This is a genomic window from Thermoflavifilum thermophilum (genome assembly GCF_900116565.1).
Taxonomy (GTDB): domain Bacteria; phylum Bacteroidota; class Bacteroidia; order Chitinophagales; family Chitinophagaceae; genus Thermoflavifilum; species Thermoflavifilum thermophilum.
The window spans coordinates 461,371-519,041 of record NZ_FPCJ01000001.1 but is presented as its reverse complement, the minus strand read 5'-3'; the positions used below and the strand labels follow the sequence as shown (position 1 = coordinate 519,041).

The 57,671-nt window shown below is 49.7% G+C and carries 43 protein-coding genes, 1 tRNA gene and 1 other RNA gene (2 of these 45 only partly in view); 27 read left to right on the top strand and 18 right to left on the bottom strand.

Going from position 1 to position 57,671, the window contains the following annotated elements; translation table 11 throughout:
* The 6 genes from BM367_RS02170 to BM367_RS02155 form a co-directional block, all read left to right on the top strand.
* Positions 1 to 1,600: the 3' portion of an acetoacetate--CoA ligase gene (locus BM367_RS02170; protein WP_092457075.1), read on the top strand. 398 nt of this gene lie to the left of the window's left edge; 1,600 of the gene's 1,998 nt are visible here — the last part of the coding sequence; its start codon lies beyond the left edge, outside the window; it ends in the stop codon at positions 1,598 to 1,600.
* 61 nt (positions 1,601 to 1,661) lie between these two features.
* Entirely contained in the window at positions 1,662 to 4,214 is a 2,553-nt protein-coding gene (locus BM367_RS02165) for a PIG-L family deacetylase (protein WP_222842553.1), read from the top strand.
* Entirely contained in the window at positions 4,192 to 4,353 is a 162-nt protein-coding gene (locus tag BM367_RS12140) for a hypothetical protein (RefSeq protein ID WP_177224079.1), read from the top strand. The genes BM367_RS02165 and BM367_RS12140 overlap by 23 nt, the downstream gene beginning before the upstream one ends.
* Before the next feature lie 12 nt (positions 4,354 to 4,365).
* Positions 4,366 to 4,503, top strand: a complete 138-nt coding sequence (locus BM367_RS12135) for a hypothetical protein (protein WP_177224078.1) — start codon at positions 4,366 to 4,368, stop codon at positions 4,501 to 4,503.
* A 63-nt stretch (positions 4,504 to 4,566) separates the two neighbouring features.
* Positions 4,567 to 6,264 (top strand): sodium:solute symporter family protein, encoded by a 1,698-nt coding sequence (locus BM367_RS02160; RefSeq protein WP_092457069.1) that lies wholly within the window; start codon positions 4,567 to 4,569, stop codon positions 6,262 to 6,264.
* Between the two features lie 4 nt (positions 6,265 to 6,268).
* Positions 6,269 to 7,072 carry a patatin-like phospholipase family protein gene (locus BM367_RS02155; protein ID WP_177224077.1) on the top strand — a complete coding sequence of 268 codons (804 nt, stop codon included), beginning with the start codon at positions 6,269 to 6,271 and terminating at the stop codon, positions 7,070 to 7,072.
* Between the two features lie 58 nt (positions 7,073 to 7,130).
* Here BM367_RS02155 and BM367_RS02150 read toward each other — a convergent pair whose 3' ends face one another.
* Positions 7,131 to 8,462, bottom strand: a complete 1,332-nt coding sequence (locus BM367_RS02150; protein WP_143103929.1) for a DUF6600 domain-containing protein — start codon at positions 8,460 to 8,462, stop codon at positions 7,131 to 7,133.
* Positions 8,463 to 8,607: 145 nt separating this feature from the next.
* Here BM367_RS02150 and BM367_RS02145 point away from each other — a divergent pair, with 145 nt between their 5' ends.
* The 4 genes from BM367_RS02145 (at position 8,608) to BM367_RS02130 (ending at position 10,710) form a co-directional block, all read left to right on the top strand.
* A complete protein-coding gene (locus tag BM367_RS02145) occupies positions 8,608 to 9,594 on the top strand; it encodes a Smr/MutS family protein (RefSeq protein ID WP_092457061.1) in 987 nt (328 codons plus the stop codon).
* A 29-nt stretch (positions 9,595 to 9,623) separates the two neighbouring features.
* An RNA gene (rnpB, locus tag BM367_RS02140) (RNase P RNA component class A) lies at positions 9,624 to 10,066 on the top strand.
* Positions 10,067 to 10,162: 96 nt separating this feature from the next.
* Entirely contained in the window at positions 10,163 to 10,594 is a 432-nt protein-coding gene (locus BM367_RS02135) for a DUF4870 domain-containing protein (RefSeq protein WP_092460871.1), read from the top strand.
* Positions 10,595 to 10,639: 45 nt separating this feature from the next.
* A tRNA-Gln gene (locus BM367_RS02130) sits at positions 10,640 to 10,710 on the top strand.
* A 35-nt stretch (positions 10,711 to 10,745) separates the two neighbouring features.
* On the opposite strand, the gene BM367_RS02125 is transcribed toward BM367_RS02130, so the two are convergent.
* From BM367_RS02125 to BM367_RS02100, 6 genes are all read right to left on the bottom strand, one after another.
* The gene (locus BM367_RS02125; protein ID WP_092460870.1) at positions 10,746 to 11,756 is read right to left on the bottom strand and encodes a ligase-associated DNA damage response exonuclease; all 1,011 of its coding nucleotides are present in this window, start codon (positions 11,754 to 11,756) and stop codon (positions 10,746 to 10,748) included.
* A 4-nt stretch (positions 11,757 to 11,760) separates the two neighbouring features.
* Entirely contained in the window at positions 11,761 to 13,125 is a 1,365-nt protein-coding gene (locus BM367_RS02120) for a hypothetical protein (RefSeq protein WP_092457058.1), read from the bottom strand.
* Position 13,126: 1 nt separating this feature from the next.
* A complete protein-coding gene (gene guaA / locus BM367_RS02115; RefSeq protein ID WP_092457055.1) occupies positions 13,127 to 14,659 on the bottom strand; it encodes a glutamine-hydrolyzing GMP synthase in 1,533 nt (510 codons plus the stop codon).
* An 80-nt stretch (positions 14,660 to 14,739) separates the two neighbouring features.
* Positions 14,740 to 17,001 carry a TonB-dependent receptor gene (locus tag BM367_RS02110; RefSeq protein WP_177224076.1) on the bottom strand — a complete coding sequence of 754 codons (2,262 nt, stop codon included), beginning with the start codon at positions 16,999 to 17,001 and terminating at the stop codon, positions 14,740 to 14,742.
* Positions 16,944 to 17,912: an ATP-grasp domain-containing protein gene (locus tag BM367_RS02105; protein WP_092457050.1), complete on the bottom strand. Its 969-nt coding sequence runs from the start codon at positions 17,910 to 17,912 to the stop codon at positions 16,944 to 16,946. Before BM367_RS02105 ends, BM367_RS02110 begins: the two co-directional genes overlap by 58 nt.
* A 165-nt stretch (positions 17,913 to 18,077) precedes the next feature.
* Positions 18,078 to 18,701, bottom strand: a complete 624-nt coding sequence (locus BM367_RS02100; RefSeq protein WP_092457047.1) for an L-threonylcarbamoyladenylate synthase — start codon at positions 18,699 to 18,701, stop codon at positions 18,078 to 18,080.
* Between the two features lie 143 nt (positions 18,702 to 18,844).
* Here BM367_RS02100 and mtgA point away from each other — a divergent pair, with 143 nt between their 5' ends.
* A complete protein-coding gene (gene mtgA / locus BM367_RS02095) occupies positions 18,845 to 19,567 on the top strand; it encodes a monofunctional biosynthetic peptidoglycan transglycosylase (protein WP_092457045.1) in 723 nt (240 codons plus the stop codon).
* Here mtgA and BM367_RS02090 read toward each other — a convergent pair.
* The 7 genes from BM367_RS02090 to BM367_RS02055 form a co-directional block, all read right to left on the bottom strand.
* Positions 19,551 to 20,078 (bottom strand): AAA family ATPase, encoded by a 528-nt coding sequence (locus tag BM367_RS02090; RefSeq protein ID WP_092457042.1) that lies wholly within the window; start codon positions 20,076 to 20,078, stop codon positions 19,551 to 19,553. The two genes, mtgA and BM367_RS02090, sit on opposite strands and share 17 nt — an antisense overlap.
* Positions 20,075 to 23,098, bottom strand: a complete 3,024-nt coding sequence (locus BM367_RS02085) for an efflux RND transporter permease subunit (protein WP_092457039.1) — start codon at positions 23,096 to 23,098, stop codon at positions 20,075 to 20,077. Before BM367_RS02085 ends, BM367_RS02090 begins: the two co-directional genes overlap by 4 nt.
* Positions 23,095 to 23,832: a phosphatase PAP2 family protein gene (locus tag BM367_RS02080; RefSeq protein ID WP_092457036.1), complete on the bottom strand. Its 738-nt coding sequence runs from the start codon at positions 23,830 to 23,832 to the stop codon at positions 23,095 to 23,097. The genes BM367_RS02085 and BM367_RS02080 overlap by 4 nt, the downstream gene beginning before the upstream one ends.
* 12 nt (positions 23,833 to 23,844) lie before the next feature.
* Positions 23,845 to 24,753, bottom strand: a complete 909-nt coding sequence (locus BM367_RS02075; RefSeq protein ID WP_177224075.1) for an efflux RND transporter periplasmic adaptor subunit — start codon at positions 24,751 to 24,753, stop codon at positions 23,845 to 23,847.
* A 55-nt stretch (positions 24,754 to 24,808) separates the two neighbouring features.
* Positions 24,809 to 26,095 carry a TolC family protein gene (locus BM367_RS02070; RefSeq protein WP_092457030.1) on the bottom strand — a complete coding sequence of 429 codons (1,287 nt, stop codon included), beginning with the start codon at positions 26,093 to 26,095 and terminating at the stop codon, positions 24,809 to 24,811.
* Positions 26,096 to 26,126: 31 nt separating this feature from the next.
* A complete protein-coding gene (locus BM367_RS02065) occupies positions 26,127 to 26,558 on the bottom strand; it encodes a hypothetical protein (RefSeq protein WP_092457027.1) in 432 nt (143 codons plus the stop codon).
* 493 nt (positions 26,559 to 27,051) lie between these two features.
* Positions 27,052 to 27,891, bottom strand: a complete 840-nt coding sequence (locus tag BM367_RS02055; protein WP_092457020.1) for an SMP-30/gluconolactonase/LRE family protein — start codon at positions 27,889 to 27,891, stop codon at positions 27,052 to 27,054.
* A gap of 203 nt (positions 27,892 to 28,094) precedes the next feature.
* Here BM367_RS02055 and BM367_RS02050 point away from each other — a divergent pair, with 203 nt between their 5' ends.
* The 10 genes from BM367_RS02050 to BM367_RS02005 all read left to right on the top strand — a co-directional run bounded on the left by BM367_RS02050 (position 28,095) and on the right by BM367_RS02005 (position 41,376).
* Positions 28,095 to 29,753: a glycoside hydrolase family 28 protein gene (locus tag BM367_RS02050; protein WP_177224074.1), complete on the top strand. Its 1,659-nt coding sequence runs from the start codon at positions 28,095 to 28,097 to the stop codon at positions 29,751 to 29,753.
* Between the two features lie 8 nt (positions 29,754 to 29,761).
* On the top strand, positions 29,762 to 31,783 hold the full coding sequence (locus BM367_RS02045) for a glycoside hydrolase family 88 protein (protein ID WP_177224073.1): 2,022 nt from the start codon (positions 29,762 to 29,764) through the stop codon (positions 31,781 to 31,783).
* An 18-nt stretch (positions 31,784 to 31,801) separates the two neighbouring features.
* A complete protein-coding gene (locus tag BM367_RS02040) occupies positions 31,802 to 33,310 on the top strand; it encodes a tagaturonate reductase (protein WP_092457011.1) in 1,509 nt (502 codons plus the stop codon).
* A gap of 18 nt (positions 33,311 to 33,328) precedes the next feature.
* Entirely contained in the window at positions 33,329 to 34,996 is a 1,668-nt protein-coding gene (locus BM367_RS02035; protein ID WP_092460869.1) for a UxaA family hydrolase, read from the top strand.
* Positions 34,997 to 35,088: 92 nt separating this feature from the next.
* The gene (uxaC, locus tag BM367_RS02030) at positions 35,089 to 36,534 is read left to right on the top strand and encodes a glucuronate isomerase (RefSeq protein ID WP_092457008.1); all 1,446 of its coding nucleotides are present in this window, start codon (positions 35,089 to 35,091) and stop codon (positions 36,532 to 36,534) included.
* A 90-nt stretch (positions 36,535 to 36,624) separates the two neighbouring features.
* Positions 36,625 to 37,401 carry an SDR family NAD(P)-dependent oxidoreductase gene (locus tag BM367_RS02025; RefSeq protein WP_092457005.1) on the top strand — a complete coding sequence of 259 codons (777 nt, stop codon included), beginning with the start codon at positions 36,625 to 36,627 and terminating at the stop codon, positions 37,399 to 37,401.
* Between the two features lie 22 nt (positions 37,402 to 37,423).
* A complete protein-coding gene (gene kduI / locus BM367_RS02020; protein WP_092457002.1) occupies positions 37,424 to 38,254 on the top strand; it encodes a 5-dehydro-4-deoxy-D-glucuronate isomerase in 831 nt (276 codons plus the stop codon).
* 43 nt (positions 38,255 to 38,297) lie between these two features.
* Complete coding sequence (locus tag BM367_RS02015; protein ID WP_092456999.1) at positions 38,298 to 39,323, top strand: sugar kinase; 1,026 nt, start codon at positions 38,298 to 38,300, stop codon at positions 39,321 to 39,323.
* A gap of 32 nt (positions 39,324 to 39,355) precedes the next feature.
* Positions 39,356 to 40,027 carry a bifunctional 4-hydroxy-2-oxoglutarate aldolase/2-dehydro-3-deoxy-phosphogluconate aldolase gene (locus BM367_RS02010; protein ID WP_092456996.1) on the top strand — a complete coding sequence of 224 codons (672 nt, stop codon included), beginning with the start codon at positions 39,356 to 39,358 and terminating at the stop codon, positions 40,025 to 40,027.
* A complete protein-coding gene (locus tag BM367_RS02005) occupies positions 40,024 to 41,376 on the top strand; it encodes an MFS transporter (RefSeq protein WP_092456994.1) in 1,353 nt (450 codons plus the stop codon). Before BM367_RS02010 ends, BM367_RS02005 begins: the two co-directional genes overlap by 4 nt.
* 24 nt (positions 41,377 to 41,400) lie before the next feature.
* Here the strand turns inward: BM367_RS02005 and BM367_RS02000 are convergent, their stop codons facing one another.
* Positions 41,401 to 41,985 carry an acyltransferase gene (locus BM367_RS02000; protein WP_092456992.1) on the bottom strand — a complete coding sequence of 195 codons (585 nt, stop codon included), beginning with the start codon at positions 41,983 to 41,985 and terminating at the stop codon, positions 41,401 to 41,403.
* Positions 41,986 to 42,114: 129 nt separating this feature from the next.
* Between BM367_RS02000 and BM367_RS01995 the strand changes: the two genes are divergently transcribed.
* Positions 42,115 to 43,050 (top strand): aspartate carbamoyltransferase catalytic subunit, encoded by a 936-nt coding sequence (locus BM367_RS01995; protein ID WP_092456989.1) that lies wholly within the window; start codon positions 42,115 to 42,117, stop codon positions 43,048 to 43,050.
* Between the two features lies 1 nt (position 43,051).
* Here the strand turns inward: BM367_RS01995 and BM367_RS01990 are convergent, their stop codons facing one another.
* The gene (locus BM367_RS01990; RefSeq protein WP_092456986.1) at positions 43,052 to 43,945 is read right to left on the bottom strand and encodes a DUF6089 family protein; all 894 of its coding nucleotides are present in this window, start codon (positions 43,943 to 43,945) and stop codon (positions 43,052 to 43,054) included.
* A gap of 302 nt (positions 43,946 to 44,247) precedes the next feature.
* On the opposite strand from BM367_RS01990, the gene BM367_RS01980 reads away from it, so the two are divergent.
* From BM367_RS01980 to trhO, 4 genes are all read left to right on the top strand, one after another.
* Positions 44,248 to 45,624, top strand: a complete 1,377-nt coding sequence (locus BM367_RS01980; RefSeq protein WP_092460868.1) for a TolC family protein — start codon at positions 44,248 to 44,250, stop codon at positions 45,622 to 45,624.
* Between the two features lie 41 nt (positions 45,625 to 45,665).
* Complete coding sequence (locus BM367_RS01975; protein WP_092456980.1) at positions 45,666 to 46,814, top strand: efflux RND transporter periplasmic adaptor subunit; 1,149 nt, start codon at positions 45,666 to 45,668, stop codon at positions 46,812 to 46,814.
* A gap of 41 nt (positions 46,815 to 46,855) precedes the next feature.
* Positions 46,856 to 50,035, top strand: coding sequence for an efflux RND transporter permease subunit (locus BM367_RS01970; protein ID WP_092456977.1), 3,180 nt, complete (start codon positions 46,856 to 46,858; stop codon positions 50,033 to 50,035).
* 138 nt (positions 50,036 to 50,173) lie between these two features.
* The gene (trhO, locus tag BM367_RS01965) at positions 50,174 to 51,208 is read left to right on the top strand and encodes an oxygen-dependent tRNA uridine(34) hydroxylase TrhO (RefSeq protein WP_245759870.1); all 1,035 of its coding nucleotides are present in this window, start codon (positions 50,174 to 50,176) and stop codon (positions 51,206 to 51,208) included.
* Here trhO and BM367_RS01960 read toward each other — a convergent pair.
* Together BM367_RS01960 and BM367_RS01955 are read right to left on the bottom strand one after the other, a co-directional pair.
* The gene (locus BM367_RS01960) at positions 51,187 to 52,596 is read right to left on the bottom strand and encodes a SusD/RagB family nutrient-binding outer membrane lipoprotein (protein WP_092456971.1); all 1,410 of its coding nucleotides are present in this window, start codon (positions 52,594 to 52,596) and stop codon (positions 51,187 to 51,189) included. The two genes, trhO and BM367_RS01960, sit on opposite strands and share 22 nt — an antisense overlap.
* A gap of 20 nt (positions 52,597 to 52,616) precedes the next feature.
* Complete coding sequence (locus BM367_RS01955) at positions 52,617 to 55,718, bottom strand: SusC/RagA family TonB-linked outer membrane protein (RefSeq protein WP_092456968.1); 3,102 nt, start codon at positions 55,716 to 55,718, stop codon at positions 52,617 to 52,619.
* A gap of 253 nt (positions 55,719 to 55,971) precedes the next feature.
* Between BM367_RS01955 and BM367_RS01950 the strand changes: the two genes are divergently transcribed.
* Positions 55,972 to 57,671, top strand: the 5' portion of a protein-coding gene (locus BM367_RS01950; RefSeq protein ID WP_092456965.1) for a penicillin-binding protein 1A. The gene runs 679 nt beyond the window's last position; the window shows 1,700 of its 2,379 coding nt (coding positions 1-1,700); its start codon is at positions 55,972 to 55,974; its stop codon lies off the right edge, out of view.

Here is a 57,671-nt window from a genome sequence, read left to right as displayed (position 1 = left end):
TCAGCAGGTGGGTTTGCAAAAAGGTGATCGGGTAGCTGCTTATTTGCCTAACGCGCCGGAAGCAACCATAGGCTGGCTGGCAACAGTTGCTTTGGGAGCGGTGTGGAGCAGTTGTTCGCCGGATTTCGGTGTACAGGGCGTGTTGGATCGTTTCCGGCAGATTCAGCCTAAAATCTTGATTGCTGCCGATGGATATGTGTATCAGGGCAAGCGATATGACCGGCAGCAACAGCTGAAATCCATCTGCGAAGCCCTGCCCTCGCTGGCATGTGTGATACTGGTTCCCCGGATACACGACGAAGCTACTTGGCAGGATATTCACCCCAAGCAGGTCAGCTGGGAAGATGCGGTTGCCGGGGGAAGCCGTCGGGCGCCGATAAGCGCCGATGTACAGGTGGTGGAAGTGGATTTTTCCCATCCGCTGTGGATTTTATACTCTTCCGGTACAACGGGCATACCTAAAGCCATCACCCATTCGCATGGCGGAATGTTGCTGGAACATCTGAAATACCTGGCCTTTCACAATGATGTGCATGCAGGTGAGAATTTTTTCTGGTACACGACTACTGGATGGATGATGTGGAATTTTCTGCAGGCCTCTCTCCTGATGGGGGCAACAGCTGTATTATATGACGGGCATCCCGCTTATCCGGATATGGGTGTGCTGTGGCGACTGGCAGCCCAGTTGCCCATTCATCATTTTGGCACCAGTGCACCGTTTCTGATGAGTTGCAAAAAAAACGGATATCGGGCCGATGATTTGGATCTGGCAAGTCTTCGCAGCATTGGCTCTACGGGTTCGCCTCTGCCTGCAGAAGGTTTTGAATATGTATACCAGTCTATCAAATCAGATGTGTGGCTCTGCTCCATGAGCGGTGGCACCGATATCTGTACAGCCTGGGTGGGAGGTTGTTTGTGGCGGCCGGTAAGATCCGGGGAAATCCAATGCCGGTGCCTGGGATGTAGCATGTATGCCTATGATGAAAACGGAAAGGCATTGGATCATGAAATCGGTGAAATGGTGGTAACGGCGCCTATGCCCTGTATGCCCGTGTATTTCTGGAATGATCCGGATTTCACCCGTTACAGGGAAAGCTATTTTGAGATGTACCCGGGCGTTTGGCGACATGGCGACTGGATCCGGATTACCGAGCACGACGGAGTAATCATTTACGGGCGATCAGATGCTACATTAAACCGGCAGGGCGTACGCATAGGAACAGCCGAAATTTATCGGGTACTGGACCGCTTGCCAGAAATCAAGGATAGCCTGATTGTAAATATTGAATTGCCCAATGGGAAAAGTTACATGCCTTTGTTCGTGGTGTTGTTACCGGAAATAGAATTAAGCATAGGGCTGAAACAAAAAATCCAGGAGGCGTTGCGCAACAGCTGCTCTCCCCGTCATGTACCAGATGAGATTATAGCGGTAGATGATATTCCGTATACCATCAGCGGAAAGAAGCTGGAAATGCCGGTGAAAAAATTATTCCTGGGCATGCCACTCGAAAAGGTAGTGCAGCCCGGTGTGCTGCGCAATCCAGACGCGTTGCAGGCATTTGAAACCCTTGCACAAAGCTGGCGTAGCAGATTTTCCTAAAATTAAGGTTATTCCATCCATTGTTTTGGGCAATTCGGTTTCTGTCCTGTATTTTTGAAATATGATCCTTTCTGATATCCGCTCATTTCGGCATTGCCATGTTTTGCTGATAGGGTTGATGTGGTTGGCTTGTTTGCCTCGTGATGTACAGGCTCAGCGGCCGGCTGAATGGAATGCAGCCCAGATCCGCTTGCATCTGTTGAAACTGGGAGTACTTGGTAAAGTGCTCTATATAGCTGCTCATCCCGACGATGAAAACACGCAGCTGTTAGCTTATCTGGCGAATGGAAAATTATATGAAACAGCCTATTTGTCGTGTACGCGGGGAGATGGTGGGCAAAACCTGATTGGTGATGAGCAGGGCGAAGAAATGGGTTTGATCCGCACGCAGGAATTGCTGGCTGCCCGGCGTATAGACGGCGCTCGGCAGTTTTTTACCCGGGCCAATGATTTTGGCTTTTCCAAATCGGCTGATGAATCCCTTCGTTTTTGGGGGCATGAGCGGATTCTGGGTGACATAGTATGGATTATCCGGAAATTTCAACCGGATGTTATCATCTGCCGTTTTCCGGAAGACAGCCGTGCGGGACATGGGCAGCATTGGGCTTCGGCCGTTTTGGCCCATGAAGCTTTTCTGGCAGCTGCTGATCCCCATCAATTTCCCGAACAACTGCGTTATGTAAAGCCCTGGCAAGCCAGGCGATTGCTGTGGAATACCTATCGCTTTGGCAACGTAAACACCACGAATGCAAATCAATTTCACATTGACGATGGGGGATTCAATACCTTGTTGGGAGAAAGTTATGGCGAAATTGCTGCCGACAGCCGATCGATGCATAAAAGCCAGGGCTTTGGGGTGCCACGCAACAGAGGTAGCCATGAAGAATATTTCGTAACCATTGCCGGCGATCCTCCGGTACATGATCTTATGGATGGAATCGCGACCAGTTGGACAGCCCTGCCAGGAGGTGAACACATCCAGCAGATGATCGACAGCATCCAGCAACATTTCCAGGTTGATTCTCCCGAACTTTCCGTACCTGGGCTGATCAGTTTATACCGGGCTATTGAGCAGATGCCCGAAAACCGCTGGAAAAATCAAAAGCTTCAGGAAATAGATGCACTCATTCAGCAATGTAGCGGATTGTACATCGAGGCCACTACTGACCAGCCGGCGGTAGCTCCAGGCCAGCATTTTCAACTACGTGCCGAAATCATCAACCGTTCCCATTTGCCTGTCACGTTAACCGGCATTGCCTACCCCGGAGATACTTTGTCTATGCGTCAGCCTTTGGCAAGGGATGAAGATCAGTCATTCTCCCGGGAAGTGGTTGTACCGCATACGATGCCCATCTCGCAACCCTACTGGCTGCAACAGCCCCATCCGGTGGGCTATTATAAGGTGCAGAACCAGCAGATGATTGGCCTGCCTGAAAACCCACCTGCTTTTTCCATCACTTGTATGCTGGATATTGCTGGCGAGCCTTTCCGTTATACGCTACCGGTGGTATTCAAACACACAGATCCTGTGAAGGGTGAGCTCTATGAACCTTTTGTAGTGGCTCCGGCTGTGACGGTGAATCCGGAAAACAAAGTATACGTGTTTACCCAAACAGCTCCTGTGCAGGTACGGGTATTGGTAAAGGCCTTTCAGGATTCCTGTGTGGGATATGTACAGCTCAAATTACCTAAAGGATTCCAAGCAGAGCCCGAGCAACAAACCTATCGGCTTATGCACCGGGGTGATGAAACCTGGCTTGATTTTAAGGTTTATGCCTCTTCTATTCCATCTCAGTCGCGCACCGGAATAATACAGGCTGTTGCCTATCAGCAGGGAAAAACGTATGACAAGGGCTATCGGCTGATCAGTTATCCCCATATTCCGGATATCACCTGGTTTCCTCCTGCCGAAGCCCGTGCCGTGCTGTTGCCTCTGCAGATCCGTGGTTCGCGTATCGGGTACATCATGGGGGCTGGCGACCAGGTGCCCGAAGCCCTTCGTCAGTGCGGATTTCAGGTAACCCTCTTGCAGGAGCAGGATGTCATGCATGGGAATCTGGCTCAGTATGATGCCATTGTGACGGGTGTGAGAGCCTACAATACCGTACCTTGGCTGGCTTATGCCCAGCCCATCTTGCTTCAATATGTGTACAACGGAGGCACACTGGTGGTGCAGTACAACAACAATTTCAATCTGGTTACCCCGCAACTGGGTCCCTATCCTTTTACCCTTTCACGTGATCGGGTAACAGAAGAAGATGCACCGGTAAAGTTTCTGCTGCCTGAAGATCCGTTGCTGCACGATCCCAATGAAATCACCGAAGCCGATTTTGATGGATGGATCCAGGAGCGCGGATTGTATTTCGTATCTCAGGCTGATGCCCGTTACCGGAAGCCATTCAGCATGCATGATACAGGCGATAAGCCGTTGGATGGATCTACTCTTGTGGCAGACTATGGCAAAGGGAAATATGTTTACACCTGTCTGGATTTTTTCCGGGAGCTTCCGGCAGGCGTTCCGGGTGCATTCCGGTTGTTTGTAAATATGCTGGCTGGACGTAAGCGAGATTTGGGTTCTTCAACTGCATCTCATGGAAAACACGACTCGCGATAAAAAGCGCTTGCAGGTGAGCATCTGGTTCAGCTTGCTGCTGGGCGGGCTGCTGGGTTTGTTGTTTGAAAATGTGCGGATAGGATTGATTATAGGTTTGCTTATTGGCTTGCTGAGCATCAGTCTGGTGAAAAAACAATAAAACCTTTCATCTATGACTTCCCGTAAGCAACTGGCACCTGAAGAAAAACCACCCCTGTTATCCTCTTGGTGGATGTGGTATCTGCTGGTGGTGCTGTGGCTGTTGTTGCTGATAGGTCTGTTCTGGTGGTTTACGCTTGCATTTTCCTGATCCAATCTTAGCTCTGATTTGCATAACAACACAACGAAGACTGAAATTAAAAGCATATAGATTTTGCAGGCATTAGACTGGTTGGTATTAACGGTTACGCTGGTGCTGATCATTGGCTATGGAGTCTGGAAAAGCCGCAGGCGCGATAATCTCAGCGGCTATTTTCTGGATCATCAGTCCATGCCCTGGTATCTGATCCTGCTTTCCGTGATGGGCACGCAGGCCAGTGCCATTACTTTTTTATCGGCACCCGGACAAGCTTATACTGACGGGATGCGCTTTGTGCAATATTATTTTGGCCTGCCACTTGCCATGGTGGTGCTTTGCATCAGTTTTGTTCCTGCTTTCCGGCGTCTGCAGGTTTTCACCGCCTATGAATTTCTGGAAAAACGATTTGATCTGAAAACCCGGGCCCTTACGTCATTTCTTTTTTTATTGCAGCGTGGGTTATCTACGGGCATCAGCATTTATGCGCCGGCCATTATTCTATCTTCCTTGCTCGGATGGAATATTTATTGGACCAATATTTTCATTGGAGGGCTGCTGATTATTTACACAGTGAGTGGAGGAGCCAGATCGGTAGCACACACCCAAAAGCTGCAGCTGGTAATCATTTTTGCCGGTATGTTGATGGCTGCCTGGTTGCTGGTAAAGCGGTTGCCCGATCATGTTCGCTTCAGTGATGCCTTGCATCTGGCCGGGAAATTAGGCAAACTCAATGCCGTCGTGCCCCGTACGGATTGGCGGGATGCCGATTTCTGGCAGGATAAATACAACCTGCTAAGCGGAATCATAGGTGGTTTCTTCCTGGCACTCTCTTATTTTGGAACGGATCAGAGCCAGGTAGGCCGTTATCTCACGGCGCGTTCTGTAAAGGAAAGCAGGTTGGGTTTGTTGATGAATGGCATGGTAAAAGTTCCCATGCAATTCGGGATCTTGCTGATTGGTACATTGGTGCTGGCGTTTTATCAGTTTTATGAACCTCCGCTATTCTTCAATCCTACTGTCGTTCGGGAAATTAATACTTCGGTGTATCAACCCGAATTTGCTGCTTTGCAAAGGCAGTACGACACCATTTTCGTTCAAAAGAAAACGGCTGCCTGGGAGTTGATTCAACAATGGCATTACCATCGAAAAGAGACGGATGCGCACACATTTATTCAGCTGCATCAACAAGCAGAACATGTCAGGCAACAGGCTATGGATCTTATTCACCAGGCTGTGCCTCATGCCGATCATAACGATACCAACTACATTTTCCTGTACTTCATTCTCGATGAGTTGCCCGCCGGTGTTGTGGGTTTGTTGATTGCGGTTATTTTTCTGGCTGCCTGGGGTTCTATTGCAGCGGCACTCAATGCCTTGGCTTCGGCTACCCTGGTGGATGTGTACAAACGGGCAGTTTACACACGGGGCAGTGAGCAGCATTATGTGCGCATGTCAAAATGGTTTACCCTGGGTTGGGGTGTTTTCTGCATTCTGGTTGCCCAGTTTGCCAACAGGCTGGGAAGCCTGATTGAAGCGGTAAATGTGCTGGGTTCATTGTTTTATGGCACCATCCTGGGTATTTTTCTATGTGCTTTTTATCTGAAGCAGGTAAAAGGTACGGCAGTGTTCTGGTCGGCTATTTTGGCTGAACTGGTGGTGCTGGGGCTATACCAGATACATACTGTTTCGTTTTTATGGCTTAATGTGGTAGGTTGTTTGCTGGTGATGGGATGTGCGTTGTTGGTGAATGCATTATTTTCGGGTAAGAACTGATACCATGGATATTTCGACGGATCATATACCAGTGGCGTCTGTCGTACGTGAATATGCTTTTGTGTTGTCGGGTGGTGGAGCCAGAGGCTATGCACATATTGGCGTATTACAGGCTTTTGCCGAACAGGGCATTTTGCCCAGGGCAATTTCCGGAACCAGTGCCGGCGCTATTGCGGGCGTGCTGATTTGCGATGGATATACTCCGCAGGAAGCTGCTGAGATTTTCAGGAATTATAAGCTTACACCCCGCTTCAGGCTCACCCGCCACAGCCTGGGACTTTCGCTCCATTTTCTGGAAGCTTTTCTGCATCGATACCTGAGGCATACCCATTTTGAAGAGTTGCGTATTCCGTTATTTGTTTCGGCAACGGATTTTACGAATGGTCAGCTCCGGGTATTTGACAAAGGGCCGATCATTCCGGCGGTGCTGGCCGCCAGCGCCATCCCGATTATCTTTCCGCCTGTGTATATTGATGGGAAACCTTATGTGGATGGTGGATTGAGCAGCAACCTTCCCGTAGAGCCGTTTCTGAATCGGTTTGCACCTATCGTAGGTGTACACGTCAATCCGCTGCCGGAATATGACCCGGCAAAACGCAGCTTTATCCGCAATCTGGAACGTACACTTCATTTTGCCATCCGGGGGGTGGTGCATCGGAATATGATGCATTGCCAGTGGTTTATTGAACCACCGGGCCTGAGTCAGTTTGGGTTGTTTGACACGCATAAGTTTGATGAAATCTATCAGATCGGCCTGAGCTATGCCAGGGCATACATTGCGGAACACAAATTGGTACTTACTTCATAAAAAATCCCCGACCCGGGATGGCGGATCGGGGATTATCCGGAGGTAAACATTTTTCCCGTCAGAAATGCCTTCGTTCATTTCCGTTCTGAAACCTGCGATCGTTCTGTTGCCGAGGATTTATGGGTGATCTGTCAAAGGTACGGGCAGGTGCCTGATGCATGATCGGATGGCTGAATGCATCCGGCCGATAACGATTTTGTGGCTGAGCCGATGAAGGGCCCATCGCATCAGGGTTGGATGATCTGAACACGCGTGCCGGGGCCGTATTGCGGCCAGCTGAGGGCCCGTTAGCTTGTTCTGGATTGACCGGAGGCTGATATATGCGGCTTTCCGAGGCAGCAGGTGCAGGTGTGCGATCAACAGGCGTAGGGGTAAACCTACGCACACGCATGCTTGCGTTGTTGTCAGGATTTGCTGGAACCCCATCTGCCGCTGGAGCATTGACATGAGCCTCGCCAGAAGCTTGCGTGCGGTAAACAGAAGGATTGCCGGCTGGCCCAAAGGTTCTGGGTATATCAGGCGTTTGTCCGGAAGCACCAGCTCGGTTGTTCTGGAAAGGCGACATAAACCGCACATGATCGTTGGCTGCCATGCGGGATTCCTGCGTGGTATTGTTTACAAATACCCTTGGTGAGGCATTGGGAACCTGTTGTACGGCTGGGCGGAAGATCCGCACGGCATTTCCTTCCACTCGTGTTTCTTCAGGTCTGCTGGCATCCACAACCGGCATGGGTCGCAAAGGCCGGCCTACATAGCGTTGCACGACATCGGGTCTTGGCCCGTAGAAATACCGGGGGCCTCTGTCTTGCATATACACCTGATTGATGATCGTGATATGCTGGATAATGGTTACATGATTCCGCGGATACACATAATATCTGTAGGGCGCAGGTGAGCAGAGATAAGCACCCGGAATAAAGACCCATCGTGAGTAAGGGATATACTCACCAATGGAAATATGTACGCTGATATCCACACCGGGTGGTAGAGGTGCCCAGCCATAATAATCACCACTCTGTGCCCATACTACCCATGCGGGAGCCCATTCCGTGCCCGGAATCCAAATCCAACCATAATAATCATCATACACCCAACGTCCATAATGAAAAGGTGCCCAGCCCCAGGGATAATCAGATACCCAGGTCCACCCCAGCGAAGTAAACACCCAATGACCCGCAGTGGCATAAGGAATAAACCCCACTTCCACAGAGGGGATCCAGGCATAGCCATAGCTGCCATAGGTAATCCACCGACCATAAGGGCTTAAGGCATCGAAGAAGACCTGTATTGAAATATGAGGTGTTGCGGCCGAAGCCCTGTTTATTGCAGGACCGGTTGAAAGTCCCCCCATCAGGAGCAGTACCATCAACCCTTTAACTATCCGTTTCATAACCCATGTTTTTTGAATTGTCTGGCTTGCCTTATGTATTTTGAAGCAAGCTTTCATCTATTTCATATGCAAATAGTTTGCCCGAAATTTGTTTTGCTGATGATTGGGTTAATCAGGTCTAAAGTTGGTTTAAATTATTAAAAAAATGCTATTTGAACCTGGTGATCAGGTTTGGTTGGTTCATTCCGGCGAACGGGCTACTGTGGTGAATATCCTCAGCGAGGATATGCTGGAGGTAGATGTGGAAGGGATTCGTTTTCCCGTTTATGCCGACCAGGTGGAGTTTCCCTATTTCAGGGATTTTACCAGCCAGCCGAAAAGCATCAGAAAACCTATTCCGGGTGATGTATTGCCTGCAGAAAAACCTCAACAGGTAACCCGGGTGGAGACTGGGTTGTGGTTGCAGTTTTTCCCGGTATACCGGACATCCTCGGAAGATGAAATTGAACGGATTAAAATTTTTCTGGCCAATGAAACATCGCTTGGATATCAGATGATTTACCGGCTGATGAAGCAGGGGATAACTGAATTTGCGTTTAGCCAGGAAATAAGACCATTTTCCCATCTATACCTGCATGATGTGCTCTTTGAGGATTTCAATGATAAACCGGTATTTTATTTTCAGGTTCGCCTGTCTCAGCCGGATGCAACGAAGCAGGAAAGCTATGAAAAGCGAATCAGCATCAGGGCACGCGAGTTGTTTTTGCTTGTAGAGCAAATGCATCGGCAGCAGCAGGCCAGTTTTTCAAAACTCATTTTTCAATCCTATCCAAATGCAGTTCAGGCGGAGCAGATGCCGGTATTCTCTCCCCGCCGGCTGGTGTCAGAAAATTGGACAGGTGTAAGGTCACAGCCAGCTTATGAGGTAGATTTGCATGCCGATAAACTGGGGGTGAATACGGCAGGCATGAGTGCGGGGGAATTGCTGGAGCTTCAGGTGCAGATTTTTAGCCGGCATTTTGAACGGGCCATTGCCAGCAGGCAGCCTCATTTAAAGGTGATTCATGGCATTGGGAAAGGGGTGTTGCGGGATCGTATTCATGAGATTCTTCGCCAAACGCCTGAAGTCAGCTATTTCACCAATGATGTCAACCCTGGCGTAACGCAGATTTATTTAACTTATTTGCGTTAGCTTTTATTGTTTTTTGCAAGTTTTTGGCAGTTGCAGGCCGCGCTATCGTGGTTCCGGCCTTGCCGGAGCCAAGGAAAGTCCGGACAGCACAGAGCAGCGCACCACCTAACGGGTGGGTCTTCCGGAAACACCGGAAGAACAGAGAGTGCCACAGAAAATAACCGCCCCTCCAGTCTCAATGCGGCTGGCGGAGCAAGGGTGAAAACGGGAGGTAAGAGCTCCCGGGGTCAGCCTGCAAAGGCTGGCTCGGGCAAACCTTGCGCGCTGAAATGCCAAATAGGCCCTGCTATCTGTTCCTCAGGAACAGTCATGGGCTGCTCGTTCATGGCCCGGTACGTTCCGGCTTATGCGGAGCCATCCGGGCGGCAGGGCGGGTAGGCAGATAGATCCCGGCAGCGATGCCGGGACCAGATAAATGATAGCGATCCGCCACCGGCGGATACAGAATCCGGCTTACAGGCCTGCAGCTGCTTTTTTATTTTTACCTTCTGTCAGCCTGTTTTATCCTTTTATCCATTGCGGCTTGTTTGCAGCGCACTTAGCCCTTATCTTTCCAGAAAATTTTCTTATGGATGCCAGACAAATCCACACACGCGCAGCCATTGTGCATCTGGGCGGCCTTATTGGCTGGGTGATTCCGTTCAGCTTTGCCAATCTCATCGGTGTACTGGTATTGTGGTTGCTCCTTCGGAAGGATGATTCATTTATCGATGACCAGGGCAAGGAAGCGGTGAATTTTCAGATTTTGGTGAGCCTGATCTTTCTGGTTTTGGGAATCCTGGGTGGTGCATTGATAATGCGGCATTTGATAGATTTCACCTGGAGAGATGGTTTTTTACCGGGCAGGTGGTACTGGTGGAGAGTGGCTGATGTAGGCATCTGGGGCATCTTGTGGAAATTGGCCAACTTGTTTAACTTCATTTTTTGTGTGATGGCAGCCATCCGTGCCGGACAGGGTATTGCTTACCGATATCCGCTTTCTGTGCGGATTGTGAGATGATTGCTGAAATCAGAAATATTGTAAATTGCAGCCTGGTTTGAAGATTGCCCGATCGTATAATGGTAGTACGACAGATTCTGGCTCTGTTTGTCCGGGTTCGAATCCTGGTCGGGCAACACAAAAAATCCCGCTGTTCAACAGCGGGATTTTTTTATTCTTCCATTTCCTCTGCAAAGGGGGATAAAAGATCCCGGGCGGATATCTGTTTTGTTTCACGCAGGTAACGTGCCAGCGTATGGGCATAGCCATGGGTAACCCACACCTCTTCGGCTCCGGTGGCTTCTATGGCAGCCAGCAGGCCGGGCCAGTCGGCATGATCAGACAGAGCAAAAGCTGCATCGGCACCTCGTTGGCGGGCATGGCCGCGGATTTGCATCCACCCGCTACAATAAGCAATGCTGCAGGGTTCCAGGCGATGCAACCATTGAGACTCCCGCGCAGCCGGCGGAATCAGTAGCACCCCATGCTGCAATTCCTGTCGGCGGCCGGGTGGCTGAAAAAGATGTACCGGCGGGAATTTTTGAGATAATTCAGGACGATGGGTGATCAAGGTTTCATGTATGGCGTAAATGGAAGGGTGCAGCCAGCAATGTAAACCTGTTTCTTTCAGCAGGTACAAAAGCCGCTGGGCTTTGCCCAGGCTATAGCCAATCAGTATCGGAATTTGCTCTTGCTGGTGCACTTCCTGTATCCATGTAAGCATGCGTTGCTGCAATATTGCCTGGGGTGCCCAGCGATAAACAGGCAATCCAAACGTAGATTCCGTCACAAACACATGACAGCGAACGGGTTCGAAGGCAGGCGTTAACCCATCATCCACCACCTTGTAATCGCCGGAAACCACCCACACCTGCCCCCTGAAACTTAATCTCACCTGAGCTGAGCCAATTACATGTCCGGCCGGATGCAAGCTGATCTGCACGCCCCCTATGGAAACAGTTTCACCATACTGAAGGGTTTCCACCTGAATATGCTCTCCAAGCCTCTGCTTCAGCAGGGGAGCTGTATCGGTATGGCACAAATATGACCTGTGGCCAGCCCGCGCATGATCACTGTGGGCATGTGTGATGATGGCTTTATCCACTTTACCCCAGGGATCAATGAAAAAATCACCTATGGGACAATATAATCCTTGTGCTGTGAGTGCCAGTAAAGGTTCCATATGCTTAGTCAGCAGCATTGATGCTTCCGGCTGGATAGGTCCTTCCGCCATAGATTTTCATGAAGAAAATCTTTCTGTTTTCAAAATAATCAGGTATGCTATCCGTAACCTTTTTATAAACCGGTTCAAACTGATAAGGAATCAGCATATTGGCTCTTGGATCGTTGATGCGGGCGTTGAAATAAATGCCGTATTGAAGCATCAACCACACAAAACGGTAACCGATATCAAACCCTTTCCATGCGTAGGGCGAAGGGTCGCGGGTCTGATAGAGCTGCATGAACTTTTGCTGCAGATAGCGTGCAGCTGGTGATTGGGGTGAAGTGACGAAAGGAGAAGAGTAGAACACTGGTAGCCCATACAGGGAAGAATCGGTAAACCACGTGTGAATTTGATCCCAGGTGGGCATGCCTATCATGTTGATCTGATAGCGGTCGGTGAGGGATGCCATTTTGTATGCCATATTCAGTGCAACTGCAGGGTCAAGCGTGGTGAAAATGCATACATTGTTCTGGTTGACATCGAGCTGACTGGCAATCCGGGAGATTGACCAGCTGGTGTCGTACACAACCTGCTGCATTGGCATTACCGTGTATTGCGGATGCTGGCGGTGTACATCCAGGAACAACTGAGCAATGGTATTATCGTCGCTACTCGGCTGGCTCCACAATGTCAGGTGTACATTATTGAAATTGGTCAGCACATACTGCAGGATGGCATGGGCGTGTGCAGCAAGCGTACTGTTTACGATGATTAGAAAGGGATTTCCGGTAATGCCTGCATCATTGGGCAAGGTTGCCGAGACCAGATTGACTTGATGTTGCCGACTGAAAGCGCCCAGGGTCTGCAGTTCCTGGTAGCTCAGCATGCCCAGGATGAGATCAGCCTTTTGCAGAAAACTGTCTTCAACAGCTTTTGTTATGGGTAACGAGGCCGAATGCGTATCATATACCTTTATTACCAGGCGCGCACCCATACTGCGCAGGCTATCCATAGCCACCTTCACACCTTCATAAAACTCCAATCCGGGAACAAAATAGTCCGGAAAACGGGTAAGCCAGGCATTGGTGCTGGATTCATTTTGCATTGAATCCAGATAAAGTGGACAAAACAAGGCAATATGGTAAACGGGCTTGCGAATGAGTTTGGCGAAAGCTGCTACATGAAAAGGAGCAGCAGCAGGTATGTTTTTTTCTGCCGTATCCACAGCCTGAACTGCAGGTCTGGGTGGAGGTGCTGGAGCAGGCGGTGCCTGCGGCACCTGGGAAGTGCGGGTTGAAGACTTAAACAAAAAACATCCGGAGCAAAGCCCCAGCCACATCCATAGCATCAGGCGGGTGATCCGGATATGTGGTGATGTCCTTCGCATGTTATTCCCATTCAATGGTGGCCGGGGGTTTGGAGCTGATGTCATATACCACCCGGTTAATGCCTTTTACCCGGTTAATGATAGCATTCGACACTTCGGCAAGGAAGCTGTCGGGCAGCCGGGCCCAATCGGCTGTCATGCCATCCCGGGAGGTTACTGCCCGCAGGGCAACCACATACTCATATGTCCGTTCGTCGCCCATCACGCCCACGCTTTGCACAGGCAGCAGGATAGCGCCTGCCTGCCAGACCTCATCGTAAAGTCCTTTTTCCCGAAGCTGTTCAATAAAAATAGCATCCGCTTGCTGAAGCAGGGCTACTTTTTCCGGTGTTACTTCTCCCAAAATCCGGATTGCCAGGCCGGGACCCGGGAAGGGATGCCGGTGTAAAATATCGGGATGTACGCCCAAGGTTTCACCCACGCGGCGTACTTCGTCTTTAAACAGCATGCGCAGCGGCTCTACCAGCTGCAGGTGCATTTTTTCGGGCAATCCTCCCACATTGTGATGCGATTTGATGGTTACCGATGGGCCATTTACCGAGACCGACTCGATCACATCCGGATAGATGGTGCCCTGCCCCAGGAAATGGGCCTGTGGGAAAGCCTTGGCTTCGTGCTGAAATACATCAATAAAGGTTTTGCCGATCCGTTTGCGTTTTTCCTCGGGGTCGGTGATGCCTTTCAGCTGGCGATAAAATATTTCGCTGGCATCCACACCTTTCACATCCAGCCCCATAGCCCGATAAGCCTCCATCACCTGTTCAAACTCGTGGAGGCGGAGCAGGCCGTGGTTCACAAAGATGCCGTGCAGCCTGTGGCCGATGGCTCGGTGGATGAGCACAGCAGCCACGGTGGAATCAACCCCGCCACTCAAGGCCATGATCACCTCGTCTTCGCCCACCTGATGTTGAATGCGCTGGACGGTTTCCTCAATAAACGACTCGGGTGTCCACAGCCCCTGGCAGCCGCATATCTGAAACAAAAAATTCCAGATCACCGTTTTCCCTTCCACCGAGTGGATCACTTCTGGGTGGAATTGCAGCCCATACAATGGGTGAGGGCCTTGCTGAGCGCGAAAAGCGGCTACGGGTATCTGTTCGGTGGTGGCGATTGACTCAAATCCTTCGGGTAGCTGCACGATGGTATCAGCATGGCTCATCCACACCTGTGAAGCAGGACTCATGCCCTGCCAGAGCGGGTCCTGAGCCGTTACCTGCAACATGGCCCGGCCATATTCTCGGTGCTGGCTGCGCGCCACGGTTCCGCCCCATAGCTGAGCTATTAGTTGCGCCCCATAGCAGATGCCTAAAACGGGGCGCTGCCTTGCCCAGGCTTGAACCGGAGGGTGTGGGCTGCCCGGATCATTTACCGAAAACGGACTTCCGGAAAGGATGATGCCTTTGACGGAAGAATCGATGTCAAAAGAGCGGTTGCAGGGCACAATTTCCGCATATACCTGGCATTCGCGCACCGTGCGGGCAATCAACTGGGTGTATTGGCTGCCGAAATCAACAATGAGTATTTTCTCCTGCATTTGGCTGCAAACCTAAGAGAAATTTGGAGAAGAAGAGGGATAAAGAAAGCTTGGTATCCATATGTTTCTTTGTGCTTTTTCTACTTCCATGCCCAGTGTATTCCTGCGTAGTAGTTTCTGGCAGGGGCAGGGTTGTAATAGCGGCCGCCGGCAGCGTTCACGTCATCGCCCAGGCTGTAGAGCTGGTTGAGCAGGTTGTTTACCCCGGCATAGAGCTCAATATGCTGTTGATGAAACACTTGACGGGTGTAATGCACCGACATGTCAACCAGGTTATAGGTGCGGCTGTAGGCGGTGTTGGCATCGTTGAGGGGTATGGCCTGGGTGTGGTTCCAGAGGATGGAGGCGCTGAATCCGCCAAGCCATTGGCACTGCAGCCCGCTTACCCAGGTGAATGGCGGCACACCCGGAATATGTTTGCCGCTGTAATCATGGCCCAGCGGAGCATAGCCCTGATAGGTGTAATCGGTAAGAGTGAGACTGGAGAATACGGAAGTTTGTGGCAGCATGCCGGAAGAATGGGTAAGTAGCTGGTAGCTCACCAGCATTTCCATGCCTGGTTGGCGCGTACGGCCGGCATTCACAAAATAATCGGCTCCGCTGCTATCGCGCTGCTGGCTGATGCTTTGTTGCAGGTCAAACAGGTAGGCATTCCATTCCCAGCGCAGGCGTTGTTGCAGGGCATAGCCCTTCCAGCCCAGTTCATAATTGTAACCCGATTCAGGTTTGAGTGTGGTATTCAAGATATTGGTGGAAGGCAGCAGTTCAGACAGGGTAGGAGGTGAAAATCCCCGGCTGATGTTGACATACACGGCCATCTGCTCGTGAAATAAGGTTTTGAGGATGGCCAGGCGGGGCGACCAGTTGTTTTGAAAATCCAGGTTCCAGACTGTGTACGGCCTTGGGTCATACCGGTAAAAGCTCAGCGCATTCCGTTGCAGGCTGACGCCGGCTGTTGCGCTCCATCCGTGTGGAAAGTCCACATCAGCTTGAGCGAAAAGGATGCCCCGGAGCAGGGTCTCGCGATAACGCGTTTGCAAGGTATCGGGTTTGCCATTGTTGTTTCCGTAATCCACAATGCTGAAAAAACCCTGCTGCCATTCCGTACCAGCGGTGGCTGTGAGCTTGCTGTTGGATAGGTTGTGCACATATTGCATCACCGTTCGTACGCCCATGTGAGGTTCCTTGCGGTATTCCACATTCCGGAAGGTGGGATTGGAAAGATCGGTATAGGCAAAGTACACAGCAGATCGGTTTTGCAGGCTGGGCGACAGCTGGTTTGACAGGCTGAAGCCGGCTATAAAATTCTGCTGATCAATTGCTGCATGGGCACTATCGGCTGATGGATAGGGACCGCTGGCCGGGCGTGCCAGGCGGGGATTTAAGAGCATCTCGTTCAGCGTAAGTCCACCCGGTGTCTGATAATACAGGTGGTTGTAATGGATCCACAGATCGGCCTGGCGATGGGTGTTGGGCTTCCAGAGCGATTCATAGCTTGCACTGTGCTGCCAGGATGCGGTGTGATGCCGGTATCCGTCGGAGCGGGAAAAATGATAATGCGCATATTGCAAATGGGTGGCTGATCCCCAACTGCCCTGGGCGATCACGTGGTGAGCTTGGTAGCTGCCAGCTTCATATTGAAGCTGTAGGTTTTGCAGTCCCTTCTGCTCTGCAGCTGGATTGCCAATAGCATTTGCTGCCAAAGGACTTTGAATCAGCATGACTCCTCCGATGCCGCTGCCATATACACTGGCTGCGGGGCCTTTGATCACCTGTATCTGACCAAAATCGGCCATGTCGAGCTGGTTCAGGTAAGTATCACCGCCGGGACTGGTGAGGGGAACGTCATTGTAATAAATGTTCACTTCCCTGACTCCAAAAGGAGCCCGGATGGAACTGCCGCGGATATTTAGCCGGTAGCTTGATGGCGAACGCTGTTCCATGCGAATGCCGGCAACCGTGTTCATGGCGGGTAAAATACTGGCTTGGGAATACCGGGTGAGTTGTGCTGCATTCAGGATGGCTACCGGGGCAGCTTCCTGCATCCAGGGCTTTTGTGTTTCATAGGCACTTATCACTACTTCCTGCAGCGAATGAATGGTGTCACCGGGGGTGGCTGTATGCGATGGCAAGGGAATGGTATCGTAGATGCCGGCTGGAGGAACTGAATAGTCAGGATTGGGAAAAGATACGAGGGCACTCCACATCAGCAAAAGCGTAAAACAGGCATGCATCTCCTGAAGTTTGTGCAAGTTTAGCTTTCTTTCCTGAAAAAGCGGACGGATCAATGCTGGAAGCTCCAGTTCCAGAAGGCCTGGCGATGGATGGATGCTTCCGGCCATTTTCCCCATCGCAGATTATCCTGATCAGGGCTCCATGTGTTAGCAAGCTGCAGGGCCGTTTGGGCAATAGCATCGCATAGCCAGTCTTTCATCGGGTCGGGCAGGGTGCTAAGCAGGCCTTCGTGAAAAGGTTGTGCCAGCCTGACGGCATAAAGCTGATTGTTTGCAACAGCCCATTCGCTTACCTGAAAATCGTACCCGCAGAATGATTGCAGCTTCCGTGCTTTGGATGTGATTTCTTCGATGTGGGCTGCGGTGAGGGGGAAGCCGGCTTGGTAGCGCTGATGGGCTGAACGATGGGGATCATAAGGTACAAGCTGCATCTGATCACCAATCGCAAAGCAGCGGAAATAGGCTTCCCAGGGCAGGCTTTGCTGCAGCATCATCACCTGGGTGCCGGTAAGCGGGTGCAGGCGATAAAAGGCTTTTTCATCCGGCAGGAAATGGATATTGCTTTCGTCGGGCATCTGGTGGGCGGGCATCATCACCGCCGGAAAACCAATGTACTCGAAAATATTCTCCCAGTCGAGCGGGAAAGCCAGGTTGCCAAAGGCGCGCTCAGAAACAGCCGGTGGCTTTTCCCAGGAAGGCAGGATGGCTGTGCGCGGTGTGTCGATGTGAAGCTTGCGGGCCATCAGCAGGGCGGTCCATTCATTCAACCCGTCCCACAGAAAAGGATTGTTGCATACGGCTACTCCCTGCAAGGCAGCCTGTTTCAGATACCAGCGGTAAAATGGTATTTTCGGAGAAATCAGATCAATGATCACCTGGTAATCCATGATATCCTGATCCAGCAAGTGGGAGATGAGGATATTTTGCACGGAAACATTTCCCATGGCTTGTTGCAGCTGGTGCAGCAGCTGTTCAGCAAAATCGGTGTGCTCACCCGACAACAATCCGATTTTTTTCATGTTTCCTGTTTGAATGTGGTACTACCGAATATACGGATAATTTCCAATTTTGGCTTGTTGGCAAAGGCTCAACCAATCGAATTTTGCTGATTTGTGCTGAGCATGGCCTCATGCACAGCAGCCTGAGGAAATGTTAAATTTTAGGCTGAACAAAAGAGATGCGATTTATTCCACGCTTACCCAATCCTGCCATATACCTTTACCTTGGCGAACAAGCCGGGGCACTTCATCCGTGCAGTCAATCACCGTTGATAGCTCAATGCCTCCTACGCCCCCATCCACAACTATATCCACCACCTTTTTGAATTTTTCATGAATCCATTCCGGATCGGTATAGTATTCCACGTATTCATCGGTGAGCGAGGTACTCAGTATCGGGTGGCCAAGCTCTTTTACAATGGTACGGGCAATCAGGTTATCGGGTACACGAATGCCTACGGTATCTTTTTTAGTTTTCAGCATTTTGGGCACCTGCTTGCTGGCGGGCAGAATAAAGGTATAAGGGCCAGGTAAAGAATTTTTGAGCAGGCGAAAAATGGGCGTATCAATCTGTCGCACATAATCGCTCAGGTGGCTCAGGTCGTGACAAATAAAGGAGAACTGAGCCTTTTCTATCGGGATATGCTTAATCTGGCAGATGCGTTCCACCGCCTGGTGATTGAAAATATCGCATCCAAGGCCATACACGGTATCAGTAGGATAAATGATAACGCCTCCGTTTTGCAGGCATTCCACAATCTGACGAATGTGTCGGGGCGAAGGGTTTTGGTGATGAACTTTCAATAGCATGGTTTCAAAAGGGATTTGGTGTTGAACAAACCTAATAAAAAACAAGCAAAAAGCCGCCAACTGGAATGACCAATTTTTCAAAACCTCGGGTATCTCATCGTGCGTACATTTTTTTGAAACTTTGCATTTGAACAAGCACACAAATGCCTGCCAGTACACGTCGTTCACTGTTACATCGTGTGGGGCGTTATGTCAAACGTCTCTTGATTGTTTTGTTTGCAGCTCAGCTGGTATATATCGTGATATTGAAATGGGTGCCGCCGCCAACCACGCTAACCATGTTGCAGAACCGATTTTCGGCCTGGCGGGATGGGCAGCCATTCCGTTATCACTGGGTGAGTTATGATCGCATTTCGCCTTACGCCAAGCTGGCCGTGATGGCTGGTGAAGATCAGTTGTTTCCGGATCACAATGGGTTTGATTTCAAATCCATTGAAAAAGCATGGAAACATAACCAGCGCAGCCGGCATATTCGCGGTGCCAGCACCATCAGCCAGCAGGTAGCGCGCAATGTGTTTTTGTGGCAGGGGCGCAACTGGTTGCGAAAGGGACTGGAAGTGTATTTTACTTTTATGATTGAACAGATCTGGGGCAAAAAACGCATCCTGGAAATGTATTTGAATGTAGCACAGATGGGGCCACATATCTTTGGGGTGGAAGCTGCGGCCGAAGCCTATTTTCACAAACAGGCCTCTCAGCTGAACCGGGAAGAAGCCGCCATGATTGCTGCCGTATTGCCCAATCCCAATATCTATCGGGTGGTACCCCCTTCTCGTTTTACACGCTGGCGCCAGCAATATCTCTTGCAGCAGATGCGCAACCTGGAAGGCGATGCGGATATTGAAAAACTTATGTTTCAGAAATAAGCAAGTGATCAATAGCGTTTAAAGCAATTTGCAATCTTTCAGTTGGATTTCCCTTTACCAGTATCCATGGAACTTGACTATTGATCACAATGTCCAGATAAACCCTGAAGAAGTATTCCCGCATTTCGGGTTGAGGATGCTCGCGTTGCGGATCATAGGTCCAGGGAATGTCAATATAGGTGAGGATATACAGATCATAATGGCGTCGGGCAATTTGATGGAGAATCCAGGGATGGCAATTGCCATATTTATGTTCGCTCCACACCTTGATGACGTACAAATCGGTATCGCAGATCAGGAAACGGTTGGCCTGATGAAAAAGGCGGTCTTCGGTTTCGATTTGTCCGCGTGCAATAGCCAGCAGGTCGGCTTCTTCATAGGGCCGATTGAGTTGATTCAGGTATTCACGGGCATATTCGGGTACCCAGACGGTGTGCAGGTGAGCAGCTAACTGTTCACTTAATGTGCTTTTTCCGGTTGACTCCGGACCGATGACCACAATTTTTTTCATGCAGTCTGCCGATGATAGATGAGCTTGAGCCAGCTGGGCAATACCATCAGCAGCAAAGGTAAGGCCATGATGAATCCGCCAATCACGGCAATGGCCAATGGCTGGTGCAGTTGAGCTCCCACGCCAATGCCCAGAGCCAGGGGCATCAGAGCAATGATGGCGCCGAGGGCTGTCATCAGCTTGGGACGAAGCCGGGTGGAAATCGCATACACCAGGGCCTCATCTACATCGTGGGTTTCGGTGAACCGTTGATGAAACTGCTGGAAAGTAAAAATGGCGTTTTCTCCAATAATGCCCACAATCATGATGATGCCGGTATAACTGCCTACATTTAGGGGCGTACCTGTAATCCAGAGAGCCAGGATGCAGCCGGCTGTACCTAAGGCCGCAATCAGCAGGATAGACAGCGACACCCACAGGTTTCGGGTCATGAAGGCGGTTACGCAGCACACCAGCAGTCCGGCTGTGATGAGGATGAGCAGCAGTTCATGGAAGGAGCGTTGTTGCTGGGCATAGCTGCCGCCGTATTCGATGTGGTAGCCCTGGGGCAGTACCACATGCTGGCTAATACGAGCCTGGATATCGCGCATCACACTGCCTAAGTCGCGCTGGTTGAGCCGCGCGGTGACGATATCCACGGTTTGCAGGTTTTCGCGTTGAATCTCAGCCGATCCGGGCTGGAGTGAAACGGAGGCAAAACTGCTGATGGGTTTTAGGGTGCCATCGGGTAAAAAGATTTCCGTGTGGCGAATATCGGCTACACTCCGCTGCATGGGATGCGGATAAATCATGCGCACATCGGTCATTTGTTCTTGATCCAGTACCTGTCCCACCACGGTGCCCTGCATCTGGGTTTGCAGCTGAAACTGCAGGTCGGCCGGTGTGAGGCCATATTGAGCCAGCACATCGGCCCGGGGCCGTACATCCACCGAGGGCCCGGCAATAACGATGCCGTCGAACACGTCAGCCGTGCCGGGTACGGTGGAAGTCCAATAAGCTACGGAGTCGGCTATCTGATGCAACACGGCGGGGTCGTTGCCGAAGACCTTGATCTCGATGGGTTGGGTTGATTCGGTAAGGTCGCCTAACATATCGGTGATCACCTGACCAAAATCTACCCGCAGGGCGGGCAGAGACGCTTCAATCCGCTTGCGGATATCATCAATGACCTGCTCAGTGGTGCGTTTCCGGTTTTTTTTCAGGCTGATGAGATAATCGCCCGTATTGGGTTCGGTGATGAAAAAGCCCATCTGGGTACCCGTTCTGCGGGAATAGCTTTCCACTTCGGGCGTACTCATGATGATTTTTTCCACCTGGCGGCACATCCGATCGGTTTCATCGAGCGAAGTACCGGGAGGGGAGGTGTAATCCAGCACGATAGAGCCCTCGTCCATATCGGGTAGAAATCCTGTGCCCAGCCTGGGCAGGACCCAGAAGATCAGGGCGGCGAGCAAGAGGCAAAAGCCTACGCTAACCCACACGTGTTTCAGAAAAAACTGCACCCAGCGCTGCGTTTTCACTACTTTTTGTGCGGGTACCTGTTTGCGTTTTTTTCGTGAAAACAACAAATAAATCACGGGTAGGCCCATCCAGGTAACCAGAAAGGAACACACGAGGGTGATGATCATGGTATTGGCCAGCACCTGAAAGTAAGCCCCGGCCACACCGCTCATGAAGCCAAAGGGGATGAAGATGACGATGGTGCTGAGCGATGAGGCCACCATGGCCGGGAACAGGTATTGGATGGCTTTTTTAACCAGGGTGGGATAATCTACATCGGGATGCTCCTCGCCCGTTCGGTGGATTTGTTCGGTGACCACAATGGCATCATCGATGATAAGGCCGATGGCTGCAGCCATCGCACCCAGGGTCATGATATTGAAGGTGTAACCCACGGCATAAAGCACCATCAACGTCAGGGCCAGGGTAATGGGCACGGTTACCAGCAGGGTGGCGCTGGCCTTGCCGGATCGTAGAAAAAGGATCGCTACAATGATTGCCAGCAGGATGCCAATCCACAGGGCGTCGGTCACGCTATGGATGGCGTCGTGTACAAAATCGGCCTGGATATAATAAGGCACCATTTTTACGCCCGGAGGCAACAGTTGTTGCAGGCTTTTTACACGCGCTTCCACCTGATTCGACACATCAATCAAGTTGGCATTGGGTTGCTTGATCACGCCAATCAGCACGGCACTATGTCCGTTGGCATTGATGCGGGTATATTCGATGGCTTCATGCACGCTCACGTCGGCAATATCCTGCAGGTAAACTACCCGTTTGCCGCTGTTGGCTATCACGATGTGTTGTAGCTGGGTGAGGTTGACCAGGTTGTCGTTTGTCACCGAAAGGTAGAGCCGATGATAGTCGGCCACATAGCCGTTGGCCAGCACAAAATTGGTTTTGCTGATGGTCTGGGCCACCGCAGCCGGCGTAAGATGAAGTGCAGTCATTCTTTCCGGATGCAGGGTTACCCAATATTCTTTTGTCCGGCCGCCCATGATTTGAATTTGGCTTACACCGGGTACCTGGGCCAGATAAGGACGGATGGTGTAGAGCGCCAGCAGCTTCAGCTCAATAGGCGTAAGGGTGTTGCTTTCCAGCGCATAGCCCATCACGGGGAGAATGGATGGGTTCATTTTTTCCACGGTGATCTGCACGTCGGGGGGCAGGCTGCTGCGGATTTCGGCAATGCGCTCATTGATTTGCTGCATGCCCAGATCAATATTGGCTCCCCAATTCAAAAAGGCAGAAATCTCGCAGCTTCCGCGGCTGGTGGTGCTGCGAATCATCTGCAGGTTCTGGATTTTTTTAATGGCCAGTTCCAGGGGTTTCGTGACCGTGACCATCATTTTATCCACGGGCTGCAAACCATTATCGGCGATTACTTTGATTTTGGGAAAGGTGATTTCCGGGAAAAGGGAGGTTTGCATGCGGGTGTACACCAGCAATCCCCCCATCAGGATGAATGCCAGGATTAAAGCCAGCGGCCGGCGATAGGTAGCAAAGAAATTTTTCATGGCAAGGATTGATTTGAATTCCGGATGACCATTGATAAAAATGGATCAGGATGGAAAGCTGTAAGGGCCTCAGCCTGTTTTTTCTGTTGTTTGTGTAGCCACCATTGTTGCAGCCGAAATCCTGCCCAGGCTGAGCCGGCACCCACCATCATACCCGCCAGCACATCGCTGGGGTAGTGCATGCCCAGGTCGAGTCGGGAATAAGCCACGGCAGCAGCCCAGGTCCAGGCTGGTATTTGCACGTACCAGCGGGCGTGTTGTAAGGCCAGTGAGGTGGCCGTGCAGAAGGCCAGCGAGGTGTGGCCGGAGGGAAACGAGCCGTCGCTATCGTTTTGCAGGTGCTCGATATCCGGATAGGTCATGTAGGGTCGGGGACGATGGATGGCCCGTTTCAGTCCTTCGGTGACGACCGCCGTGCAAGCCAGTGCGAGTCCCATGCGTAGGCCGCGTGCCAGAGCCAGGCTATCGTGCTCCAGCCATCCAACGCCGGTATAGCCGATGGGCAGTGCGAGGCTTACCGGAATGGTCGAGTGGGTGATATCCAGGAAAGCTTGATCGAGCGAACGTGGCCGATGCAGGTTGATATCGCGCAGCAGCCGGATATCGAGGTTTTGGGCATGAATGGGAGAGAACAACGACAGAGAAAAGAGCATTCCCACACCTATCAGGCCTATTCCAATCCAGGTGCGACGAAAATAAAGATTCAAACCATGTCGGGATAGAAAGCCATTCATGCTGCACAGGTTTTAGGGAATGATCCGGATATGGGCCGTATCGGGCAAACCGTAATTTCCTTCCGTTACTACCCGATCAGAAGTCTGGAAAGAAGGAGAAAGGATTTGCACGGTTGTATCGTTCACTATACCCAATTGCACGGGTGTTTTTACGGCCAGGCTGTCGTTTACCACCCGCATCACCCAAAAATGATTTTGCTCTTCATTGGTCAGGATTGCTGATTTGGGAACCAGCTGGGCATGAGGGAAAGTACGAATGGTGAGAATTGCACGGGCAATCAGGTTTTCCGGCAGCCATTTTGGGCTTGCCAGATGCAGCACATATTGTTGGGTTTGGGCTGCAGGATCTACCAGGGGCATTTGATAGGCAATACGTGCCTGGATATGGCTGCTATCGGGCAGGATTAAAGTACAGGTTTGTCCGGTATGAATTTTATCTACCCATTCAAATGGTACTTGCAAAAGAAAAGCAAAGCTATTCTGGTCGCTGATTTCACATAAGGGTTCGCCATCGGTAACATAATCTCCGGTTTGGTGAAATAACTGGCTCACAAAACCGTTTTGGCTGGCGCGGATTACTACATTCTTGCGATAGGGCAACAAATGCGGTGGCAGCGAATCGGCCAGTGCATCCACAGCACGGGCTTCTTTGGTTTGAATAATAAAAAGTGGCTGACCGGCTTTAACCGGTAATCCCAGTGCAGCCTGAACTCCTATCAGATAGCCATTTACATTGGCTTTTAGATTGTTTTTTTTCAGGTAAGTTGCTACAGCGTTCAATGTAATTTCATCAGCAATGGCTCCTGCTCGCACAGGTGTAACTTTTACCGGACTCACCACATTGGGGATGTTATCTTGCGTATCTTCATCTGTCTGGGGAGTATGGCAAGCACACAATCCCATGCAAATCAGCAAGCACATGCATTTTTGAAATTTTTGAATATGCACATTCCACATAAGCAGTGCAGATTTATTTTTAATGCAACCAATAATTCAATTCAGTTATCACTTGCCATCGACGAATCCGGGCCTGATCCAGACTGGTTTGCACCATCAAATGTTGTTGAATAGCCATCAAATAATCGGTAATGCGAATGTTACCGGTTTGCACCAGTTGCCGGTCAACGGTCAGGAGTTCTTCGCTGGTAGCCAGTTTTTGGGTGATGGACAGGATTTGTTGCGATGTTTCTCGTAATTGTTGATACAGTCCTGATATTTGTTGATGATATTGTGTGGTGAAAAATTGTTGGTATTGTTGTCGGGTACGTTCCTGCAAGTCCAGTTTTTCATTTTGCAGCCGGCGTTGATGTCCGTCGTAAATGGGAATATTAAGGCTGATGCCAAAGCTGGTTCCGAAGTTTTTATATGCAGTAGATAGCTGTGAAGCATTGAATCCTGCATCAGCAAACCAATTAATAGTGGGCAAATAATGGGTAGCAAAAAGTTGTCGCTGGTTAACAATCGATAAGCTATCAAGTTGATAACGCCGCAAAAAAACCGACAGATTGGTGGGAGGTTCATGAAGGGTGATATCGGGTTCTTGAAGATAAACGATGCCGGTATCGGCTATACCGCACAAATACCGCAGTGCAGACAAATCTTGCAGGTATTGGGTACGCAGCTGATCCAGTGTAATTTCCTGATTTTGCAGAGCCACTGTAATATTCAAATAATCAGCATATTGATAAACACCTTGTTGCACCAACCGTTGTACAATCATTTGCTGTTGTTGCAGGAGTGAATCAATGCGGCGATTCTGCTCCAGCAGCAGCTGATCGGCATAAGCAACCAGATATTGCAAAGCCACGGCATGCTCGAGATCATATGTACTGATATGTGCATTATTGGTGATCTGCTGGCGTTGAATGTCAAGCTGTGCAAATTGCGGTTGCAATATTTTCCGGGTAAACAACGGTTGCGATACGCTGGCTAAGGCAGTGTATTGCCCGCCGTTGGTGATAGCCATATCATAACCATAACCATGGAATGTAGGTGCAGCCATCAGCATGCCACTGGCAAAAACTTGAGGCTTGTGTGCAGCCCGTATCAGCAGGCTGTCCAGTTGCGCGGCTGCCAGCTGATTGGCATAATCCTTCAGCAAAGGACTGCGTTGGCGGGCAAAGGAAAGATACTCACTTAAGCTTTGTTGAGCTCGAATTGTTATGGGTAATCCCTGCATACAACCATACAAACAGCCTACCAATAAGAGGATGTGTAACTTCTGGTAAATGTATCGAAAAAGGTATTTTTCAGGTTTACCCATATAATCTTAATCAAGTTTTTCATCAGGAATTTTAATCTGCCTTCTGTGTTTTGATCCATTTCCCCTGCACGTCAAAGATATAAGCCATGCCCTTTGCATCATCCAGCTCATAAGTTTTGCGATGTTGTGCATCTTCATTTATCGAAGCCTCTTTGATATCCAGATGATGCTTGGCTGCATAGTCTCTGATTTGCGGTGGGATTTGACTCAGAGGTACATCTATTTCAGATCCGGCAAAAACACCCGTAGCCGAAAAAGCCACACTGTGATCTAAGCCATTTTCTTTCCAGTTGGCTTCAAAGTTCTGATGTTCTTTTTCCCAAAAATAATTTTTTACCTGCGGATACAGTTTATGAAAAGCCTGTACACAGGAAGCCGGCACTTTGCTTTCCGGGATGCGCTGCGCAAAGGATGTGTGTACAAAAAGGCTGAGGCTAATCAGTAATAAGAATGACTGTTTCATATGAAAATGTTTTTATGCGGACAAATTAAAACCCCGTTTTTGAAAAGAATCTGAAAAACAAAGACCTGGAAAACTTAAATGACTTATTAGATGCAGGTGAGAAGATTTGATTGCCCCAACTTATGAAATTATTGTGTAGAAATATACGCTTGTAAAATACTTATTTTGAGAATAAATAATCATTAGCCCAATTGCTTTGATATATCCATATATCCTCGGAAGTTAAGTGTGCAAAAATCAGATCAAACAAAACATGTCTTATCTCTTAGGGAATGCAATCATCATGTACAGATGGGTGTTGCCTGTAAGAATTTTTATTTGATTTATTTTTCATTCCATGATAAAATAAAAAACTTGCACAATCATGTTATAAATCATGTGATGCAAAAAGAATACAACATGCAAAATGAATGAAAAATTTTTAAAGCTGTAACAAAAACATGATTTTTTTATGGAAAACATCATACAATGCATTGCATTATGGCGATGAAGCTCACAGGGAATAAGCATCTACGCTGTTGCCCATGAAAGTAGGCACCAGCAGCAAATGCATGGAAGGAATAAAACTGATATCGGCTGTGTTTTTATGTTCGGCCTGCGTGTTCAATAACTCTACGGCTTTTCCGTTGGCATAGACATAGTACACATGCCCTGTCCATTGCGAAACAATCAAGTCGCGATCATTTACATTCCAGATGCCATCGCCATCTTTCACGGCATCGGAAAACAATTTCAGGTTTTTGCCGGTAGCATCGCAGGTGAAAATACCATGATGGGTGAGTATCCAGAGTTGATTTTTCCAGAAGAACAATCCGTTTGCTCCCTGCATATTTTCTCCTTCAAGCAACACCGATACTTTTCCGTTGGCATAGCGGAATACTTTTGCTTGCCGCGTATCGGAAACATACACGTTGCCGTGGTCATCAACCGTCACATCATTCAAGAAAGATGAACCGGGTACAGGAACCTTTTGCTTGATGGCACCGGTGTTGCGATTGATGATGACGAGCTGATCAATATCTGCCACATATACTTCGTTACCATAAAAAGCCAGTCCTTTCGGGGCATTCAATCCATCGGTCCAGTGCAGTTGCTTCACATGGCCATTGATGTCGAGCAGGCTGATGAAGCCATTGCCGTCTTTGGCGGTGGCATCGCCGTTGATATTTGACACGTATATCACCTGGTGCTGGGGGTCATACAAGGCCGATTCAGGTGTACGGATACCATCAGCGGCCGACCACTTAAACGTAAGCTTCATGGAGCTATGCTGGGCATAGGCAGTGAAAAAGCCCATCAGGCTTAACAGCAGGGAACAAAAGAAGGAGCGCATATCTTAAAGAATTTAATTGCAAATACAGGGCAAAAGTTACAGATTCTTTTTATGATTTAAAAGATGCAATCGTTCCCGGTAACGTTTGCGTAAAAAAATATCTGCAATTCGTTGTCTATTCCGGGTGAACACAGTAGACTTGCTTCATGCTTTGCAATATGGCACAGTACGGTTTTCAGACAGGAATATTGAAAAGGAAAGCCATGTTATTTCGGTTGTGGCTGATAGGTTTATTCGTCTTCATGGGATGGATGACCTGCGCATCTGCCCAGGGGCTTTCCTGGCCTAAAGATCTGTCGGCCTATCAGCCGGCTGTTCCCCGGTTTCGGTCTGATACATTTGATATTCGCCGCTATGGAGCCGTGGCCGATGGCCGCACCCTGAATACGCAGGCCATTCAGTCGGCCATTGATGCCTGCAGTGCTGCCGGTGGTGGTGTGGTGCTCATTCCCGATGGTTTCTGGCTTACCGGTCCCCTTGTGTTGAAATCGGGGGTGGATTTGCATCTTCAAAGTGGAGCTTTGCTGCAATTCACCCGCGATCGGGATCAATATCCCTTGGTAAAAACCAGCTATGAAGGGTTGGTGGCTGTGCGCTGCCAGTCGCCCATTTCGGCCGAAGGTGCAGAAAACATAGGAATTACGGGTCATGGCATTATCGATGGCGGTGGCGATGCCTGGCGCATGGTGAAGAAAAGCAAACTGCCGCCCGATGCATGGAAGCAGCTGGTAGCAAGCGGGGGGCTGCTGAGTGCTGATGGCAATACCTGGTATCCATCTAAAAAATCGCTCCTCGGATCTCAAACACCCGATGCCGGGGTGTGGAAGCCGGGCATGCAGATCAGCGACTTTGAGCAAATCAAAGATTTTTTACGGCCCAATTTGCTGAAATTCACTTCCTGCAAAAAAATTCTGTTACAAGGTGTTACCTTCCGCAATTCCCCTGCCTGGTGCTTGCATCCGTTGATGTGCGAGGATCTTACCGTGTCGGGCATTACGGTATATAATCCGGAGTATGCCCAAAACGGAGATGGCATTGATGTGGAGTCGTGCACAAGGGTGTTGATTGAAAACAGCCAGTTTGCTACCGGTGATGATGGGATTTGCCTGAAATCGGGCCGGGATGAGGAGGGCCGGAAACGAGGTATGCCTACGCAGTATGTACAGGTGCGCAATTGTGTGGTGTATCATGCCCATGGCGGATTTGTGATTGGCAGCGAAATGTCGGGCGGCGTGCATGATGTGGTGGTGCAGCATTGCACCTTCATAGGCTCCGATAATGGATTGCGATTCAAGACCACACGGGGTCGCGGCGGTGTGGTAGAAAACATTTTTGTGGATGGTGTGGTGATGGAAAATATCGTGCATGATGCCATTTTGTTTGACATGTATTACATGGCTACCAATGCAGCCGAGCCGATTGGCGAAGTCAAGGCCCAGCCTGTAACGGAAGCTACGCCCATTTTTCGCCGGTTTCTGATTCGGAATGTGGTATGCAGAGGAGCACAGCGGGGCATTTACATCCGTGGACTACCTGAAATGCCCGTCCAGCAAATAGAGCTGGAACATATTACGCTGGCCGATACCCGGCAGGGGCTGATCTGCAGTTATGCCCGGCAGCTTAAGTTTGAAGACCTGCAATTGTTTCCGATACAATCTGATCCTGTGATAGACATGGCTCAGGTGCAGGATGTTCAGTTTAATACCCTGCATTATGCCCCTGATGCCCGGCTTCTGTTGCACCTGCAGGGTGCGGAAAGCGGGGATATCCGATTCAATCACCTGTTTCCGGCTCCATCGGATCGGATGATTCGCTATGCGGGCGGAGCTTCCCGGGCAATGGTGGAAATTGCAGGAAAATGAATAATGAGATGAAAGGAAATACACCCTATCAGTTTGCCAACAGGATATGGGAATCGATCTTGGTTTATGGGTTTATGGGAATCGGCCTCTGTCTTGCCCCGGCCTTTGTGCCGGGGCTGGCAGCAGGTCGGGCTCAAACTCACACATCTGCATCCACGCTGGCCGATTCAGCCCTCACAGAAGCCGAACAATTTGCGAAACATATCTTACAGCAACCTGTCCCGTCTGGCAAATGGGCTTATGAAACCGGTGTGGTGTGGCAAGGCATGGCAGCACTCTGGCATTTCACGGCCAATGGCAGCTATTTTCAATATATCCGGCAGGCAGTAGATAGTTTTGTGGATCAACAGGGTGAAATCCGCACCTATCGGCCGCAGGAATACAAGCTGGATGATATCAACAATGGCCGTGCGTTATTGCTTCTGGCCACCGTTACAGGAGAGCCCAAATATCGTCTGGCAGCTGCCAGGTTATGGGATCAGCTCCAGCACCAGCCCAGAAATGCGGCAGGCGGCTTCTGGCATAAACAGATTTATCCCAACCAGATGTGGGTGGATGGCCTGTATATGGCCGAGCCTTTTTATCTGGCTTATGTATTGAAGCTGCGCGATTCCGCTCATTTGTCGGCCCAGCTGCAGGACATTGCTCATCAGTTCTTTTTAATACGGGACCATCTGCGCGATTCGGCTACAGGATTGTATTTTCATGGCTGGGATGCCTCGCACCAGGAGCGTTGGGCTGACCCGCAAACCGGCCGCTCTCCCAATATCTGGGGAAGAGGTGATGGCTGGCTGGCCATGGCATTGGTGGATGTGCTGGAATATTATCCTTCAAATGTACCGGCTTATGACTCCCTGCGCAGCATGTTTAAAGATTTTGCGGCTGCCATACTTCGGGCTCAGGATCCGGCTACGGGATGCTGGTATCAGCTCATGGTGAAACCCCATCTTTCGGGCAATTATCTGGAATCTTCGGCGACCTGCATGTTTATTTATGCATTGGCTAAAGGGGTGCGGCTGGGCTTATTGCCAGAGCAGCCTTACAGAGCAGCTGTAGAAAAAGCCTACCGCGGGCTGCTAAGCCGGTTTGTACAACAAACACCCCATGGACCTGTGCTTACCGGTGCCTGCAGTGTAGCCGGTCTGGGAGGTAAGCCTTACCGTGATGGCAGCGATGCCTATTACCTGAGTGAGAACATTGTAAATAATGATCCCAAGGCTGTGGGTGCTTTTCTGATGGCCAGTGTGGAAATGGCCCGTTTGCCGCTGATGCAGGTGGGCAAAGGTGTTACGGTTTGTCTGGATCATTGGTTTAACCGGGAATGGCGTCCGGATCCGTTCGGGCCACCGGGTCGGGTGGAGCCCTTTCACTATCTCTGGAGCGATGAGGAGAATAGCGGTTTTTCTTTCTGGGGGCGCATCTTTCGCGACCGGGGAGCCACCTGCACCAGCCTTGAGCAAGCGCCTACGGAAAAAGCCTTGCGACATGTGCAGGTATATATCATCGTAGATCCCGATACCCGGGCTGAAACCCCCGATCCACATTTTATAGATGCCGCATCTATTGCGGTATTGCAACGCTGGGTAAAAGCCGGTGGTATTCTTTTGCTGATGGCCAATGATTCCGGCAATTGTGAATTCTACCATCTCAATCAGCTGGCAGCGGCCTTCGGTATGCATTTTCTGGAAAACAGTTTGAATCATGTTCCGGATCATGCTTATGAGGATGGGGCGTTTGAAACGCCGGTAAATGATATTTTCCCGGTGTCCAGGCACATTTTTATGAAAGAAATCAGTAGTTTGAGCATACGGCCGCCCGCCCGGCCTGTGCTGGTAAAAGAAGGAAATGTAATTATTGCCCGTGCAAAATATGGCAAAGGCTGGGTGCTGGCAGTGGGCGATCCCTGGTTGTACAATGAATATACAGATGGCCGCAAGCTGCCTGCGCGCTTTCAGAATGCACAGGCAGGTGCCGATCTGGCCAATTGGTTGCTGACACAAGCTCAAAAGCAAAAATTTCAATCATATTGAACGAACAGACTTTTTATCATGGAATCGTTGAACCGAAAATCCCTGCGGCACATTCAACCTCAACCCAACCTGGAAATACCTGATCCTGCCCTGCTGGATCTGCCTGAAAAAGTATTGCAGTTTGGTACGGGCGTTCTGCTCCGCGGGCTTCCGGATTATTTCATTGATCGGGCTAACAAGTCCGGGCTGTTCGACGGGCGGATATTGGTGGTGAAATCCACTTCCCGTGGTGAAACCGATGCATTTGACCAGCAAGATGGACTTTATACCCTTTGTGTAAAAGGATTGGAAAATGGCAGTCCTGTTCAGAAATACCTGATTGAAGCGGCCATCAGCCGCGTGCTTTCGGCACAGCATGCATGGGATAGTATTCTGGATGCCGTGAAACAGCAGGACATAAGGCTGATTATTTCCAACACTACGGAAGTGGGCATCCGGCTGGATGCAGCCGACAATCCTTTTGCCCATCCACCGCGGAGCTTTCCGGGTAAGCTATTGGCTGTGCTGTATGCCAGATATCAGGCCGACCCTGAAAAAGGATTTGTGATCATCCCCACGGAACTTATTCCCGACAATGGAGATCGTTTACAGGCTATTGTCAGGGAAATGGCACAGCGGCACCAGTTGCCCGCCGCCTTTTTGCAATGGATGGATGCAGCCTGTGTATTCTGCAATTCATTGGTTGACCGGATAGTACCGGGTAAACTACCGGCAGACGAACAGGAAAAGCTGGAGCAACAGTTGGGATACCGGGATGAATTGATGATTCAGGCCGAGCCTTATCGACTCTGGGCTATTGAGGCCCGCGATCCGCGGGTAGAGGCCTGGTTGCCCTGGGCAAAGGCCGATAGCGGCGTGGTATTGGCGCCCGATATTACCCGATACCGTGAGCTGAAACTGCGCCTGTTGAATGGCACCCATACCTTCAGCTGCGGATTGGCACACCTGATGGGTTTTGATACAGTATTCCAGGCCACGCAGCATCAGGCAATGATGGCATTTCTGCACCAGCTCATGTGGGATGAAATCGTGCCCGTAGTGACAGGTCAGGACATCAGCCGGGAGATGGCAGAAACATTTGCCCATCAGGTACTGGAAAGATTTGCCAACCCGTTTTTAAAGCATCATTGGATAGATATTTCGGTGGAGTATACTGAAAAGATGCGCATGCGCAACGTACCTTTGATAAAAGGTTATTATCAGCGGTTTGTTACGGTACCGGCGGCTATGGCACTGGGATTTGCAGCTTACTTGCTCTTTATGAAGGGCGAAGCCAACGGTCAGCATTATACGGGCAACTGGGCTGGTCAAACCTATCCGATTCGCGATAGCCGGGCGGGATATTTTACTGAGTTGTGGAAACGATCCGAGGGTGAACAACTCGTCCGGGAAGTGCTGGGCAATACCGATTTATGGCAGGAGGATCTGAACACCCTTCCTGGTTTTGCGGAGGCAGTTCACGCCAATCTGGAAAGGCTGATGCAAGGTGAGGTGGAAAAGGTGCTGCGTTCCACAATTTTCGTATAACACAGAATGCAATATGCTATGGACAGGGAACTGAAAACCGTGTTGCAGGTACATCCTAATGATAATGTGCTGGTGGCTTTGCGCGACTTGCAGGCAGGTGAGCACGTGCGATGGGATGGAAAAGAATGGATATTGCCCGAACCTGTTCCTGCCAAACATAAATTCAACATGTTTCCCCTGCGGGCAGGAGATGCTGTGATTATGTATGGCGTGAAAGTAGGCAGGGCTAAAACAGATTTACCGGCCGGCACGCGCCTATCCCCGCAGAATGTGAGCCATGCTACCAGTGAAGTGGAGTTGAGAGCTGGCATACGTGCCCACCAGTGGCAGGCTCCTGACATATCACGCTGGAAGGACAAGGTATTCTACGGATATCATCGCAGCGACGGGCGGGTGGGTACGGCCAATCACTGGATTGTGGTGCCGATGGTGTTTTGCGAAAACCGCAACCTGGCTGTGCTCAAGGATGCCATGTGGGAAGCCTGGGGATATCAGAAACCAAAAGTTTATACCCGTTTTGCCCAGCAGCTGGCAGAATTATACCAAACAGGGCATGCCATCAGCGACATTCTTTCGGCTTCCTTTGATGCCAACGCTGCCTATGATCCGGAAAAACGCCTGTTCCCGCATGTGGATGGCATTCAGTTTCTGCAGCATACTGGCGGCTGCGGGGGTACCCGCGATGATGCCCGTGCACTCTGCGGTTTGCTGGCAGGCTATATTACCCATCCCAACGTAGCAGGAGCCACGGTGCTCAGCCTGGGTTGCCAGAATGCCCAGATCACCATGCTGCAGGAAGAAATCCAACGGCGGGACCCACATTTCAATAAACCCCTGATCATCCTGGAACAGCAGAAGATGGGGCTGGAGCAAACCATGCTTGCAGATGCCATTCGGCAAACCTTTGCGGGACTTATGAAAGCCAATGAAGCCCGGCGTGAACCAGCACCTTTAAGCAAACTTTGTATCGGCCTGGAGTGTGGCGGTTCGGATGGATTTTCGGGTATTTCGGCCAACCCGGCCATTGGTTATACCTCCGACCTGCTGGTGGCTTTGGGCGGAAGTGTGATCCTGTCTGAATTTCCGGAACTCTGCGGCGTGGAACAGGAACTTTGTGATCGCTGTGTGGATGAGTCCATTGCCCGTCGTTTTCTGGAGCTGATGCGAGCTTACCAGAAGCGCGCCGAAGCCGTGGGCTCAGGCTTCGACATGAATCCTTCACCGGGCAACATCCGCGATGGATTGATTACCGATGCCATGAAATCGGCCGGAGCAGCCAAAAAAGGAGGCACCTCGCCGGTTACCGATGTGATCGATTATCCGGAATGGGTAAGAAAACCAGGGTTGAATTTGCTTTGTACACCGGGCAATGATGTGGAATCCACCACCGCCGAGGTGGCTGCCGGAGCCAATATCGTCTTGTTTACCACCGGCTTGGGCACGCCCACAGGTAACCCCATTGCACCGGTGATCAAGATTTCGAGCAATACCGCATTGTTTGAGAAAATGCCCGATATCATTGACCTGAATGCGGGTACCATTATTGATGGCGAGGAAACCATTGAACAGGCTGGTGCCCGTATCCTGGACTATGTGATCGCAGTGGCCAGCGGAGAAAAACTACCTGCTGCTGTGCGCAATGGCCAGGAAGATTTTATTCCCTGGAAAAGAGGAGTTTCGTTGTAACCATACCACTAACCGGATGGTTGCTATTATCGTTGCAATGACCCAAAAACAGTTTGGAGGATTTTTAAACAGCAATTAAACATTTACAACAGATGAAACGATTTCTAGATGAAGATTTTCTGTTGCACACCGAAACGGCCCGGTATCTCTATCACGAAGTAGCCAGGCGCATGCCCATCATTGATTATCACTGCCATTTACCCGTGCAGCAAATTGCGGAAGATCATCAGTTCGACAATCTCACCCAGATCTGGCTTTACGGGGACCATTACAAATGGCGAGCTATGCGCACCCATGGGGTGGATGAAAGTTATTGCACGGGCAACCAGCCCGACGAAGCCAAATTTATGAAATGGGCAGAGACCGTACCTTATACCTTGCGAAATCCGCTTTATCACTGGACGCATCTGGAACTCAAACGTTATTTTGGCATCGATGAATTGCTGAATCCATCCACGGCTCAACGCATTTATGAGATCTGCAGCAATTTGTTGCGCACACCGGAATACCGGGTCCGCAGTCTTCTCCGGAAAATGAATGTAGCCCTGATTTGCACCACCGATGATCCGGTGGATGATCTTCGCTATCACCGGCAGCTGAAGGATGAATTTGAAATTCCCGTATTGCCCGCTTTTCGTGCGGATAAAGCCATGCAGGTAGCCGACCCGGTTGCTTTCAATGCTTATGTGGACCGGCTGGAAGCTGCTGCCGATCAGCATATTGCAAGCTGGAATGATTTCCTATTTGCCCTGCATCAGCGGCACGATTATTTTGCACAGCATGGCTGTAATGTGTCGGATCATGGGCTGGAATACATTGAAGTGGAAGAGGGATTCACACCGGGACAATTGCAGCAGATATTCAACAAAATTCGCTCGGGTTATCACCTGAGTGCAGCTGAGCAGCGGGTATTCCGGGCAGCTCTGTTGATTGAACTGGCTCAATGGGATCATGAAAAAGGCTGGATTCAACAATTTCACCTGGGGGCCCTGCGCAATACCAACAGCCGGCTGATGAAAAAACTGGGCCCCGATACGGGTTGGGACTCGATCGGAGATTTTCCGCAGGCACAGGCGCTGGCTCAATTTCTGGATAAACTCGACCAGCAAAACCGATTAGCCAAAACCATCCTGTATAATTTGAATCCGGCCGACAACGAATTGTTTGCCACAATGGCCGGCAATTTCAATGATGGTTCTTTCCCGGGTAAAATCCAGTATGGTGCGGCCTGGTGGTTTCTGGATCAGCTCGATGGCATGACGCGACAGCTGAATGCTTTGTCGAATATGGGCCTGATCAGCCATTTTGTGGGCATGGTTACAGACTCCCGAAGCTTTCTTTCCTATCCTCGGCATGAATATTTCCGCCGGTTGTTGTGCGATATTTTCGGAAGGGAGGTGGAAAACGGCGAATTGCCCGATGACCTGGAATGGATAGGCAAGATCATCCGGGATATCTGTTATTTCAATGCCCGGAATTATTTCAATTGGCAGCAACTCACGCCGGCATTGAATGCTGAACAGGCTGTAAGCCGTTAAAAACAGAAATAAAGGTAAATTCAAACATAAATTCGTACTTTTCGCAATCGGTTGCAGTTACATCATTCATCATTACATAATCATCACACGATGCATCCATCTGTAACGGCTTTATTTGATTTAACAGGGAAAACCGCACTGGTTACAGGGTGCAACAAGGGCATAGGCCGGGCTATGGCGCTGGCACTGGCAGGTGCCGGGGCGGATATTATCGGGGTTTCGGCATCCATGCCGCAGTATGAAGACGAACTCCGCACGGCAATAGGCCGGCTGGGCAGGCAGTTTACCGCTTATCAGGCCGATTTTTCCGATCGGCAACAGGTGTATGCTTTTCTGGAAAGAATCAGCCATCAACACGACCGCATTGATATTCTGGTAAATAATGCGGGTACCATCAGGCGGAGTCCCGCTGCCCAGCATCCGGATGCAGACTGGGACCTGGTGATGGCCATTAATCTGGATGCCCCTTTTATCCTGGCGCGGGAGATAGGCAAGAAAATGATTGAAAGGGGGGCTGGGAAAATTATTTTTACTTGTTCTCTGCTGAGTTTTCAAGGGGGCATTCTGGTACCCGGATATGCAGCCAGCAAAGCCGGAATTGCCAGCCTGCTGAAAGCCCTGGCCAATGAATGGGCTTCCAAAGGCGTCCAGGTCAATGGCATCGCACCCGGCTATATCGCTACCGATAATACCGCTCCGCTTCGGCAGGATCCCGTGCGCAGCCAGGCTATTCTGGATCGCATTCCTGCCGGGCGCTGGGGCGTGCCCGAAGATCTGGCAGGAGCCACCATCTTCCTCGCCTCCCGGGCATCCGATTACGTGAATGGCACCATCGTGGTCGTAGATGGCGGATGGTTAGCCAGATAAATGATATCAAAATTTTACGATTATGGAAATCAGATTCTCGCATAGCCCGGAAGAAACCATGCACATGTCAACCCAGGAATTGCGCAGGCATTTTCTGGTTCAGCATCTGATGCAGGATGATGTGGTACGATTGGTGTATGCGCATGATGATCGCCTGATCATCGGAGGTGCGCGTCCGCTTACCAATCCGCTTGATCTGCCCAATCACCCCGAACTGAAAGCCAACTATTTTCTGGAGCGCCGGGAGCTGGGAGTCATCAATGTGGGTGGCCGGGGAACGGTTCAAGCCGATGGGCAGACGTTTGAGCTGGAAAAATTGGATGCCGTGTATCTGGGAAAAGGTACCCGCGAAGTGAGCTTTGCTGCTGTTTCACCACATGATCCGCCTGTGTTTTTCCTGCTGTCGGCTCCGGCGCATGCTTCCTATCCCAATCAGGTGATGAAAAAGCAGGATGCGGCGCCCATGCAGGCGGGGGATGAGAAAAACGCGAATAAAAGAACGATTTACAAATACATTCACCTGGAGGGAATCCGCAGCTGCCAGCTTGTGATGGGACTCACGATGCTGGAACCCGGCAGCGTGTGGAATTCCGTGCCACCCCATACCCATACACGCCGCACAGAAGTATATTTTTACTTTGATGTGCCAGCAGCCCAGCGTGTATTCCATTTCATGGGGCAACCTCAGGAAACCCGGCATCTGGTCATGGCCAACTATGAAGCCGTTATCTCGCCTCCCTGGTCGGTTCATTTCGGATGCGGTACCAGTAACTACGGGTTTATCTGGGGGATGGCAGGTGAAAACCAGGTGTACAACGATATGGATGTGGTGGAAGTAAAATCTGTTTTGTAGATCAAATCATCAAACGCGTATTAGATTTTAAAAACGAAGTTATATGTCAAAAAAAGTTGTCACGTTTGGAGAAATCATGTTGCGGCTTTCCACGCCCGGCTACCAGCGTTTTGTGCAGGCCGAACGGTTTGACGTTACCTATGGCGGGGGCGAAGCCAATGTAGCTGTAGCGCTTTGCAATTATGGTTTGCAGGGAACCTTTGTGACCAAGGTGCCCAACAATCCCATTGGACAGGCAGCTATCAACCACTTGCGGCGTTATGGGGTGGATACCCAATACATAGCGCGCGGTGGAGAAAGGCTGGGCATTTATTTTCTGGAGACAGGAGCTTCCATGCGTGCCTCGCAGGTGATCTACGATCGAGCCCATGCGGCCATTGCCGAAGCCGGACCGGAAGATTTCGATTTCGACCGGATTCTGGATGGGGCCGTTTGGTTTCACACCACAGGCATTACGCCGGCATTGAGCGACAAGGCTGCTGCGTTAACCGAACAAGCGCTGAAAACCGCCCGGGCCAAGGGTATCACCACCAGCATTGACTTGAATTACAGGAAAAAACTCTGGAGCAAAGAAAAAGCCCGTGAGGTGATGACCCGCTTGTGCCAGTATGTAGATGTGTGCATTGGCAATGAAGAAGATGCAGAGGCTACGCTGGGTTTCAAGGCAAAAGGAACCGATGTTACCAAAGGCGAGCTAAATCTGGAAGGATATCAGGATGTATTTCGCCAGATGCGGGAAAAGTTTGGTTTCAAATACATTGCTACCTCCTTGCGGGAAAGCTATAGCGCCAGCGATAATGGCTGGAGCGCCCTGGTATATGATGGGAATGAATTTTACCATACCCGAAAATATGAAGTACGCATTGTGGACCGTGTGGGCAGTGGCGATAGCTTTGCCAGCGGATTTATTTACGGATTGATTACCGGCATGGATATGCGGCAGGCGGCTGAATTTGGTGTAGCAGCATCAGCATTGAAACATACCATTCCGGGCGATATGAATCATGCTACGCTGGAAGAAGTTTTGCAGCTTATGAAAGGCGATGCCAGCGGAAGAGTTCAGCGATGATGGTTTCAAAAGTTTAAAATCACATTGGGAAAATGGCCAACAGACAACAGATCACAGAGCATATTCTTCGGCAGGGTATTTTACCCCTGTATTTTCATGCAGACGAGGCTGTCAGCACGGAGGTACTTCGGGCTATCTACCGGGCCGGCATCCGGGCGGTGGAATATACCAACCGCGGAGAGACCGCTTTCCGGAACTTTCGTACACTGATCACCATTCGCAACCAGGAAATGCCCGATATGTGGTTGGGCGTGGGTACCATTAAACAGCTGAAAGAAGCCGAGCAATATGTGGCAGCAGGGGCCGATTTTTTGGTGAGCCCTGGTTATCTGCCTGAGGTGGCTGGTTTTGCTATCGGGCATGATTTGCTTTATGCGCCCGGATGCATGACACCTACAGAAATCATGGCTGCTGAAAACCAGGGATTGCAGCTGATTAAGCTGTTTCCCGGCAGTCTGTTGGGTCCGGAATTCGTCAGCAGCATCCGCGATATTTTCCCGAAGCTGTGGTTTATGCCTACCGGTGGCGTGGATACCACCAAGGAAAATCTGGAACGCTGGTTCAAGGCAGGGGTCTGTGCTGTGGGCATGGGCAGTAAACTCATCAGCAAAAAACTGATGGAACAGCGCGATTACGCTACCATCGAAAAGCTTACCCGGGAAGTATTACAAACCATTCACGATATCAAAAACCAACAATCATGAGTCTGGAACCACGGGTGGCCGATACGCTTGCGGAGAAAGTACGTCCTTTTCGCTGGCGTATCCTGGCCCTGCTCTTTATTGCCACTACCATCAACTACATGGACCGCAGCATCATCGGTGTATTGGGGCCTACTTTGCGCGATTATATTTTTCACTGGAGCAATACGCAGTACAGTTACATCAATATCTCTTTCATGATTGCCTATGCTGTAGGTATGCTGATCATGGGAGGCATTATTGATCGGGTAGGCACAAGGGCTGGATATGCTATATCTATTGGCATCTGGAGCTTTTTTAGCCTGATGCATGCCTTTGTCAACCGCACCATGGGCTGGATTGGCTTTGCTGTGGCGCGTTTTGGACTGGGTATTGGCGAGTCGGGTAATTTTCCGGCCTGTATCAAAACTGTAGCTGAATGGTTTCCAAAAAAGGAGCGGGCATTGGCCACAGGCATTTTCAATGCAGGCAGCAATGTGGGGGCGGTACTGGCTCCATTGGTCATTCCCCTGATCGTAAGCAACACGGGCAGGCACTGGCAATATGCCTTTTGTGTGACTTTCGTTTTCAGTATGATTTGGGTTATCATTTGGCTTACCACCTATCGCAAACCTGAAAAGCACCGCAAGGTATCCAAACAGGAGTTGTCCTACATTTTAAGCGATTCGGAGGCGGAAAGTGACGAGCGTATTTCCTGGTGGCGGGTATTGCCGCTCAGGGAAACCTGGGCATTTGCCGTAGCCAAGCTGCCTGATGCCGTTTGGTGGTTTTATCTGTTCTGGGGAGGTTTTTTCTTGAATCACCAGTTTGGATTGGAACTCAAAGGATTGGCTTTGCCACTGATCATCATTTACCTGATGGCCGATTTGGGAAGCATTTTCGGAGGATGGCTTTCTTCCTTTTTTATCAAGAAAAAGCACTGGCCCATCAATCGTGCACGCAAAACTGCCATGCTTATCTGCGGGATTATTATCCTGCCGGTGGTGTTTGCCACCCAAACGCACAACGAATGGATAGCTGTATTCCTGATTGGACTCGCCGCTGGTGGGCATCAGGCATGGTCGGCCAATGCGTTTACACTGGCATCGGATGTATTTCCCAAGAAAGCAACGGCTTCTGTGGTGGGTATTGGTGGCATGATAGGTGCGCTGGCCAGTGTGGCGGCCAATTTCGGATTGGGACATGTGCTGGATCAGAGTGAAAAAAGCGGGTATTTTGTGGCCTTCCTAGTTGCCGGCAGTTTATATCTGGTGGCCTTGTTCTTCATTCATCTCATCATGCCTCATATGACACCTCGCGATGAGCAGCTGCAATATGTTTCATCGGCCAAAACCGAAAAGACTGATTCGTAGGTTATTTTCCGAAAACGGCGTCCTTCAGCTGATTTTTTCTACCCGGCCTTCCTGCAGCCTGTAGCGGATTCCGCTTTCCGGGCAAACGGCCCATCCTTTTGCATCAAACTGAAGGCGATGACCATAGGAGCTTACCCAGCCTGCCTGCCGCGCCGGACAGCCCACCATCAGTGCATAGGCCGGCACGTTGTGCGTTACGACAGCTCCGGCACTAATAAATGCATAGCTCCCAATTTCAAGGCCGCAAATAATAGTTGCATTCGCCCCGATGGTAGCCCCTTTTCGTACGATGGTGGTCTGATATTGATCCCTGCGGCTGATTTCGCTGCGAGGATTGCGTACATTGGTGAATACACACGAAGGCCCGAGAAACACATCATCTTCAATGATCACACCGGTGTAAAGCGATACATTGTTCTGGATTTTTACCCCATTACCCACAATCACACCCGAAGCAATAAAAACGTTCTGGCCAATATGGCATGAACTGCCGATGCGGGCACCCGCCATAAGATGCGAAAAATGCCAGATTCTGGTGCCTTCACCAATGACGCAGCCCTCATCCACAACAGCGGTTGGGTGGATCATGATATCAAGAGAATCATGCATAACAGGTTCTATCTCTGATGCAAAAATCTATCAAAACCAACGGAAAAACCACTGCAAAACAGGTGCAAATCCCCGGAAAATGGATTCTGATTTGCTTTGAGTGATGCAGATCATTACCTTTGCTACCCGATGTCTCTCTCGGTCAAACACCTGCTGGGCATTCGCGATCTTACTGCTGAAGATATTGAAATTATTTTTCAAACTGCCGATCAGTTTAAAGAAGTATTGAACCGGCCTATCAAAAAAGTGCCCACCCTGCGCGATACTACGGTGGTGAATTTATTTTTTGAGAATTCAACCCGCACACGGATTTCCTTTGAGCTGGCCGAAAAAAGGCTTTCTGCCGATGTGGTGAATTTTTCGGCAGGTGTATCTTCGGTAAAAAAGGGGGAAACGCTGATTGATACCGTGCACAATATTCTGGCCATGAAGGTTGATATGGTCGTGATGCGGCATTCGGCCAGTGGTGCGCCCCACTTTCTGGCACGACATATCCCGGCCAGCGTGATCAATGCCGGCGATGGCATCAATGAACATCCCACGCAGGCCTTGCTCGATGCCTATTCCATCCGCGAAAGGTTGGGGCAGGTGAAAGGCGTGCGGGTGGCTATCATCGGTGATATCATGCACTCGCGGGTAGCCTTGTCCAACATCTACTGCCTGAAAAAATTAGGTGCAGAAGTAATGGTGGCCGGCCCGCCCACGCTGATTCCGAAATACATAGAGGAAGCTCTGGACGTAAGGGTTTGTTATCATGTTAAAGATGCATTGGCCTGGTGTGATGTAGCCAATGTGCTGCGGATACAGCTGGAACGGCAAAATCGCCCGCTTTTTTCCTCGCTGCGCGAATACAATTTGTATTATGGCATTAAACGCAGCTGGATCGATGCGCTTCAGAAACCCATCGTAATCATGCATCCCGGGCCTATCAACCGGGGAGTAGAACTGGATTCGGAAGTGGCAGACTCACCTCAATCCATCATCCTGCAGCAGGTTGAAAACGGCGTGGCTATCCGGATGGCCGTCTTGTATTTATTGGCCGGCAAAAAGGAAAGTTTCAGTTAGTTTATTTCATAGGAGGACATGGAATTCCGCTTCCGCCGATTTCTTCCCGCATGTTTCGCATGTTTTTGAATTTTCGGGGCAGTGTGATGCTGAGGGTGATAGCAGAATAGTAATACCAGTCCTTATATCTGCTGCTGCCGCGAATGGTGCCATCCGGGGGATAGGGATCGGATTGATGGCCGGGAAGCCGGTTGGTGCGGAAAGCCATCCTGACGGCCAACGGACCCTTCGCATTTTGCAGAGTGGTTTCATCCACATAGGTTTTGCTGACATCATCCAGGTAATCGGTAAACGTTTTCCGAAGGCCCACTTCCAAGCCCAGCCTTACCCGTGGCGAAATTGCCCAAAGCAGCCCTCCACCAAACGGAATGGCCGGTTGGATAAGTGAATAAGGCTTGCGATCAGGGTAGGCAGCAAGCCCTTCTCCTTCGGTACTCAAAGGACGCAATGCCACGCGCTGACCATTGGTATCGAGTGCCGTGGGATTAAAATGAAACAGTGCAAGACCTACAAATACATAAGGCGTAAAGGCTTTTTCATGCAGATCCCATAATTGATAACGAATGTTGGCCTGCAGTTCCAGGATATGCGATTGAAAGCTGAGGTTTCGGAGGATAGTCGTGCTATCTTTTCCATACCGATCGTCGCCAGAAATCGTAGCATAGGAAAACATACCCCGCATGGCAAGATGGGAGCCAAGTTCCTGATCGTAAAAAATACCGATGGCTGGATGAGACTCCCGGAATGTGTATCGCCGGTATTGCAGATCTCCGGTATAATTGCTGGCTCCCGCCAATATCCCTATACTTCTATCCTGTGCAAATGCAGGAATGTGTTGGATGATGCACCAGCATATGCCAAAAAAGGATAGCTGCCAAAACTTGCCGGAAAACATAAGCAAGAGGTTTCTGGATATAAACGTCATTTTATTGTTATTTCTTATTTTATGCAATCAAAAATTTTGTATGCATAACAGCCACTGATCAAGAATTTTTGATCATCCATTTTCAACAGCCTAAATTTGCAGATCGTTTTTGACTGCTCCTTTCGGTTCATGGGCAATTCCCTTTGTGCCGTGCAATGAGCCGGATCAGCAGCCTGTGAACAGTTCAGATATATGCTGTTCCAGGCATTACCAAATGAACATGACAAGTTTTTCCGCAACCAGGCACTCCGATGTTGTTAAAAAGCATACGCATGAAAGGAATTACGCTGTTTTTGAGTTTTGCATTTGTTTCCGGCATATTCACTCCAAAGGCTTACACCCAGTCGCTTAGTTCTATTCAAACCCTGGAGGATTGTGTGGCTTATGCATTATCCCACAGCCCTGATCTTCAACAATCATACCTGAATCGCGACATTACGCTGCATACCATCCGCAGCAAGCTAGCCGACTGGTATCCGCAGATCGGGTTAAGTTTTGACCTCCAGCATTATCTGGAGCTGCCTACGTCTGTTTTCCCGGATTTTACCAATCCCAATGGGCCCAAACGGGAAGTGAAAGTGGGTGTTACCAATTCTTCCACGCTCACGTTTTCCGTGAATCAAACTTTATTCAACCGGGATGTATTGCTGGCTGTCCGTTCAGCAGGTGATGTAAAGCAGCAGACGGCGCAATCCATTGTCGAGGATGAGATCAATACCATTGTCAATGTTAGCAAGGCCTATTACAATGTGCTCATTACCCAGCGCCAGCTTGATATTGCCGAAGAAGATATCGTGCGCCTGCGCAAAAGCATGGAAGATGCGTATGCACAATATCAGTCGGGCCTGGTAGATAAAACTGATTATGAAAGAGCAAAAATTGCCCTGAATAATGCCATTGCCAATCGACAGGCGATTGCTCAGCAGGTAAAGGTAGCTTATGTGTATCTGAAGCAACTGATGGGATTCCCAGCTGATAGCAGTTTTCAGCTGGCTTATGATACCAGCCAGATGGATCAGAACGTATGGTTTGATACCACACAAGTCCTGCAATACAGCAACCGCATCGAATATCAGTTGCTGCAAACCAACCGCCGCCTGTTGGTAGATGAGTGGCAGTATAACAAATGGAGTTTCCTGCCTTCGGTATCTGCTTTTTACAATTACAATCTGGCTTATCTGAACGACGAATTTTCGAAGGTATACAGCCGTAGTTTCCCCAATTCACTCATCGGCATTCAGCTGTCGTTGCCCATTTTTCAGGGCACCAAACGCATCCAGAACATTGCTATATCCAAGCTGGAAATTCAGCAGACGGATCTGGCCATCCAGGCCTTGCAGCATCAGATTCGTACAGAATATGAACAGGCATTGGCCAATTACAAAAGCAATCTGTATAACTGGCAAACCCTGAAAGAAAATCTGGAGATGGCTCGCGATGTATATGAAACCCTGTCATTGCAATATCAGGCCGGTGTAAAAACCTATCTGGATGTCATTACGGCGGAAACCGATCTGCGCACGGCTGAATTCAATTATTTAAATGCATTGCTGCAGGTGCTGTCCAGCAAGCTGGACGTGGAAAAAGCCATGGGTCTGATTCATGTTGCCGGCTATCCCTCATCTGCGCAAACATCTGTCAAACCATAAAAAGAACGAAATAGACCATGAATCAAATGCGATATGTTGCTATGAAAATGATCTCCACCCTGGCAGTGGGTTCTGGTATGGCTTTGCTCTTCGCAGGCTGCCATCGCGCCTCCCAGGCTCCACAAATGCCGCAGGCAATACCGGTAAGTGCTATAGAAGTACATACCCAGCCTGCTACCTATTACCAGTTTTATCCTGGAACCATCAGAGCACTGAATGTGGTACAGCTGCACGGCGATGTGAGTGGCTATATCACGGGAATATTTTTCAAAGATGGTCAATTTGTGGAGAAAGGACAGAAATTATATGAAATTGACCGTCAGCAATACGAAGCCGCTTACCAGCAGGCACTTGCTAATTTGCAGGTTGCCCAGGCTAACCTGGAAAGAGCTAAGCAGGATGCAGAACGCTATCAGGAGCTGGCCCAGAAAAATGCGATAGCCAAACAGACACTCGATCATGCGCTATCTGATCTGAGAAGTGCCGAAGCCCAGGTGGCTGCCGCCAAGGCCAATGTGAATCAGGTGGCCACGAATCTGAAATATTCCCGCATTGTAGCTCCTTTCAGCGGTATCATTGGTATTTCGCAGGTGAAGCTGGGCTCGCTGGTTACACCCGGGCAAACCTTGCTGAATACCATTTCATCGTACGACCCAATGGCAGTGGATTTCCAGGTTGATCAGAAAGAAATTCCCCATTTTTCTGACCTGCTGGCTCACGCAGCGGCGCATCGGGCTGATTCCACGTTTATGATTCAGCTTGCTGATGGTACCTTGTATCCCGAACCAGCCACCATTTCAGTCATCGACCGGGCTGTAGATCCGCAAACCGGCACCATTACCGTGCGCCTGCTGGTACCTAACAGGCATAATTTGCTGCGCGATGGCATGAATTGCAATGTGCGGGTGGCTAATTATTTGCCGGCCAGTACCATCCTGATCCCGCAGGTAGCTGTCACGGAGCAACTGGGTGAATATTTTGTATACGTGGTGCAGGGTGACAGCGTCGTGCAGCGGAAAATTGCACTGGGTTATCCGATTGGCGGCCAGTATGTGGTGCAGGATGGATTAAAGCCAGGTGAAAAAGTGGTTACCCAGGGCATCCAGCGGCTGCGGCAGGGAGCTCATGTGATTGTGTCAACCAGTGCGGCCGCTGAGCGCTCCAGCACCGCACCGGCTTCATCTCATTAATATTCAGGCAAGGAGTTTCACAGCATTGAATTCAGGCGACTATGATTGCAAATGTATTTATCAGGAGACCCATCACGGCTATCGTGATAGCTATTATCATTACCCTCCTGGGGGTTTTATCCATCTTGAATCTTCCCATTTCCCAGTATCCCGACATTACACCACCGGTAGTCACGGTGTCGGCCAACTACACGGGTGCCGATGCCCAGACAGTAGAACAAACGGTTACCACACCTATTGAAACCCAGGTAAACGGTACGCCTGGAATGGAGTATATGCAAAGTACCAGCACCAGCAGCGGTACCAGCAGTATCAATGTAACCTTTAACCTGGGGACCAACGTGGATATTGCAGCACTTGACGTGCAAAACAGGGTGAGTGTGGCAGCGCCGCAGCTACCCTCGGAAGTGCAACGTTTGGGCGTGACTGTGCGGAAAAGAAATCCCAGCATTCTGATGCTGGTGGCACTGTATTCACCGCATGGCACCCATAGCGCCGAATTTTTAAGCAACTATGCGAATATTTATGTAAAAGACGCCTTGCTTCGGGTAAATGGAGTGGGCGATGTATTTACCCGCGGGGCGGATTTCAGCATGCGGGTTTGGTTAAAACCCGATAAGCTGGCAGCTCTGGGACTTACGCCCGGTGATGTGGTTGCTGCTCTGCAATCCCAGAATCTGCAGGTGGCCGCTGGATCTATTGGGATGCCCCCACAGGATACGGCTCAGGCTTTCCAGTATACTGTGTTTACCAACAGCCGACTCAGCAAGCCGGAAGATTTTGCCAATGTGGTAATTCGTTCTGACCCGCAGACAGGTGCTTTGGTGCATCTGAAAGACGTGGCCCGGGTGGAACTGGGTAAATTTAGCTACGATGACTATTCCTACGTGGATGGCAAACGCGCTACCTTCCTGCTCATCTTTCAAACCCCCAACAGCAATGCCCTGGAAACCTATCAGGGCGTGGTGGAAGCCATGAAGCAACTGAAAAAGACATTTCCCAGCGACGTAGATTACATGATTCCTTTTGAAGCAGTATCGGTCATTCAGGTTTCGATTCACGAGGTAGTGATTACCCTGCTGGAGGCGTTGATACTGGTGATTCTGGTAGTGTTCCTGTTTTTGCAGAACTGGCGGGCTACCTTGATCCCGGTGCTGGTCATCCCAGTTTCTATCATTGGCACTTTTACCTTTTTCACCCTGCTTGGTTTTACCATCAATAAGCTTACGCTCTTTGGCTTTGTGCTGGCCATCGGGATTGTAGTAGACGACGCTATTGTGGTTACAGAAGCGGTGGAGCATTACATGAGCAGTCGAAATATTCCGGCTAAAGAGGCGACTATATTGGCCATGAAAGACATTTCCGGGCCGGTCATTGCTATTGCACTGATTCTGGCTTCGGTGTTTATTCCAGTAGGGTTTATTCCGGGTATTGTGGGAAAACTTTATCAGCAGTTTGCCATTACCATAGCCATTTCAGTATTGATATCGGCCTTCCTGGCGCTTTCGTTGACGCCTGCCTTGTGTACCTTGTTGCTTAAGCCGATGGAATTTGATGAACATTCCCGCGGATTGAACCGGTTCTTTTATCTGTTTAACAGATGGTTCAGAAAAACCACTTTAAACTATACGGTGGCCGTTCGCAAAGCCATAGCGGCATCCAAATACATCATCATTTTGCTCGTATGCATAATTGTGGCGGCTATTTTACTTTTCAAACACAAGCCTACCGGTTTTATTCCCACAGAAGATGAAGGTCGGCTTTACATCACCTTTGAACTACCTGAGGCAGCTTCTACCACCCGGACTGTGCAGGTACTCGATTCTATTATGCACATCCTGCAGCAGACGCCGGGTGTGGGCCATTTTGCTGGGCTGGCTAGCCTGAATGTGGTTACTTTTTCCACCAAATCAAACAGCGGTACAATCTTTTGCCAGCTGAAACCCTGGGATGAGAGAAAGTCCAAATCTGAACAGCTGTTTGCCATCATTGGTCAGCTGCAAAGGCGATTTGCCGCTATCAAAGACGCCAATATTGTGGTGATTCCCCCGCCCGCTATTCCGGGGCTGGGCGCAACAGGCGGATTTACCTTTGAAATAGAGGATAGAGCCGGTACGGACGATCTGCAGACTTTTGAATCGGTGATCAGGCGATTTGTGGCCGCAGCCAACCAGCGCCCGGAAATCAGCAATGCTTTTACCTTTTTCACAGCTCATACTCCTTCCTATCGGGTGGATGTAGATCGGGACCAGTGTGAAAAAATGGGCGTAAACATTGCCGATGTGTACAGCACTTTACAAACCTATTTAGGAAGTTCGTACGTAAACGATTTCACCATTTATGGCCGCAACTTTCGAGTGGTAGCCCAGGCCGATACGCAATACCGCAGTACCATTCATGATTTATCGGATTACTATGTGCGGAACAACCAGGGGCAGATGATTCCCTTGAGCAATCTGGTTACTTATCGGACCATTGAGACGGCTCCGCTGATTTCGCATTACAACCTGTTTCGCTCGGCAGAAGTGAATGGCAATGCAGCTCCTGGTTACAGCAGCGGCGACGCCATCAAAGCCCTGCAGGAGGTGGCGGCTCAGGTATTGCCCAATGGTTACGGATACGAGTTTTCCGGTTTAAGCCGCGAAGAAATCCAGGCTGGTTCTAAGACCGTCTATATTTTCATGCTTTCCGTGATTTTCGTGTTTCTGTTGCTGGCAGCGTTGTATGAAAGCTGGTCGGTACCTTTTGCCGTATTGCTGGCGGTGCCGCTGGCAGCCTTTGGAGCTATTTTAACCCTGACTTTCACGCCCAGCCTGTCGAACAGCGTCTATGCGCAAATTGGATTGGTAACGCTGATTGGGTTGGCGGCCAAGAATGCCATCCTGATTGTAGAGTTTGCCAAAGAACGTGTGGATCGAGGTATGCAGGAGGTAAATGCTACCCTGGAAGCATCCCAGCTCAGGCTGAGACCCATTTTGATGACTTCGCTGGCGTTTATTTTTGGGGTGGCTCCACTGGCATTGGCTACGGGTGCGGGTGCTGTATCCCGACAAACCATTGGATTCACCGTTCTGGGAGGCATGCTGGCAGCTACGCTGCTGGGGATCTTCACCGTGCCGGTGTTGTTTGTATCTATCATCCGGCTGGCTTATGGAAAAGAAAAATTGCGGGAATTGCAATCCAGAGCTGCAGCCGAAGAGATGCCACACGAACCCATTTAAAGAACTGAACTTTTCGCTTGCGCGTAATCCGGTATTTTTGCTTTTTCCGGAAATTCAAAAGCGTCAGCATTTTTCAGAATTAGATGCCTTGAAATGATGACAGGAGCGTACCAGTTGGTTTCTGAAAACAATTGTGTCATGCGCAAGGAGCGGGTAGTATCATTTTATCGGTATGTACCAATCATGAATCCGGCTGATTTTCGGGAAGAGTTGCTCAGCCAGTTTTCAAAATGGCAGATTTTGGGTCGAGTGTACATTGCCACCGAGGGAATCAATGCCCAGATCAGCGTGCCGGAATCATATGTAGAAGATTTTGTTGCTTTCGTACGCCATCATCCTATATTGGGAGAGGATGTGTTACTGAACTGGGCTGTGGATCAGCAAGGCTTGTCTTTTCAGAAGCTGAAAATCAAAATCAGGCCAAAGATTGTCGCGGATGGCATTGATGACCCGAAGTTTCTGATTTCGCAAAAAGGTGTTTATCTCGATGCCCAACAATTCAATGAACTGACCGACAGTCCCGAGACGCTGGTGGTAGATATGCGCAATCATTATGAGTATGAAGTAGGACATTTTGAACGGGCCATTGAGATACCAGCCGATACATTTCGGGAGCAGCTTCCACTGGCTGTGGAGATGCTTAAAGGCCAGGAACACCGTCCGATTGTGATGTACTGTACCGGTGGGATTCGTTGCGAAAAGGCCAGCGCCTGGTTGTTACACCATGGATTCCGCGAAGTCTATCATTTGCGCGGGGGCATTATTGAATATGTTCGTCAGGTCAGGGAGAAAGGCTTGCCCAACAAGTTTCATGGGAAAAATTTTGTGTTTGATGCGCGCATGGGTGAACGGATAACCGACGAAATCGTTGGGCGATGCTACCTGTGCGGTCGGCCCAGCGACAGGCAGGTGAACTGTCGGAACGATGCCTGCCATATGCTCATCATTCAATGCGAAGATTGTGCCCGTGCATATGAAGGTTGCTGCAGCAAAGACTGTCAGGAGGTAATTCACCTGCCAGCCGATCAGCAAAAACTGATTCGCCGGCTGGCAGCCCGGTTGCAACCGGGTTTTTGCAATGCCCGCATCCGTCGTCAGCAGCCCCTGATGGCCAGCCTGAAAGAGCTGGTTCAGCAGGGGCGGTGGACGGTTTATTTATCCCACCAGAGGTGATCGCTGAGTTGTACGGATGGGACATGCTGCCCGTTGCGCGTGGTTTCTACGCTGGGATAATCTACCCGCCTGATAAATGTGGATAAAGCTGCATTGACGGGCAGTTGGAAATTTTTATAGGCATAATCCATTCTCCGCATATCATCCCAGGTAACCGGATTCAGAAAACAAGCCACATATTTTTCTTTCATAATCAGGGCAAGGGTCAGGTTGCTGGCTCCCACGGCTACTCTGGGGTCATTTAGATAACGTTGCTGAGCTGTATCGGGCACCTGCATTTTTTCCATGTTCACCCGGATGCCCGTCAGATAAGCCTGATAAGCCCGGTTCTGATCGCCGGAACGAAAGGCGGCTTCCGCTTCGATGAATTTACATTCGGCATAAGTAATCATTTCCAGGGGACCATTATCGGCCGAATAGTATTTACCTTCAATCAAATAGCATTCTTCGTGGCCTGTGCCTGAGCTTTGCCGTCCAGCACCATTGGGCGTCCCCCGGTAATCCCCATATACCGTAGTATCGGTAATCAGGGGTAAGCGTGGATCAAACACACCATAGGTTTTGCCATCGAGTGCATCAATAAAATAGGAAGAAAGCCAGCCATCGAGTAGCAAACCAGCATTATTCAGGGCTACCTGTGCCCAGGGATTACGCACTGCAAATTCGCTAATTTGGGCATCATCGGCACTGGTATCATAGGCTTGAGCCAGTGCACTCAGCACGGCCGAAGGATTGTAGGCCGAAGTTTTACTCACCAGATTCAGCATGCGCGCTTTCAGGGCATAGGCGGTTTTGATCCAGGCCTGAACATCGCCGTGGTGGATGAAATCGCTGGCGGCATCCAATTCACCACTGGCATCGGGCTGCTGTAAATATTGAATGCCGCGGTCAATCAAAGCCAGGCAGGTATCGTACAATCCCTGTTGCGCGTCAAAATGAGGGGTTAGATTCACTACACCTTGAAAGGCTTCGCTATAGGGCATATCACCCCAGATGTTGGTACCCAGGCTGAGATTATAAGCCGTCAGGATATCGGCCACACCTATGTATGCATTCAATCCACGCGTTGCGGCCAGATTACGCATATCATACAAATCGGTTAACGTGTTGTAGAGTTGGCTCCAGTCAGTTGAGGGGTCGATGGGTTGATAGGTATCCACATCGCTACCCGGATTGGGAGAGGCCAGGTATTGTACGTAATAGGAAGTGGCATCGTGGCTGATGTAGTAGGTGTTGTATGCACTGGTATAGGTTACATTGGCCAGCAAGCCGGCGATAGGAGCTTCTTGAGCCGCATTGGGATTTTGGTTGATATCGAGATATTTCTGGCAGCTGTTTAGGCCTGAGATAAGTACACAAGCTATGAAAAAGGTGAATATCGATTTCATGGTTTTTGTTTTTGAATCATTTAAAATGAAGCATGCAGATGCACCATAAAATTGCGGAGTGCAGGATAGGTGAAGCCGGCAAATCCATTGGCGTTGCTTCCTGCAGGAGCCGAACTCGATTCCGGATCAAACCCAATGTAATGGGTATGCAGCCAGAGGTTGTTGCCCGTAAATCCAATATTCAACCCCTTGATAAACGTGCCTTTCAACCAGCGGGCCGGCAGCTGATAGCTTAGGCTCAGGGTACGCAGCCGGATCCAGGAAGCATCTTCCACAAAATTTTCACTCACCCCGCGATAATAATTCCGGTAATAACCCGCTCCATAATTTTTCCCATCAGGACCAGTGCCCTGTCCCAGCCACACGGGTGTAGTGTTGGGCGTGCCATCGGCGTGAACCCCAGGGAAGATGATGGTTTCATTCCGGTTGAGTGTGTAAGCTGCAATACCAAAAGCAGCCATGAAATTATTCAGCTGGTCATATTTCTGTACATTCAGATGGGCGTCGAACAGGAAAGAAAGCGTCCAGTTACCATAAGTCAGGGTATGGTTCCAGCTCACCAGCCATTTGGGATAGGAATTGCCTAAGATTTGCTGGTCGGATGCCCGAACCGGAAAGCCATTGCTGTCGATAACCAGGGGAGCTTTTTTATCTACATGAGTGGGTGGTTGCTTGCCATCGGGATAATACCTGAGCCAGTGGGAACCATAGATATCACCTGCCGAGCCTCCCGGTACGTAATACATTGTCACTGTGGCTCCTGCATAACCAAACTGGCTGCCCACTTCGATGCGTTGGAGGCCTGGATAGATGCTTAGAATTTTGTTTTCGTTATGCGACACATTGATATCAGTCTCCCAGGAAAATGATTTACTGGTGATGGGTGTGGCCTGTAGGGTCAATTCAATACCCTGGTTGCGGATTTTTCCGGCATTCAGGGTGATGCTGGTAAAGCCCGTACTGGGAGCAGTAGCTACGGGGATAATCTGGTCCTGGCTGATGGAATGATACCAGGTAAAATTCAGGGTAATCCGGTTATTCAGGAAAGAAAGATCGGTTCCGATTTCAAAAGAAGTAGTTTTTTCGGGTTTCAGACTTTGCAATCCGGCTGCATTGCTCCTTGTCCACAGGTTTACGCCATTGACTGGGGTACCGGTGGGAATGTACACGATGCTCGTGCTGTAGGGATCTGCGTCTTTTCCGATTTGGGCCAGCGATGCGCGAATCTTTCCGTAAGAAAGCCAGGAAGGCAGTTGGTGCATTGTTTCTGAAAAAATATAACTCAGGTTAGCCGAGGGATAGAAGAAGGATCGGTTGCCTTTTTCGAGGGTAGAGGTCCAGTCGTTCCTTCCGGTAAGGGTGAGGTAAAGTGCCTGGTCATAACTCAGTTCCAGTTCACCATAAGCACCGATGATATGATACTGGCTGCGGTATTCGCTGGCGTGGATGATTTTGGCATTCGATAAGGTAAATAAATTATAGATATCCAGTTCGTCGCCTTCGGTGGCCACCTCATCCACTGCCCGGTCGAGCAAGTCATGACCCAGCCTGAGGGAAGTGCCGAACCTACCCCAGTTATGCTGGAGGGTTAGCAAGAGGTTGGAATTGAGCTGGCGATAGTTGATGCCATACTTATGCACGAATCCCTGGCCATTATCATCGTCAACATATTCGCCGGGAATGCCTTTAGGGCCGGGGGCTGTAGCCGTTCTGTTGTCCTGGTAGGCATCCACGCCGAAACGGTAGGTCAGGTTCATCCAGTTGAACGGTTGATAGGAGAAATATGAACTGGCGATGACATGATTGACATAAGATTTGAATTTATTGGTAGCGGCTTTGTACCAGGCATTACCGTTACCGTAAGTTTTTTCTGTGCCCTCCGGGGTAAGATAGTCTCTCACATCCCAGCGAGGGGCCCAGTAAGTCATTTCTTCATTGAAGCGGTCGGCATCATAAAAATTGCCTCCGGTATTGGCATAGAGGATGGTGGTCCCGGTTTCTACTTTTTTGCTGAGTACCAGTTTTCCGCTCAGCCGGGTGCTGATATCCTGGTAATAGGTAAATGGCAATACGCCGTTCTGATGAAAATAGGAAACAGATGAAGACACGGAAGCCTTATCTGTTCCGCCCGACAGGCTAAGGGTATGGCGGATCTGGTTGCCGGAGGTATAGGCATGTTTGTAATGGTCAAATAATTTGGCCGGATGTGTGGGATCAATTTTTCTTGCATCTGCTACGGTAGGTCCCCAGTTCGGCCAGAAGCTCGTGGAGTCGTATACCCCATTGTATCCTTGGGTATATAGGCTCTGCACCTTGGGAGTTTTGTCAATCACATCGTAGCTGTAGTTCATATCGTAGCTCACACGAAACTGCCCTGCTTTTGCCGATTTGGTGGTAATGACGATTACGCCGTTGGCTCCACGCAGGCCATACAAGGCGGTGGCGGCTCCGCCCCTCAGCACGGTAATACTTTCGATATCATCGGGGTTGATATCAGCAATGCGGTTGGTCATTTGCACGCCTCGCCCACCCGTGGTGCCTAATGTAGAGGTTGTATTATCTACCGGAATACCATCTACTACAAACAATGGTTGATTGTTTTTACCTGGATCGAGAGAGTTCACGCCCCGGATCAGGATGCTGGCGCCTTGTCCGGGGCCACCACCTGTACTGCCTATCATCACACCGGCCACCCGGCCTTGCAAAGCATTCACCAGATTGGGCTGATGGGAAACGGTGAGCTCCTGTGCGTTGACTTCCTGAGAGGCATACCCCAGCGAGCGCACATCTCTGCGTATCCCCAGGGCGGTAACAACAACCTGATTCAACGACTGTGTGGTTGCATGCAGAGTAATGGTATAGGATGTTTCGGCCGTCACCGGGATAGTAACAGCTTCGTACCCAACAGAGCGTACCTGTAAATGGGTGGCTGACTCCGGTATACTCAAACTGAATTCTCCGTTATTGTTGCTTGTGGTACCAAGCTGGGTACCCTGAACCAGAATGGTAGCTCCAATCACCGGGAGCCCGGATTCATCTACCACCTTGCCATGAATAGATCTCTGGGCAAAAGAGAGCATACAAGCCAATAGAAAGGTCAATGTGAGGAGAAGTGGTTTCATGAGCTCGGATTTTGTGTGAACCAAATTTTTTGATGTTAGGCTTTCGTAAATATATCATAGGTACTCGTGATAAGCAAATTTTCGCGTAAAAAAAACTTGTTTTTTCGCATATTTCCTCACAACAAAATACGTGGGTGCCTGAAAAAATTAGTTCGATGGGCACATGCGAATGCATAATGGTTTAACTTTTTGAAAATACCCTGCATTGCTGCAATTTTGATAGCTTTGCCGGAAAGCAATGGAATAAGCTGATATGGCTCAATCAGGTATTCATCCTTCGGTAAAGATCCTGTGGAAGGTATTTTTCATTGGATTGGGCCTGTTTGTGCTCATCCTGCTGTTGATCAACTGGGGTGTGTTTGGTTATATGCCTTCTTTGAAAGATTTGGAGAATCCGCAGGCAGCGTTAGCTTCGGAGGTTTTTGCCGCCGATGGCACGCCCATGGGGAAATATTATCTGCAAAATGAGGATCGCACGTATTGTGAATTCAAAGACATCTCGCCCAATGTCATTCATGCCTTGATAGCCACTGAAGATGTACGTTTTTATCAACACAGTGGCATTGATCCGAAAGGAACGATTGCCATTCCTTTTTATTTGCTGATGGGCAAAAAGCGCGGATCCAGCACTATTACTCAGCAGCTAGCGTTTAATTTGTTCAATGGACATAGAGCAAGTAATCCCGTTGTTCGTGCCTTTCAGAAGCTGAAAGAATGGATATTGGCGGTGAAACTGGAACGCTATTTTACCAAAGATGAAATCCTGGCTTTGTATCTGAATACGGTTCCTTTCAGTGAAAATGTATATGGCATTAAAAATGCCGCGCGTACGTTTTTCAATAAAAATCCCGACGCACTGGATGTGGATGAAGCGGCTACTTTGATTGGCATGTTGAAAGGAACCACTTTATACAATCCGCGTCGCAATCCTGTAGCCGCCCTGAACCGGCGCAATACAGTCATTGAGCGCATGGCCGACGCAGGTTTTCTGACCCGTGCACAGGCCGCGGCTTATGAAGCCCAACCCATTCGCCTGCAGTATAATAAGTTAGATCATAACGACGGAATTGCTCCCTATTTTCGGGAATATATCAAAGAAGCCATTCTGAAGCCCTGGTGTGCCACACATAAAAAAGCAGATGGTTCATCGTATGATTTATATCGCGATGGCTTGCGGATCTATACCACGATCAATCCACGCATGCAGCAATACGCAGAAGAAGCCGTCGCCAGGCATCTTTCTTACCTGCAGAAGGTTTTCAATGCACAAGCCTACATCAAGAACGGTTCCGTGTGGAAGAATTATCAGAATGTGCTGATCGATGCGATGAAATCATCAGATCGCTGGCAGGCGATGAAGGATGCAGGTATGAGCGATGCAGAAATTGAACAATTTTTCTATCATCAGCGAGTACCCATGAAGGTATTTGCGTGGAATCGTTCGGTAAACGGCATTCGCAATACCATCGATACGCTGATGACGCCTATGGATTCCATCAAATACATGCAGCAGTTTTTGCAATGCGGCATGCTGGTCATGGATCCGGAAAGCGGGGAAGTGAAAGCCTGGGTAGGTGGTGATGATTTTCGTTACTTTAAGTATGATCATGTCAACATCAATACGAAACGGCAGGTAGGTTCTACCATCAAACCCTTTTTATATTATCTGGCAATAGCCAATGGATTCACACCCGCTACCATTGTACCCAATCTGCCAGTCGTATTTCCTGATTTTCATAATTACAGTCCGCATAACGCAGAAAATGATACAGCCACGTATGTAACGCTTGCCGATGCCTTGGCCGAATCATTGAACAATGTGGCTGCCTATCTGATTAAGATTATTGGTCCGGCCACTTTTGCGGATTTTCTGAAAAACAAAATCGGCATTCAGAGCCCGGTTCCGCCTTATCCGTCGATTGCTTTGGGATCGCCCGATATTTCGGTTTATGA

Coding starts and splice junctions, on each gene's coding strand:
- BM367_RS02165 (WP_222842553.1), top strand. CDS start 1,662: ATGATCCTTTCTGATATCCGCTCATTTCGGCATTGCCATGTTTTGCTG.
- BM367_RS12140 (WP_177224079.1), top strand. CDS start 4,192: ATGGAAAACACGACTCGCGATAAAAAGCGCTTGCAGGTGAGCATCTGG.
- BM367_RS12135 (WP_177224078.1), top strand. CDS start 4,366: ATGACTTCCCGTAAGCAACTGGCACCTGAAGAAAAACCACCCCTGTTA.
- BM367_RS02155 (WP_177224077.1), top strand. CDS start 6,269: ATGGATATTTCGACGGATCATATACCAGTGGCGTCTGTCGTACGTGAA.
- BM367_RS02150 (WP_143103929.1), bottom strand. CDS start 8,462: ATGAAACGGATAGTTAAAGGGTTGATGGTACTGCTCCTGATGGGGGGA.
- BM367_RS02145 (WP_092457061.1), top strand. CDS start 8,608: ATGCTATTTGAACCTGGTGATCAGGTTTGGTTGGTTCATTCCGGCGAA.
- BM367_RS02135 (WP_092460871.1), top strand. CDS start 10,163: ATGGATGCCAGACAAATCCACACACGCGCAGCCATTGTGCATCTGGGC.
- BM367_RS02125 (WP_092460870.1), bottom strand. CDS start 11,756: ATGGAACCTTTACTGGCACTCACAGCACAAGGATTATATTGTCCCATA.
- BM367_RS02120 (WP_092457058.1), bottom strand. CDS start 13,125: ATGCGAAGGACATCACCACATATCCGGATCACCCGCCTGATGCTATGG.
- guaA (WP_092457055.1), bottom strand. CDS start 14,659: ATGCAGGAGAAAATACTCATTGTTGATTTCGGCAGCCAATACACCCAG.
- BM367_RS02110 (WP_177224076.1), bottom strand. CDS start 17,001: ATGGCCGGAAGCATCCATCCATCGCCAGGCCTTCTGGAACTGGAGCTT.
- BM367_RS02105 (WP_092457050.1), bottom strand. CDS start 17,912: ATGAAAAAAATCGGATTGTTGTCGGGTGAGCACACCGATTTTGCTGAA.
- BM367_RS02100 (WP_092457047.1), bottom strand. CDS start 18,701: ATGCTATTGAAAGTTCATCACCAAAACCCTTCGCCCCGACACATTCGT.
- mtgA (WP_092457045.1), top strand. CDS start 18,845: ATGCCTGCCAGTACACGTCGTTCACTGTTACATCGTGTGGGGCGTTAT.
- BM367_RS02090 (WP_092457042.1), bottom strand. CDS start 20,078: ATGAAAAAAATTGTGGTCATCGGTCCGGAGTCAACCGGAAAAAGCACA.
- BM367_RS02085 (WP_092457039.1), bottom strand. CDS start 23,098: ATGAAAAATTTCTTTGCTACCTATCGCCGGCCGCTGGCTTTAATCCTG.
- BM367_RS02080 (WP_092457036.1), bottom strand. CDS start 23,832: ATGAATGGCTTTCTATCCCGACATGGTTTGAATCTTTATTTTCGTCGC.
- BM367_RS02075 (WP_177224075.1), bottom strand. CDS start 24,753: ATGTGCTTGCTGATTTGCATGGGATTGTGTGCTTGCCATACTCCCCAG.
- BM367_RS02070 (WP_092457030.1), bottom strand. CDS start 26,095: ATGGGTAAACCTGAAAAATACCTTTTTCGATACATTTACCAGAAGTTA.
- BM367_RS02065 (WP_092457027.1), bottom strand. CDS start 26,558: ATGAAACAGTCATTCTTATTACTGATTAGCCTCAGCCTTTTTGTACAC.
- BM367_RS02055 (WP_092457020.1), bottom strand. CDS start 27,891: ATGCGCTCCTTCTTTTGTTCCCTGCTGTTAAGCCTGATGGGCTTTTTC.
- BM367_RS02050 (WP_177224074.1), top strand. CDS start 28,095: ATGTTATTTCGGTTGTGGCTGATAGGTTTATTCGTCTTCATGGGATGG.
- BM367_RS02045 (WP_177224073.1), top strand. CDS start 29,762: ATGAAAGGAAATACACCCTATCAGTTTGCCAACAGGATATGGGAATCG.
- BM367_RS02040 (WP_092457011.1), top strand. CDS start 31,802: ATGGAATCGTTGAACCGAAAATCCCTGCGGCACATTCAACCTCAACCC.
- BM367_RS02035 (WP_092460869.1), top strand. CDS start 33,329: ATGGACAGGGAACTGAAAACCGTGTTGCAGGTACATCCTAATGATAAT.
- uxaC (WP_092457008.1), top strand. CDS start 35,089: ATGAAACGATTTCTAGATGAAGATTTTCTGTTGCACACCGAAACGGCC.
- BM367_RS02025 (WP_092457005.1), top strand. CDS start 36,625: ATGCATCCATCTGTAACGGCTTTATTTGATTTAACAGGGAAAACCGCA.
- kduI (WP_092457002.1), top strand. CDS start 37,424: ATGGAAATCAGATTCTCGCATAGCCCGGAAGAAACCATGCACATGTCA.
- BM367_RS02015 (WP_092456999.1), top strand. CDS start 38,298: ATGTCAAAAAAAGTTGTCACGTTTGGAGAAATCATGTTGCGGCTTTCC.
- BM367_RS02010 (WP_092456996.1), top strand. CDS start 39,356: ATGGCCAACAGACAACAGATCACAGAGCATATTCTTCGGCAGGGTATT.
- BM367_RS02005 (WP_092456994.1), top strand. CDS start 40,024: ATGAGTCTGGAACCACGGGTGGCCGATACGCTTGCGGAGAAAGTACGT.
- BM367_RS02000 (WP_092456992.1), bottom strand. CDS start 41,985: ATGCATGATTCTCTTGATATCATGATCCACCCAACCGCTGTTGTGGAT.
- BM367_RS01995 (WP_092456989.1), top strand. CDS start 42,115: ATGTCTCTCTCGGTCAAACACCTGCTGGGCATTCGCGATCTTACTGCT.
- BM367_RS01990 (WP_092456986.1), bottom strand. CDS start 43,945: ATGTTTTCCGGCAAGTTTTGGCAGCTATCCTTTTTTGGCATATGCTGG.
- BM367_RS01980 (WP_092460868.1), top strand. CDS start 44,248: ATGAAAGGAATTACGCTGTTTTTGAGTTTTGCATTTGTTTCCGGCATA.
- BM367_RS01975 (WP_092456980.1), top strand. CDS start 45,666: ATGAAAATGATCTCCACCCTGGCAGTGGGTTCTGGTATGGCTTTGCTC.
- BM367_RS01970 (WP_092456977.1), top strand. CDS start 46,856: ATGATTGCAAATGTATTTATCAGGAGACCCATCACGGCTATCGTGATA.
- trhO (WP_245759870.1), top strand. CDS start 50,174: ATGCGCAAGGAGCGGGTAGTATCATTTTATCGGTATGTACCAATCATG.
- BM367_RS01960 (WP_092456971.1), bottom strand. CDS start 52,596: ATGAAATCGATATTCACCTTTTTCATAGCTTGTGTACTTATCTCAGGC.
- BM367_RS01955 (WP_092456968.1), bottom strand. CDS start 55,718: ATGAAACCACTTCTCCTCACATTGACCTTTCTATTGGCTTGTATGCTC.